We start from the raw sequence: 57,671 nt of genomic DNA on the forward strand, positions 1-57,671 counted from the left end.
AGGAGGCGTTCGATACCAGCCGCTGCGCGCCATCCAGCTGCTGATGGTTGACCCCGAACACCACGGTCGCATCCACCGCCTGCTCATTGGCCATCGGTTGCGAGAACAGCACCCGCGGCACCCCGGCGTGCACAAAGCGCAAGGCCTGCTCACGGCTGGTGTACTGACCCGAACATTCCAGCAACAGGTCGACGCCCAGCGCCGCCCAGTCGATCAGCTCCGGCTCCGGCGCACGCAGCACCTTCACACAGTCGCCATTGATATGCAGGCAGTCACCCTCCACGCTCACCGCACCGGGGAAACGCCCATGGGTCGAATCGAAACGGGTCAGGTACTCGACACTGGCCTGATCAGCCAAATCGTTCAGCGCCACCACCTGCAAGCCATCGCCACCGCGCTCATACAGGGCGCGCAACACACAGCGCCCGATACGGCCGTAGCCGTTCAGCGCGATGCGATAAGGACGAGGTTGGGTCATGGCAGCAGGCTCCGCCTGGCTGCAAGCTGCAAGCTGCAAGCTGCAAGCAGTCAGAGCACCGCTTGTAGCTTGAGACTTGAGGCTTGCCGCGGTTTTAGTCTTCCAGCAACTCTTCGGCGACGGCCAGCAGGTTATCGAGGGTAAAGCCGAACTCCTCGAACAGCGCCGGCGCCGGGGCCGATTCGCCGAAGCTCTGCATGCCGATAATGCGGCCATCCAGACCCACGTACTTGTACCAGAAGTCGCTGTGCGCCGCCTCGATGGCGATCCGCGCACCCACCTCCAGCGGCAGGACCCGCTGCTTGTATTCGGCATCCTGGCGGTCGAATACGCTGGTCGAGGGCATCGACACCACGCGCACCCGGCGACCATCGACGCTGAGCTTTTCATAGGCATCCACCGCCAGCCCGACCTCCGAGCCGGTGGCAATCAGGATCAACTCCGGCTCACCGTCGCAGTCCTTGAGGATGTAGCCACCACGGTTGATATCCGCCAGCTGCTGCAGATCGCGGCTCTGGTGGGCCAGATTCTGCCGCGAGAACACCAGCGCGCTGGGGCCGTCGGCGCGCTCGATGGCGAACTTCCAGGCCGCCGCCGACTCGACCGCATCGGCCGGACGCCAGGTATCCAGATTCGGCGTGCCGCGCAAGCTGGCCAGTTGCTCAATCGGCTGGTGGGTCGGGCCGTCCTCGCCGAGGCCGATGGAGTCGTGGGTGAATACATAGAGCACGCGCTGTTTCATCAGTGCCGACATGCGCACCGCATTGCGGGCGTACTCCATAAAGATCAGGAAGGTGGCGCCGTAGGGAATGAAGCCACCATGCAGGGCGATACCGTTCATGATCGCGCTCATGCCAAATTCGCGCACCCCGTAGAACAGGTAATTGCCGCTGGCATCGTGGGCCTCGACACCCTTGCAGCCCTTCCACAGGGTCAGGTTGGAGCCGGCCAGGTCAGCCGAACCACCGAGCAGCTCCGGCAGCAGCGGGCCAAAGGCATTCAGGCTGTTCTGACTGGCCTTGCGGCTGGCGATGGTTTCGCCCTGGGCGGCCACCTCGGCGACATAGGCGGCAGCCTTCTCGGCAAAGTCAGCCGGCAGCTCGCCGGCAATGCGCCGCTTGAACTCGGCGGCCAGCTGCGGATGGGCCTGGGCATAGGCGGCAAAGCGCTGGTTCCACTCGGCCTCACGCTCGGCACCGGCAGCACGCGCATCCCACTCGCTGCGGATATTCTCGGGAATCTCGAAGGGCGCATGCGGCCAGTTCAGCGCAGCACGGGTGGCGGCAATCTCGTCATCACCCAAGGGTGCACCGTGGCACTCTTCCTTGCCCTGCTTGTTCGGCGAACCGAAGCCGATCACCGTCTTGCAGCAGATCAAGGTCGGTTGCTCGAGGTTCTTGCGCGCGGTATCAATCGCAGTCTGGATTTCCTCGGCGTCATGGCCGTCGACATTGCGAATCACCTGCCAGCCGTAGGCCTCGAAACGCTTGGGCGTATCGTCGGTGAACCAGCCCTCGACCTCACCGTCGATGGAAATGCCATTGTCGTCATAGAAGGCTATCAGCTTGCCCAGGCCCAGGGTGCCGGCCAGCGAGCAGACCTCGTGGGAAATCCCCTCCATCATGCAACCGTCACCGAGGAACGCCCAGGTGAAGTGGTCAACAATGTTATGGCCGTCACGGTTGAACTGGGCCGCCAGCATCTTCTCGGCGATAGCAAAGCCCACCGCATTGGCAATGCCCTGACCCAGCGGACCGGTGGTGGTCTCGATGCCCGGGGTGTAGCCGTATTCGGGGTGACCCGGAGTCTTGCTGTGCAGCTGGCGGAAGTTTTTCAGGTCATCGATCGACAGGTCGTAGCCGCTCAGGTGCAGCAGCGAATAGATCAGCATCGAGCCGTGGCCGTTGGACAGTACAAAACGGTCACGGTCTGCCCACTGCGGGTTGCCCGGATTGTGCCTGAGGTGGTCGTGCCACAGCACCTCGGCGATATCGGCCATGCCCATAGGCGCGCCGGGATGGCCGCTCTTGGCTTTCTGCACGGCATCCATGCTGAGGGCACGAATGGCATTGGCACGATCACGACGGCTGGACATGGGCAACTCCTGTGGTTGGCTTGCATGATCACTGACCGACGACGCCGGCCACAAAGCCCGGCATTTTCGCGCAAATGCGTGATCCGGGCAATGCAAAGCCGGTGCAAGCCGCCAACCGGGCAGCCAGCGACGGACGAATGGCGACCATTTGTCGCGCTATATCAAAAAACTTTGATATAAGCCTTGAAAGCACACCCGACGCCGCCTAGACTGCTCGCCATGCTAGCCAATCGCCTGACCGCGCCGGTACTGCCGGACACCTCCGCCATCGAACAACTGGCTGCCTTCTGCAAGGCAACCGGCGACAGTCTGCGTCTGGAGATCCTGCGGGTGCTTGGCAGCCACTCGTTCGGCGTACTGGAACTGGCACAGATTTTCGACATACGCCAGCCGGCGCTCAGCCACCACCTGAAGGTGCTGGCGAATGCCGGACTGGTCAGCACCCGCCGCGAGGGCACCTCGATTTTCTACCGCCGCAGCCTGCCGGATGCCGGCCAGCCCTGGCAGGCACTGCATGCGCAACTGCTGGAAGGGCTGGATGCGCTGCCGCAGGGTGAGACCACCCGCAGCGCCATCGAGCAGGTGCACACACAACGCGCCGAACTGTCGCGCCAGTTCTTTGCACGGTTTGCCGATGGCACCCCGGCCCAGCAGGACCTGATTGCCCACTTTGGCCTGTACCGCGAGCCGCTGCTGGCACTGATCGATACCCTGGCGCTGCCGGCACAGGCACTGGCGATTGAAGTTGGCCCCGGCGAAGGCGGCTTTTTACCGGACCTGTCGCGGCGCTTCCAGCGGGTGCTGGCACTCGACAATGCGCCGCCGATGCTGGAGCGCGCCAGTCAGCTGTGCCGCGAGGCCGGACTGGCGAATGTCGACTGCCTGCTGGTGGATGCACTGACAGCCAGCGATCTGCCCGCCGCTGACTGCCTGGTATGCAATATGGTGCTGCACCACATGCCGGCCCCGGCGGATGCCCTGCAGCGTCTGGCCTGGCTGCTCAAGCCCGGCGGCAGCCTGGTACTTACCGAGCTGTGCAGCCACGACCAGAGCTGGGTCCGCGACAGTTGCGGCGATCTCTGGCTGGGTTTTGACCCGCAGGACCTCGGCCGCTGGGCGGCCACTGCCGGCCTGCTCGGTGGACACAGCCAGTACCTGGGGCTGCGCAACGGCTTCCAGCTGCAGATTCAGCAATTCAGCAAACCCCTTTCCACTCACGCGATCCCAACAGAAGGTGTCACAGCATGAGCGATTACTCCCTCTTCACCTCCGAGTCGGTCTCCGAAGGCCATCCGGACAAGCTCGCCGACCAGATCTCCGACGCCGTGCTGGATGCCATCATCGCCGAGGACAAGTTCGCCCGTGTGGCCTGCGAAACCATGGTCAAGACCGGCGTAGCCATCGTCGGCGGTGAAATCACTACCAGCGCCTGGGTCGATCTGGAAGAACTGGTGCGCGGGGTGATCTGCGACATCGGCTACACCTCCTCCGAGGTCGGCTATGACGGCGCCACTTGCGGCGTGATCAACATCATCGGCAAGCAGTCCCCGGACATTGCCCAAGGTGTCGACCGGCAGAAGCCGGAAGACCAGGGCGCCGGCGACCAGGGCCTGATGTTTGGCTATGCCAGCAACGAAACCGACGTACTGATGCCGGCACCAATCACCTTCGCCCACCGGCTGGTCGAGCGCCAGGCCGAAGCGCGCAAGAGCGGCCTGCTGCCGTGGCTGCGCCCGGATGCCAAGTCGCAGGTCACCTGCCGTTATGAAGGCGGCCGGGTGGTCGGCATCGACGCCATCGTGCTGTCAACCCAGCACAATCCTGAGGTCAGCCAGAGCGACCTGCGCGAGGCGGTGATGGAGCTGATCGTCAAGCATGTGATTCCGGCCGAGTTGCTGCACGCCGACACCCAATTCCACATCAACCCGACCGGCAAGTTCGTCATCGGTGGGCCGGTGGGCGACTGCGGCCTGACCGGTCGCAAGATCATCGTCGACACCTACGGCGGCATGGCCCGCCACGGCGGCGGCGCGTTCTCCGGCAAGGACCCGTCCAAGGTCGACCGCAGCGCCGCCTACGCCGGTCGCTATGTGGCGAAAAACATCGTTGCCGCCGGCCTGGCCGACAAGTGCGAAATCCAGGTGTCCTACGCCATCGGTGTGGCCCAGCCGACCTCGGTATCGATCAACACCTTCGGCACCGGCAAGATCAGTGATGACAAGATCATCCAGCTGGTGCGCCAGCACTTCGACCTGCGGCCCTATGCGATTACCCGCATGCTCGACCTGCTGCACCCGATGTACAAGGCCACGGCGGCCTACGGCCACTTTGGCCGCAACCCCTTCGAGATGAGCGTAAATGGCGACAGCTTCACCGCCTTCCCGTGGGAGAAGACCGACAAGGCCGAAGCCCTCAAGGCCGACGCCTGATCCGGGGCTCAGCGCCGGTAGGCGTCGTGACAGCTCTTGCAGGCCCGCTGAACCTCGGTCATCGGGCCACGGACCTGATCGGCGCTGTCGACGCCCTCAACAGTAACTGCCAACAGATGTTCGACAGTCGCCTTGTAAGCGTCGACGGCAGCACTGAAGCCCTCGGGGTCGGACCAGATTTTAGGGCGTGCAGCGTTCGGCTGGTTCGAATTGCCGGGGCTTGGAAAGTATTCCCAGGGCGCATCACTGAGTGCCTGCAGTTGTGCGGCATGTTCGGCAAACCGCTCGCCGTCAAAGCTCAGGCGACCGGTCAGCATGCCGACCATCGGCTCGCTGTGATTGAGTATTTGCTTGAAGGCAGCCTGCCGTTTTCCCTCTGGCGAGTCTGGATCAACCGGACTACTGCAGGCAGCCAGGGTCAGCCCGAAGGCAACGAGGGTCAGGTATTTCAGGGGTGAAGCTGTAAGCATGGTTTCATCCGCAGCAGAACAGTAAGGTGGCGCACCGGCGGGATTGTAACCCAAGCCCCGTCCGGCCCGGCCAGCACACACAGTTTGCAACACACCCCGACCGAGGGGCGCTGCAGCGACATTGGTCGTCAGGCTCGGTCAGGGGTGAACATGAGTAACCGCGCCCATTCGCCAACGACGAATGGAGAAACAACCATGAGTGCAGTCATGCAAGAGAACTTCAGCGACTACAAGGTTGCCGACATCAGCCTGGCCGACTGGGGCCGCCGGGAAATTATCATTGCCGAGTCGGAAATGCCGGCCCTGATGGCCCTGCGCCGCAAGTACCAGGCCGAACAGCCGCTCAAGGGCGCGAAAATCCTTGGCTGCATCCACATGACCATCCAGACCGCGGTGCTGATCGAAACCCTCACCGCGCTGGGCGCAGAGGTGCGCTGGTCGTCCTGCAACATTTTCTCCACACAGGACCAGGCCGCCGCCGCCATAGCCGCCGCCGGCATCCCGGTGTTCGCCTGGAAGGGCGAAACCGAGGCCGAATACGAATGGTGCATCGAGCAAACCATCCTCAAGGATGGCCAGCCGTGGGACGCCAATATGGTGCTGGATGACGGTGGCGACCTGACCGAAATCCTGCACAACAAGTATCCGCAGATGCTTGAGCGCATCCACGGGATCACCGAGGAAACCACCACCGGCGTGCACCGCCTGCTCGACATGCTGAAAAAAGGCACCCTGAAAGTCCCGGCGATCAACGTCAACGACTCGGTGACCAAGAGCAAGAACGACAACAAGTACGGCTGCCGTCACAGCCTGAACGACGCCATCAAGCGCGCCACAGACCATCTGCTGTCCGGTAAGCAGGCGCTGGTGATCGGCTATGGCGACGTCGGCAAGGGCTCGGCTGCCTCACTGCGCCAGGAAGGCATGATCGTCAAGGTCAGCGAGATCGACCCGATCTGCGCCATGCAGGCCTGCATGGACGGCTACGAGGTGGTTTCGCCGTATCGCAACGGCCTCAACGATGGCACTGCCGCCAGCGTCGACGCCGAGCTGCTGGGCAAGATCGACCTGATCGTTACCACCACCGGCAACGTCAACGTGTGTGACGCCAATATGCTCAAGGCGCTGAAAAAGCGTGCCGTGGTGTGCAACATCGGTCACTTCGACAACGAAATCGATACCGCCTACACCCGCGCCAACTGGCACTGGGAAGAGGTCAAGCCGCAGGTGCACAAGCTGCACCGCACCGGCAAGGACAACTTTGACCCGAGCAACGACGACTACCTGATCCTGCTGGCTGAAGGCCGCCTGGTCAATCTGGGCAACGCCACCGGCCACCCGAGCCGGATCATGGATGGCTCCTTCGCCAACCAGGTGCTGGCACAGATTCACCTGTATGCCGAGCGCTTCGCTGATCTGCCGGCGGCGCAGAAGGCTGGCAAACTGCGCGTCGAAGTACTGCCGAAGAAGCTCGACGAGGAAGTCGCACTGGAAATGGTCAAGGGCTTCGGTGGCGTGATCACCCGTCTGACCCAGACCCAGGCCGACTATATCGGCGTGAATGCCGAAGGTCCCTTCAAGTCGGATGATTATCGGTATTAACAACAGCCGCTGAAGGCTGGAAGGTCCGGGGAGCATGCTGATCAATTGCAGCGATCTTCATGGGCGCGGTAACCGGTGACCTGTTCAGGACCGTCGATGCCCTGGACGGGCATCGCCGAGCGTACAGGGATGTATTTACAGCGTGTCCTGAACAGGTCACCGGTTATTGCGCTGGCACACAGCCGATTTGATCTGCATGCTCCCCGGACCTTCCAGCCTCAAGCGTCAGGCCTTCAGCCATATTAAGGTGAACAACAATGACATCCCCCTCTACCCCGGTCAGCTTCGAGTTTTTCCCGACCAAGACCGATGCCGGGCATGAAAAACTGCTAGCCGCCGCCCGTGTGCTGGCTGCAGAAAAACCGGAATTCTTTTCCGTGACCTACGGTGCCGGCGGCTCGACCCGTGACCGCACCCTGAATACCGTGCTGCAACTGGATGGTGAGGTGAAGGTGCCGACCGCGCCACACCTGTCCTGTGTCGGTGACAGCAAGGAAGAACTGCGCAGCCTGCTCAAGCAGTACCGTGACGCCGGCATCAAGCGCATAGTCGCGCTGCGTGGCGACCTGCCCTCGGGCATGGGGCAGGCCTCCGGCGAGCTGCGCTACGCCAACGAACTGGTTGAGTTCATCCGGGCCGAGACCGGTGATCACTTCACCATCGAAGTCGCCGCCTACCCGGAATCCCATCCGCAGGCACGCAATTTCGAGGTCGATCTGGCGAATTTCGTGCGTAAGGCCAAAGCCGGTGCCGACAGCGCCATTACCCAGTACTTCTTCAATGCCGACTGCTATTTCCAATTCGTCGAGCGCGTGCGTCAGGCCGGCGTGGAGATTCCGATCATTCCCGGCATCATGCCGATCACCAACTACAGCAAGCTGGCACGCTTCTCCGATGCCTGCGGTGCGGAAATCCCGCGTTGGATCCGCAAACAGCTGGAAGCCTATGGTGACGACAGCGACAGCATAGTCGCCTTCGGCACCGAGGTGATCAGCAGCATGTGTCAGCAACTGCTGGATGGCGGCGCGCCGGGCCTGCACTTTTACACGCTGAACCAGGCCGAACCCAGTCTCGCGGTATGGCACAACCTGCGCGGATAACAGCTCGCGGCTAGCGGCCAACCACTTGCAGCTAGCCGCCAGAGACGCTTTCCACAGCCGGGCAGCGCAGATTCCGATAATCTGCTAAAATGCCCCGCTCCCCACCAACGGCCGCACGGACACTCGAGTTCGCAGACGGCCATCACAAGGTTTATCTGCATGTCCTTTGCTTCCCTCGGCCTGTCCGACGCGCTTGTCAGCGCTGTCGCGGCCACCGGCTATACCACGCCGACCCCCGTCCAGCAGCAGGCCGTTCCTGCCGTGCTGGAAGGCCGCGACCTGATGGTGGCGGCACAAACCGGAACCGGCAAGACCGCCGGCTTCGCCCTGCCGATGCTGGAACTGCTGTTCCCCAACGGACACCCCGAACATGGCCGCCAGATCGGTCCGCGTCAGGTCCGCGCCCTGGTGCTGACCCCAACCCGCGAACTGGCGGCCCAGGTGCATGACAGCATCCGCTCCTATGCCAGCGACCTGCCCCTGAAAAGCGCCTGCATCTTTGGCGGTGTTGGTGCCAGCCCGCAGGTCAAGGCACTGGCTCCGGGCCTCGACATTCTGGTGGCCTGCCCCGGTCGCCTGCTGGATCTGGCCAACCAGAAGATGGTCGACCTGTCACAGGTCGAGATTTTCGTGCTGGATGAAGCCGACCGCATGCTCGACATGGGCTTTATCCATGACGTCAAGAAGGTCATTGCACGGCTGCCGGCCAAGCGCCAGAACCTGCTGTTTTCCGCAACCTTCTCCAGGGAAATCACCGAACTGGCCAACCGCCTGCTGCATAACCCGGCACGCATCGAGGTGACCCCGCCGAATACCACGGTGGAGCGCATCGAGCAGAAGGTGTTCCGCATTGTTGCCGGGCACAAGCGCGCCCTGCTGGCACACCTGATCACCCTCGGTGGCTGGGAGCAGGTGCTGGTATTCACCCGCACCAAGCATGGCGCCAACCGCCTTGCCGAGTATCTGGAAAAGAACGGCCTGCCGGCTGCTGCCATCCACGGCAACAAGAGTCAGAACGCCCGCACCAAGGCGCTGGCCGACTTCAAGGCCAACCAGCTGCGGGTATTGGTCGCCACCGATATCGCCGCGCGCGGTCTGGATATCGACCAGCTGCCGCATGTGGTGAACTTCGAGCTGCCAAACGTCGCCGAAGACTATGTTCACCGGATCGGTCGTACCGGTCGCGCCGGTCGTAGCGGCGAAGCCGTATCGCTGGTCAGCCCGGATGAGGAAAGCCTGCTCAAGGCCATCGAGCGCATGACCCGCCAGCGCCTTGAGGAAGGTGACGATCTGGGTTTCGTCGCCCCGACGCAGGCCGACCTCAACAGCGATCGCCCCGAGCGTCAGGCGCCACGCGGAAGAACGCCACGCACTAACAATGCAGCCCGTGATGCCAGCAGCAAGCCAGCTGCCGGCAAACCGGCCGGCGCAGGCCAGAGCAATAACCCGCGCCGCGGCGGCAAAACCCAAGGCACTGCGGCAGCCGCAGAAAAGCCGCGCAGCGGCGGCCGCAACCAGCAGCGTCCGGCCAAGCCGAACCGTGAGGATGAGCGCATTAAACGCATCCTGTTCAGTGAGCCAAACGACACGGTTGCCGAGGAACGCCGGCATCAGGCCTATGGCAATCGCATGGCGCCGCCGGAAGATACCCGCAAGCCTCGTGGTCGCGACCAGAAAGAGCGGCCTGCTCTGTTCGGCAAACGCTAACCCCCGCCTGAACCCGCCGCCGGATTTGCAAGCCGGCGGCGGCCTTCCCATAATCGGACCTTCATTCACCCGTTGAAGGATCTCCCGATGAAAACAGGGATCAGCATACTTATCACCGGTCTTTGCCTGATCAGCACCGCCAGCCATGCCCAAAGCCTCAGACCTGACCCCGGCGTATGGCGCAGCGAAAGCAGCGTTCTGATCAACGGTACCGACGTCCTTGCGCAAATGCGACAGGCCCAACAGGCCATGCTCGACAGTCTCCCCGCCGACCAACGTGCCACCATGCAGGCCATGCTTGGTGAAATGGGCGACATGAACACCAACGATTACTGCATTACCGAGCAAGAAGCAGCCCGGGGTTATGACGGCTGGCTGGAGCAGGCAAAAAAGGAAATGCCCAACTGCGATATTTCGACCAGCGGCTCCAGCGGCAACAAGCTCTTGTTCACCGGCAACTGCAGGGATACCGGAAGCGAGGGGTTTGTCGGCAGTATCAATGGCGAAGTGGAAATAATCAGTAACAAGGAAGTCCGCTCCCGTCTGAGCGGCAAAGGGATTGTCAGTCTCGATGAAACGGCCGGTGCCGCCTTTGCCGGCGGTCAGACCATGGATATTGAAACCCGTGATACTTCGCGCTGGATCAGTGGTGACTGCAGCCAGCTCCCAGTGGACGACTACGAGGATTGATGCAGATCATGGCAGGTCTGCGCTGCTGTGCCAGACTGGAGCGTGACACAACAACCACGATAAGGAGCTTGTCATGTTCAAGCATTGTGTTCTCAGCGTAGACTTTACCCCGGAGTGGGAGCGAACTCTCGACCACCTGCCTGCACTGATGCCGCTGCTCGGTATTGAGCGCCTGACCCTGGTTTATGCCGTAGAAGGTTTCAAGCGACAGCGCTCGGAAGACGACCCTGCCATTGCCGAAAGAAATCTTGCCGATCTGGCGCTGCGTATTACCAGTGAATTGGGCGTACAGGCCGACAGTCAGGTGCGCCATGGCTTTGCTGCCTCAGAAGTATTACAAGCCGCCCGCGATACAGCAGCCGATGGCGTGATTGCGCTCAATCGCAGCCATTCCGCCAGCCGCGAACTACTGGTGGGCAACGTAGTGGTCAATTTGGCTCGCATGAGCAAGTTGCCGCTACTGATCCTGTCCAGCGATGGGGCCGTCGTCGAGCCCCACGCACCGGTGGTCTTTGCCACCGACGGCTCGGCCGCAGCCCGCTCCGCAGAGAAAGTATTTTCTGCGCTGGTCAGCGCCGGAAGCCATGGACTGGCTGTCTGGGTGGATGCCGATCAGCACGATGACGAGGAAGAGGCGCACCGGGTGCTGTCGAGCCTGGCCAGCCAACACGAAAATGTTGCCGCCCGCCGCCTGAAAGGCTCGGCAATCAGCGAAATCGTCAAAGCTGCCGAGGACGAACAGGCTGCCCTGCTGATTATCGGCAAGCGCGGCACAACACCGATTGTCGAACTGCTGATTGGCAGTGTTGCCGAAGGGGTGGCCCGCGAAAGCCGTCAACCGGTGCTACTGGTACCAACCAACGGCTGATCAACCCAGCCAGTCGGCCAGCACCTCATCGGCGTGCTGATCAAGCAAGGGTGGTGGTCGACGATAGGTTACCGGCGTACGTGAAAATCGGATCGGGTTGGCCACCAGATCCACATGCCCGGACTGCGGGTGCGGCATACGTAACTGCAGTCCGCGCGCCTGTACCTGGGGATCGGCAAAGACTGCAGCCAGATCATTCACAGGACCGCAGGGCACCCCCGCCTGCTCCAGCAAAGCCACCCACTCGGCAGTAGTGCGAAATACCGTTACCTGCCGGATCAGTGGAACCAGCTCAGTACGATGCGCCACTCGCGCGGCATTAGTGGAAAAACGCGAATCGTCGGCCCACTCCGGATGCCCTGCTGCCACGCAGAACTTGCGGAACTGGTTGTCATTGCCAACGGTAAGAATCAGGTCGCCATCAGCCGTCGGAAAATCCTGATAGGGCACGATATTCGGATGCGCGTTACCCAGCCGCGAAGGTGCCTGCCCGGTAGACAGATAATTCAGTGCCTGATTGGCCAGGCAAGCCACCTGTACATCCAGCAACGCCAGATCAATATACTGCCCCAGACCGCTGCGCTCACGCTCAGCCAGCGCCGCAAGAACTGCATTGCTGGCGTACAAACCGGTAAGCACATCGGTCAGGGCTACGCCGACCTTGACCGGACCCGCACCCTGCTCGCCATCTGCCCGTCCGGTCACACTCATCAGTCCACCCAGACCCTGAATCATGAAATCGTAACCAGCGCGCGTGGCATAGGGGCCATTCTGGCCAAAACCGGTCACCGAGCAGTAGACAAGCCGGGGGTTAAGCGCCTGCAAACTGGCGTAATCCAACCCATAGACCGCCAGTCCGCCGACCTTGAAGTTCTCGATCAGCACATCGGCCCGGGCCGCCAGCGCGCGCACCTGTTGCTGACCCTCGGGCCGGGTGAAATCGATAGCGATGGAGCGCTTGTTGCGGTTGGCACAAAGAAAGTAGGCCGCCTCGGAGGTGTCTCGCCCCTCGGCATCCTTCAGGAAAGGTGGCCCCCAGGCACGGGTATCATCTCCGGCGCCCGGCCGCTCGACCTTGACCACATCGGCGCCAAGATCAGCCAGCAACTGCCCGGCCCAGGGGCCGGCCAGCACGCGGGACAGATCGAGGACTTTAAGGCCAGCCAGCGCACTCATTGGCGCAGCCACAAGCGTGCCGCAACAAGCGGCAAGCTGTCAGTGCAGTGACCAGAAAAGGCGTCTGCTTTCATCTATCGGGCCCCCATATAAAAACGGCAAGCCAGTCCTTCACGACCGGCTTGCCGCTTACAGCTTGTAGCTTACAGCTGCTTTAGAAAAACGCCTGAAGCCCGGTCTGCGCACGACCCAGAATCAGCGCATGCACGTCATGCGTACCTTCATAGGTGTTGACCACCTCCAGGTTGACCACATGGCGAATCACCCCGTACTCATCGGAAATGCCGTTGCCGCCGAGCATGTCACGGGCAACGCGGGCAATGTCCAGCGACTTGCCGCAGGAATTGCGCTTCATGATCGAGGTAATTTCGACTGCCGCCGTGCCTTCGTCCTTCATGCGGCCCAGACGCAGGCAACCCTGCAGGGCCATGGTGATTTCGGTCTGCATGTCGGCCAGCTTCTTCTGGATCAACTGGGTCTGCGCCAGCGGGCGGCCAAATTGCTTGCGGTCCAGGGTGTACTGGCGCGCAGTGTGCCAGCAGAACTCGGCGGCACCCAGTGCACCCCAAGCAATGCCGTAACGGGCTGAGTTCAGGCAGGTGAAGGGGCCACGCAGGCCAGTCACGCCGGGCATCAGGTTTTCCTCGGGAACGAACACATCCTCCATCACGATCTGACCGGTGATCGAAGTGCGCAGACCGACCTTGCCCTTGATCGCCGGCGCGCTCAGACCTTTCCAGCCCTTTTCCAGAATGAAACCGCGAATCAGGTCATCCTCGGTCTTGGCCCAGACCACAAACACGTCAGCAATCGGACTGTTGGTGATCCACATCTTGGCGCCCTTCAGCAGGTAACCGCCATCCACTTTCTTCGCCCGGGTGATCATTGAGCCCGGGTCCGAGCCATGGTCCGGCTCGGTCAGTCCGAAACAGCCGATAAACTCACCGCTGGCCAGCTTGGGCAGGTACTTGCGCTTCTGCTCCTCACTGCCAAACTCGTTGATCGGCACCATCACCAGCGAGGACTGCACACTCATCATCGAACGGTAGCCGGAATCGACACGCTCCACCTCACGAGCGATCAGGCCGTAGCAGACATAGTTAAGGCCGCTGCCGCCGTATTCAGCAGGAATGGTCGCACCCAGCAGCCCCAGCTCGCCCATTTCACGGAAGATCGAGGCGTCGGTTTCTTCATTGCGGAACGAGTTGAGCACCCGCGGCATCAGCTTGTCCTGGCAGTACTGCGCCGCCGAATCGCGCACCATGCGCTCCTCTTCGGTCAGTTGTTGATCCAGCAGCAGCGGGTCCATCCAGTTGAATTGTGCGTTGGCAGCCATGGGAACTCCGGTATTCGGTTAAGGAACAGTCGCCCGTCACGGGCGCTATCAGGTGAAGTAAGCGTAGACCCCGCACGAGTGACTGGCAAACGCGTTTTTTGCAGCCAGTTGTGCTAGATTGGAACTCCGAGACTCAGCCGCAGGAGCCCCCCATGCGCCGCAAGATCCCGCCAACCCAGGCCCTGATCTGTTTCGAGTCCGCCGCCCGACATGAAAGCTTTACCAAGGCCGCCGAAGAGCTGTCACTGACGCAAAGCGCGGTATGCCGGCAGATTGCCAATCTGGAAGAGTTTCTCGATGTGCAACTGTTCCGCCGCACCCGACGCGGCGTCAAGCTGACCGAAACCGGCCAGACCTACAGCCGGCGCATCGCCAGCCGGCTGGATGCGGTGGAGCGCGACACGCTCTCAGTGATGGGCAACCAGGGCACCGCGACCCTGGAACTGGCCACCGTGCCGACCTTCGCCACGCAATGGCTACTGCCACGACTGCAGGGTTTCCTTGTGCAACATCCGCATGTCACGGTCAATCTGACCAACCGCACCCGGCCCTTTCTGTTTGCCGATACCGAATTCGATGCAGCAATTTATTTTGGTGACGGCGACTGGTCGGGTACCGAAGCGCACTTTCTCATGCACGAATCACCGGTACCGGTGTGCAGCCCGGCATTGATCGCCCCCGCCAGCGAGCTAACACCAATACAGATCGCCCAGCTGCCGCTGCTGCAGCAAACTACTCGTCCCTACGCCTGGCGTCAGTGGTTTGCCTCACTCGGCATGCGCGTTGAGCATGACCTCAACGGCACCCGCCTGGAACTGTTCTCGATGCTTGCCCAGGCCGCCATGCATGGCATGGGCGTTGCCCTGATCCCGCCCTTCCTGATCCAGGATGAACTGGCCAGCGGCAAGCTGATCAACCCCTGCTTACAGAGCTTTGACAGTGACAATGCCTATTATTTGGCGATACCCGAGCGCAAGGCGGAGTCCGCCACGCTGCAGGCATTCAGAGACTGGTTGTTAGAGGAAGCCGAGCAATATCGGCAGCATCAAACCACCTAGTGCCGGTAAAACCGGTCCGCAGGCGCTTGCCGCCAGACGTTAGAGCTTAGCGATAGTAGGTACAAATCCTGCGGCCCTCGATCTCATGCACCCGAATATCCATCTGGTACAGATCGCGCAGCACGGCATCCTGAATCAGCTCATCCGGACTGCCCTGGCAAGCAAGCTTGCCAGCTTGCATGGCGATGATGTGATCGGCGTAGCAGGAAGCGAAGTTGATGTCGTGCAGGACCACCACCACGGTTTTACCCTTGTCATCGGCGGCGCTGCGCAGCAGTTGCATCATCTCCACGGCGTGGCGCATGTCGATGTTGTTCAGTGGCTCATCGAGCAGCACGTAGTCGGTGTCCTGGCACATCACCATGGCGACGTAGGCGCGTTGCCGCTGGCCGCCGGACAGCTCGTCGATGGCCTGGTGCTGTAACGGGGTCAGGCGCAGATAGTCGATGGCTGCGTCGATCTGTTGCTGGTCGATGGCGGTCAAGCGTCCGCCAGAATGCGGGAAGCGGCCGAAGGCGACCAGATCGCGCACACTCAGACGCATGCTGGTCTGATTATGCTGGCGCAGGATCGACAGCTTGCGCGCCAGCTCAGCACCAGGGGTGCGCACCACATCCAGCTGGTCGATCAGTACCCGCCCGGCGGACATCGGCAACAATCGGCTGATCATCGACAGCAGGGTCGACTTGCCGGCACCGTTGGGGCCGATGATGGCAGTAAAGCCGCCCTTGGGAATCTGCAGGCTGACGTTGTCGACCACCAGTTGATCGCCATAGCGCTTGCTGAGTTCGTGGGTTTCAATCATTGGCGCACTCCGCGCAGTAACAGGGCGATAAACAACAGGCCACCGGCCAGTTCGATAACCCGCGACAGCGGCAGGCTGGAGACCAGCACATGCTCCAGCAGCAACTGACCGCCGAACAGACAGATCACCCCGACGCAGACGCTGGCCGGCAGGGTCCAGTGGTGCTGCTGGGTGCCCATCAGCACGTAGGCAAGGTTGGCGACCAGCAGGCCGAAGAACAGAGTGGGACCGACCAGTGCAGTGGCAGCCGCTACCAGCACGGCAATGACCACCAGCAGCCGCAATACCAGGCGCTGATAATCCAGCCCCAGATTGACCGCAATATCCCGCCCCAGCACCAGCACATCGAGCTTGCGCCAGACCCACAGCACATAGAGGCTGGCCGCGCCGACGAAGGCGGCCGACACCCCCAGCAGGCTGACATTGATGCGGTTGAAGCTGGCGGCGCTGCGGCCGCGATCAATCGCCAGCACGCCAGGATCGAGGAGGCGCAGCAGCAAGTCGGCCAGCTCGCGGAACAGGATACCGGCAAGAATGCCGATCAGGATCAGCAGATGCAGGCTGCGCACCGCACCGCTGAACAGCAGACGGAAAATCAGCAGCGCCAGCAGCACCACGGCCAGCACTTCCAGGCCAAAACGCAGCGGCAAGGCCAGCCCCTGCCACTGGGCCGCGCCCCAGATCAGCAGTACCACGACCTGCACCAGCAGGAAAAGCACGTCAAAACCAAGCAATGCCGGGGTCAGCACGCGGTTCTGGGTAATGCTCTGGAACAGCACGGTCGACAGACCAATGGCCCAAGCTACCAGCAACATGGCCAGCAGGCGCGGGCCACGGTATTCGAGGATAAAGCCCCAGTCGGTCTGCACCCGCAGGGTCATAAAGCCCACAGCGCAGAACGCCGCCAGCAGTGCCAGCAGACTCAGCCGCCAGACAGGATTCAAGGTCAGGCCCATTGCTTGCGCCCCCGAATCAGAATCACCAGGAACACCAGGCAGCCGGTCACGGCCAGCAAACCGGACGAGGGAACCTCGAACGGATGAATGATCAACCTTCCGGCCAGATCAGCTGCCAGCATCAAGGCCGAGCCCAGCAAGGCCACCAGTGGAATGCTGCGGCGCAACTGATCACCACAGAGCCAGCGCGCCAGATTGGGCGCCACCAGACCGATAAAGGGAATGGCACCGACCACGACCACCACGCTGGCAGAAATCATCGCCACCAGCAGCAAGCCAAGCCCCATCAGCCGGCCATAGTTGACCCCGACGTTGGTGGCAAAATCCTTGCCCAGGCCGATCACGGTAAAGCGATCCGCCGCCAGCATAGCGACCACGGTCAGACCGGCAGCCAGCCATAACAGCTCATAACGGCCGCGCAGCACAGCGGAAAAATCGCCACTGTTCCAGGCCCGGAGTGACTGGCTCAGATCCAGTTGCTGGGCCAGCAGCGCCCCGGCGGCGGCAATCACCCCGGCCAGTACCAGCCCCACCAGGGGTACGATCAGCGCCGATCGCAGGGCAATGCGCCGCAGTACGGCCAGAAAGATCAGCGTGCCGCCCAACGCAAACACACTGACCAGCGCAAAGCGCAGCGACAATGAGGCCCCCGGTGCCAGCCAGGCCAGCACCAGCAGGCCCAGCGCGGCCGCTTCCATAGTGCCGACCGTGGAGGGCTCAACCAGGCGGTTGCGGGCCATCATCTGCAGGATCAGCCCGGCCACCGCCAGCGCCGAACCGGCCAGCAGCAAGGCCAGGGTGCGTGGCAGGCGACTGGCGAAAAGGATTTTCGACAGCCGATCATCCGGATCGCCGGTCAGCACATTGAGCAGACTCATGCGACTGGCACCAACGTTCAGGCTCCACAGCGCCAACCCGATCACCAGTATCAGCAGGATAATGAACCACAGGGTAAGGCGCGTGGCCGTGATGCCACGCGCGACTGGTTCTGAAACAGACATTCGGCAGGGTCTTAACGGTTGGCGGCAGCAAAGGCTTCGATCAGAGCGTCAACACTGGTCTGCATGACGCCGATCCCACTGTTGTCGAGCAGGTACCAGCTGACCGGGTCCAGATAGACGATCTGGCCTTTCTGCCCGGCCGTGGTGGCCTTGACCAACTCGTTGTCCATCAGCTGGGCGGCAGCGACGCCTTCACGACCGATGGCAGCATCCCGGTCCATGACAAACAACCAGTCCGGATTGGCTTCAAGCAGAAACTCGAAGGATACCGAGTGCCCATGACGACCAACCTGCAGATTGTCGACCGCCTGCGGCAAACCGAATACATCGTGGATCATGCCGAAGCGGGTGCCGCTGCCAAAAGCCGCCATACGACCGCCCGTGGTCAGCACCAGCAGGCCATTGCCTCCAACTGCGGTCATCTCACGCAGTTGCTGGATCGATGATTCGAGGCGTTCGATCAAGACCTCGGCCTGCTCCTCCCGGGCATATATCTGACCCAAAATGCGGGTATTGCGCTTGAGGCTGCCAAGCAGGTCGCGCGGGTTCGGTGTCAGGTCGATGGTCGGGCCGAACCGGGCTACCTCGGCGAACTGCGGCTGGGCGCGACGCCCCAATATGATCAGATCCGGCTGACTGTTCTTCAGCACTTCCAGATCCGGCTCGAACAAACTGCCAGCCCGAATAAAATCACCACTCCGGTACTGCACAAGCAGCTCTGGGGCAGCGTTGCCTGGCGTGCCTTGTACGGTTACGCCCAGCTGCTGCAGCGTGTCCAGCGTCGACCAGTCGATCACCACCGCCTTCTCTGGCAGCAAGGATACGTCAGTGGTGCCGCTGGCATGTTCGACACTCAGAAAGGTGTCGGCGTAGGTAACTGGCGCCAGCAAACAAGCCAACAGCAGCGTGCCAGCCGAGGCAAAGCGGCGAAGGGAAAATGGGGGCATGGTAACTTCCTGACAGAATACGGATGGCGATTCGCAAAGCCAATGCATGCGAATCATTATTGTTCGCAATCCTATCAGAAACAGGTCCCGCCGACAGACAATGCGAGCGGGACCTGTTGTTGCAGAAAAGACAACGGTGGCACGGATTACTTGCGAATCCCCTCGATGGTCAGCATCAGCTCGACCTCCTGGGAGGCCGGCCCAAGATCCATGGCGATGTCGAAATCTTTCAGGCGCAGACTGGTAGTGCCCTCGAACCCGGCACGGTAACCACCCCAGGGGTCCTGGCCTTCGCCCATAAAGCGCGCATCCAGTACCACCGGGCGGGTCACGCCATTCAGGGTCAGCTCGCCAGTGACCTTCGCGGTATCCTCGCCGGTCATTTCCACACCGGTGGAAACAAAGCGGGCCTGCGGATGGGCAGAGACATTCAGGAAGTCCGGGCTGCGCAGGTGCTTGTCACGCTCGGCATGGTTGGAGTCGACGCTGGCGGTATTGATGCTTACCTGCACACTGCTCTGCTCGGGGGCGGCGGCGTCCCAGCTGAAGCTGCCGTCAAAATCGTTGAAGCGGCCATACAACCAGCTGAAGCCCAGATGACTGATACGGAAGTTGATAAAGGCGTGCTGACCTTCCTTGTCGATCACATAATCGGCCGCCTGCGCGCCCAGAGAAGCGGCACCCAACAGCGAACCCAGCAACACGCCAGCAATGGTCTTTTTCATTTCAGTTCTCCTTGGTAGGGGTACGCGGACGCAGGCCAAGCATGCGCCGCAGGGTGTTATCACGGTCAATCAGGTGGTGTTTCAGCGCGCCCAGCGCATGCAGGCCAACCAGCCCAAGCAGCAGCATGGCCGCCCAGTAGTGCACGGCGCCGGCACGGTCTGCCTGTTGTGGCAGACCACTGATCAGTGCCGGCAGTTCAAACCAGCCAAACACACTGATGCCCTGCCCGCGCGCAGTGGAAATCAGGTAACCACTGAGCAGGATTACCAGCAGCAACAGATACAGCAGGCCGTGTACCAGTGAGGCCAGCCGGGTCTCCCAGCCCGTGTGGCTGGACAGATGGGCCGGTCGCGGGTTGCTCCAGCGCCACAACAGCCGCACCAGCAGCAGCACAGCCAGCAGAATGCCGACACTCTTGTGCCAGAAGGGCGCGGTACGGTACCAGGGGCTGTAATAGGTCAGATCGGTCATCCACAGACCCAGCAGCGCCAGTCCGAGAATGCCAACGGCCATCAGCCAGTGCAGGCTGATACTGACCAGGCCATAGCCCTGCGGGGTGTTTTTCAGTGCCATGGATGGGGTCTCCCTGAGTTTGATGAAAGCCATTCTCACATCGAAGCAGGGGAACAAATAGCGCAAATATTGGCTTTAAATTATCGACTCAGCCGATAGATCATCGCTGCGGCGTGTAGCTGCTATTGATGGCGACCCCGGCGGCAGGGGCCGGGTCGCAGCTGAGACCACTCAGAAAAACAGCCGCTTGAGCTCGGCGCCCGGGTCTGCGGCACGCATAAAGGCCTCACCGACCAGGAATGCATAGATATCGTGGGCCAGCATCAGCTCAACGTCGGCCCGATTGAGGATGCCGCTCTCGGTGACCAGCAGACGGTCAGCCGGCACCTGCGGAATCAACTCGAGGGTAGTCTCCAGACTCACCTCGAAACTGTGCAGGTTGCGATTGTTGATGCCGATCAGCGGGGTGTCGAGACGCAGCGCCCGCTCCAGTTCGAGCCCGTCATGCACCTCGACCAGCACATCCAGTTGCTGCTCGGCGGCACAGGCAGCCAGTTCGTGCATCTGTCCGTCATCCAGCGAGGCGGCAATCAGCAGGATGCAGTCGGCGCCGATTGCCCGCGCCTCAACCACCTGATAGGGGTCGACCAGAAAATCCTTGCGAATCACCGGCAGGCGGCAGGTGGCGCGGGCCTCGCGCAGGTAGTCCTCGTGGCCCTGAAAAAAGTCCCGGTCGGTCAGCACCGACAGACAGGCTGCACCGCCCTTCTCGTAGCTGGCGGCAATCTCCGCCGGTACGAAGTGCTCGCGCAGCACGCCCTTGCTCGGCGAGGCTTTCTTGATCTCGGCAATCACCGCCGGCTCACGGCGGGCGGCGCGCTGCTGCAGCGCCGCAGCAAAACCGCGCGGCGCATCGGCACCGGCGGCCAGCCGCTGCAGCTCGTCCAGAGAAACACGGGCGCGGCGCTCGGCCACTTCCTGATACTTGCGCGCGATGATGTTCTGCAAAATGGTTGGAACGCTCATTGTGCCGCTTCCTCACGAAACACCTCGGTAAAGGCCACCAGCTCATTGAGTTTTTCCCGGGCCATACCGGAATACAGGGCATCCGAGGCCAGTTGCACACCCTCGCTGAAAGTCGACGCCTGATCGGCAGCATACAGGGCAGCGCCGGCATTCAGGATGATCATGTCGGCGGCCTTCTCACCGGCCTCGGTTTCCCGCTTGCCGAGGGCATCACGGATCAGCGCCAGCGAGGCCTGCGGGTCCTCGACGCTCAGACCGATCAGGCTGCGGCTTTGCAGGCCGACATCCTCGGGGCTCAGGTCATACTCGCGAATCTCGCCATCCTTGAGTTCAGCGACGTGGCTGGGCGTGGCCAGGCTGAACTCGTCCAGACCGTCCTTGGCGCAGACCACCAGCACATGCTGGCTGCCAAGACGGCTGAGTACCTCGGCCATCGGCCGGCAGAGTTTCTGGCTGAACACGCCGATTACCTGATGGCGCACGCCGGCCGGGTTGGTCATCGGGCCGAGCATGTTGAAGATGGTGCGCAGGCCCAGCTCACGGCGCGGGCCAATCGCATGCTTCATCGCACCATGGTGCGCCGGGGCGAACATGAAACCGACGCCGACACTCTCGACACAGCGCGCCACCTGCTCCGGGGTCAGCGCCAGATTGACGCCGGCCGCCTCAAGCAGATCGGCACTGCCGCTTTTGCCGGACACCGCGCGGTTGCCATGCTTGGCCACCCGGCCACCGGCCGCCGCCACCACCAGCGCCGCCGCCGTCGATACGTTGAAGATATTGGCGCCGTCACCGCCGGTGCCGCAGGTGTCCACCAGCCGCTCGGCGTCAATCTCGACCCGCGAAGCCAGCTCGCGCATGACCTGCGCGGCACCGGTGATCTCGTCGATGCTTTCGCCCTTCATGCGCAGGCCCACCAGAAAGGCGCCAATCTGCGCATCAGTGCACTGGCCGGTCATGATCTGGCGCATCACCGCCTGCATGTCTTCAGTGCTCAGGTCGATATGTTCGACCACCCGCGCCAGTGCCGTCTTGATATCCATGTTCTGCTCCTTGTTCAGCAACCCGGGGTTCAGCCGCGCAGGCCGCCATGCTGCCTGAGGAAGTTGGCCAGCAGTTCGTGGCCCTGTTCGGTGAGGATGGATTCCGGGTGGAACTGTACGCCCTCGATCATGTACTGGCGATGGCGCAGCCCCATGATCTCGTCCACCGAGCTATCCTCGTGCTGTGTCCAGGCGGTGATTTCCAGACAGTCCGGCAAACTTTCGCGGCGCACCACCAGCGAGTGGTAGCGGGTCACCGTCAGCGGATTGTTCAGCCCGGCAAACACCCCCAGCTGCTGATGGAACACCGGACTGGTCTTGCCGTGCATCACCTGACGCGCCCGCACCACCTCACCACCAAAGGCCTGACCGATACTCTGGTGGCCCAGACAGATGCCAAGAATCGGCAGCTTACCGGCAAAGTGGCGCAACACCGGCACCGATACCCCGGCCTCGTTGGGCGTACAGGGGCCGGGGGAAATGACGATCCGCTCCGGTTGCAGCGCCTCGATCTGCTCCACCGTCAGCTCGTCGTTGCGCACCACCTTCACCTCTGCACCCAGCTCGCCGAGGTACTGCACCACGTTGAAGGTGAAGGAATCGTAGTTGTCGATCATCAGCAGCATGTCTGTGCCCTCACTCCGCCGACTGTTCGGCCAGCGCCACGGCACGGAACATGGCACGACGCTTGTTGATGGTTTCTTCCCACTCGTTCTCGGGTACCGAGTCGGCAACGATGCCGGCGCCGGCCTGCACGTGCAGGGTGCGATCCCTGATCACCGCAGTGCGGATGGCAATCGCGGTGTCCATGTTGCCGTTCCACGCCCAGTAGCCGACCGCGCCGCCATACACGCCACGCTTGACCGGCTCCAGCTCATCAATGATCTGCATGGCGCGAATCTTCGGCGCACCGGACAGGGTGCCGGCGGGCAGAATGGCACGCAGGGCATCCATGGCGTTGAGGTCATGGCGCAACTGGCCACGCACATTGGAGACGATATGCATGACATTCGAATAGCGCTCGATGACCATCTGCTCGGTGACCCTGACCTGCCCGACCTCGGCCACCCGGCCAACGTCATTGCGGCCAAGGTCGATCAGCATCAGGTGTTCGGCAATCTCCTTGGCGTCGGCCAGCAGGTCACGTTCAAGGGCCAGGTCATCCTCCGGTGTAACCCCGCGCGGGCGAGTGCCGGCAATAGGCCGCACCGTGACTTCGCCGTCCTCGACCCGCACCAGCACCTCGGGCGAACTGCCGACCACATGGAAGTCACCAAAATTGAAGAAGTACATGTAGGGCGTCGGGTTCTGGCTGCGCAGGGCTCGGTACAGGTCAATCGGCGCGGCACGAAAATCAATGCTCATGCGCTGCGACAACACCACCTGCATACAGTCGCCGGCCAGTATGTAGTCCTTGACCCGGGCCACCGCCTGCTCGAAATCCTCGCGGGTAAAGCTGGCACTGTAATCCAGATCATCACGGTCCGGGCGCACATCCAGCCGCAGTGCCTTGCGCTGCGCCAGCGGCTGACGCAGCTGCGCCAGCAGTGCATCCAGACGCGCATTGGCGGCATCGTAGGCATCGCTGCGTGACGGATCAGCCAGCACGATGGCGTGCAGCTTGCCGGCCAGATTGTCGAACACCACCACCTCGTCACTCACCAGCAGCAGGATGTCCGGAGTACCCAGCGGGTCCGGGTGCGGACAATGCGCCAGCTTGGTTTCCACATAACGCACGCTGTCGTAGCCGAAATAGCCCACCAGCCCGCCGTTGAAACGCGGCAGACCGGGCAGATCGGCAACCCGGTAGCGGGCCTTGAACTGCTCGACAAAGGCCAGCGGGTCGGCACACTCGTGGCGCTCGGTCTCAACGCCATCGACCAGCACCACGGCGCTGTGGCCATCTACGCGCAGCAGGGTGCGTGCCGGCAGGCCGATGATCGAGTAACGCCCCCACTTCTCGCCGCCCTGCACCGATTCGAGCAGGTAGGAAAAGGGCGCATCGGCCAGTTTCAGCCAGGTCGACAGCGGGGTATCCAGATCGGCCAGCACCTCGCGTGCCAGCGGAATGCGGTTGAAGTCCTGGCTAGCCAGGCGGAGGAATTCGTCTCGGGTCATGATCAGCCTCGTCGGCAGGTGGTTGTCACACGCAAAGCAGACGTCCGCGGCGGGCGCGGACCACGCACATCAGGCACGCCAGCGCCAGCGGGCGAGCGCCTTGATCACTCTCATGAGTTTGCGGTTGCTGACAAACACGGCTGATCCGTCTTGCAGGTGGAGTCAAGCGGCTAGGCTATATGAGCTGTGCCAGTGAATCAACCAGCAGGTCGGGGTTTTCCGCGGCGATCGGCTGGCCATGGTTGTAACCGTAACTGACCGCCACCACCGGCACCCCGGCGGCACGTGCGGCGAGAATGTCACTGCGTGAATCACCAACGAACAGCGCCTGCGCAGCTGCCACCCCGGCCGCCTGCAAGACATGCAGCAACGGCGCCGGATCAGGCTTTTGCAGCGGCAGGCTGTCACCACCAAGCACCCAGTCAAAGCTCTGTTGCAGGCCATGGGCAGCCAGCAGGTCGGGCAGAAAGCGCACCGGCTTGTTGGTAATCAGCGCCAGCCGCACGCCCTGCTGACGCAGGTGTTCAAGGCAGGCCCGCACGCCCGGATACAAGCGGCTGCGCGAATGCTCAAGGGCATAGGCCTGGAGGAAATCCGCCAGCGCCGCCTCGGCCTCGGCCTCAGCCACCCCGGAATGCTGCAGGCTGCCGGCCAGTGCGCGGCGCACCAGTACCCGGGCACCATTGCCGACCCACAGACGCACCTGCTCGACCCCGGCCGGTGGACGACCGCGCAGCGCCAGCATCTGGTCCACCGCGGCGGCCAGGTCCGGCACCGAATCGATCAGGGTGCCATCCAGATCAAACATCACCAGCGCCGGCAGCCGGCCGGCAAAGTGTTGCTGCCAGAAGTCCATGCGCTTCAGCGCTGCACCTGCGCCAGCTCGGCACGCATCTTGTCGATCACCGCCTTGTAGTCAGGCTTGTTGAAGATTGCCGAACCGGCGACGAAGGTGTCGGCACCCGCCTCGGCGATGGCGCGGATATTCTGCTCATTGACCCCGCCATCGATTTCCAGACGAATGTCACGACCGCTGGCATCAATCAATGCCCGCGCCTCACGCAATTTGTCGAGGGTGCCGGGGATGAACTTTTGCCCACCGAAGCCGGGATTCACGCTCATCAGCAGGATCATGTCGACCTTGTCCATCACGTACTTCAGGCTGTCCAGCGAGGTGGCCGGGTTGAACACCAGTCCGGCCCTGGCGCCGCCATCCCTGATCAGCTGCAGGGAGCGGTCGATATGCTCGCTGGCTTCAGGATGAAAGGTGATGTAGCTGGCACCGGCCTCGAGAAAGTCACCGATGATGCGATCCACCGGCTTGACCATCAGGTGGACATCGATCGGCGCGCTGATGCCGTACTTGCGCAGAGCGCTGCAAACCATCGGGCCGATGGTCAGGTTGGGGACATAGTGATTGTCCATCACGTCGAAGTGGACAATATCGGCACCCGCCGCCAGCACCCGGTCGACATCCTCGCCCAGACGGGCAAAGTCGGCGGAGAGGATCGACGGGGCAATTGCGTAATCAGGCATCTTCATTCTCGCTGAATGGCGGCTAAGATAGGGACAGGCCCGCATTGTACAACCAAAGGATGCCCGATTCATGACCCGCCTGCTGCCTGCCCTGCTGCTGTGCCCTGCCCTGCTGCTGGCGGGGATTTCCGAGGAAGAGCTGGCTGCCGACACATCGGCAGAAACAGCGCCGACCAGCGAAGCGCTAATGCAGGACCGCAGCGAGTCGCTGACACGCTGGCAGCAGCAGGAAACAGATCTGCAGCGAAGCCTGCCGGCCAATCAGTTGCGCTGGCTGGAATTTGACCAACAACGCTGGCTTGGGCTGTTCCTGCCGGCCATGCAGCCAGAACCACGGGGCGGCGTTCTGCTTGTCAGTGATGCGGGTCAGCATGCCGACTCGCCTGCGCTAAATGGCCCCGCACGTCGCCTGCTCAGCGAGGCCGGATGGCATACCCTGGCCATCGCACTGCCTGAGCTGCCGGCGCAGCCGGCCGACAATCCGGAGGCGTCGCTGCAGTTGTTTGGCGAATGGATGCAATCGGCACAGGCACGGATCAGCCACAGCCTGTCGAGCCTGCAGGCCGAAGGAGCACAATGGCATGCGCTGATTGGTGATGGGCGCAGTGCCTGGCTGCTGGTAGACAGCCTTGAGCGGTCTGCGCTGGCAGCAGATGCGCTGGTGCTGCACCGGATGCATGCGCCGAGCCAGAACGTCGAACGCATAGCCTTGCCACAGGACCAATCCTTCCCGATTCTTGATCTGCTGATCTCCGGCAACCAGACAACAGCCCGGCAACGTCAGCTGGAGGCCCGTCGGCTTGGATTGGGGGAATATCAACAGTTGGAAATCCCTGAACCTATGCTCAATCCGCTGGCGAGGGAAGTCACCCTGAAGCGGCTATCCGGCTGGCTGCAACGCCAGCAGCAGATTGCTGCTCAACGGAATCCGCGATAACGTCGCAACCGCTCCCAGGCTTCCTGAATCGCCCGGATGCGCTCCCCGGCTCCGGCCACCTGCTCAGCGCTGGCTCCCTGCTGCTGCAGCTTGTCGGGATGATGCCGGCTGAGCTGGCGGCGATAGGCGCGCCGGATACTCGCCTCGTCGTCATCCAGACTGACCTGCAACAGGGCAGCCGCCTCAGCCAGCAAATCGCGCTCGGCAACCGGCGCCCGCGCCTGAGCCGAACGCGGACGGTGACGCTGATGCATGCGCTGCTGTTCCGGCTTGGCCAGCCCGGCCAGCTGCGCCCAATCATTCAGCAGGCGCTGTTGCTCCGCACTGAGACTGCCACCCACCAGCGCCATCCGCCAGCAACTGTCGAGCAACTCCACGGCCATAGCCGGATCCTGTCGCATCAGACGCCGCAAGGCCGCTGTGATCGGCGCATTCGGCTGCTTGCCACGATTGAAGTCATGCATGGCCTGCCGGCATGCCGCCTCATCCAGCCGATACTGCCCCATCAGATCACGCGCCAGTTGCAGATGCTCCTGCCTGACACGGCCCGAGGCCTTGGCCAGGTGACCCAGACAGAGAAACAACACCTCCTCGAAGCGCAGCGGCGGACGAATTCGCGCCTGCAGGTCCCGCCAACCACGAATAGCCAATTGCCGATCCAGTGCCTGACCAAGCAGCGCCCCGAGCAGGGCACCCGGCCAGCCGCCCAGCAGGGCACCGGCCAGCCCGCAGAGCAAGGTCAGCGGCCAGTACATCAACCACCCCCTGCCAGCAAATTGGCTTCGGCCAGCCGCTCAGGCGTACCTATATCCATCCAGCGTCCGGCATGTCGTTGGCCACCAACCAGTCCACGCTCGGCGGCAGCCCGCAGCAAGGGCGCCAACGGCGCCGACCCGGGCACCAGGCCGGCAAACAACCGGGGATCAAGTACGGCAATACCGCTGTAGGTGAGTGCAGATTGCCCAGGCAACGGATTGCCGACACGCCCCCCATGCAGACAGAAATCACCGGCGTCCTTGTGTGGCGGATTATCCACCAGCACCAGTTGCGCCAGCTGCCCCTTGGCCAGTGTCAGTGTGGCAAAGTCGATATCGGTCCAGACGTCTCCGTTGACCAGTAAAAAGGGCGCATCACCCAGCAGCGGCAGCGCCTTGAGAATGCCGCCTGCGGTCTCCAGTGGCTGCCCCTCGGCCGACCAGCTGATCCGCACGCCCAGTTCTTCGCCCGTACCGAAGTGCGCTTCGAGCTGCTCGCCCAGCCAGGCATGGTTGATCACCAGCTCGTGTATGCCCGCCGCCGCCAGCGCCTCGATATGCCACTGCAGCAATGGCTTGCCCGCCACCCGCAGCAGAGGTTTCGGCGTATGCAGGGTCAGCGGACGCATGCGTTCGCCCTTGCCGGCGGCCAGCAGCATGGCTTTCATGCGCCAGGCTCCAGACTATCGAGCAGGCGCGCCAGTGGCGCCAGACGTGGATCTTCGGCGCAAGCCTCGCGCAGGTAGCCAAGAAAGCGCGGTGCATCCTGCAAATACTGCGGCTTGCCGTCGCGGTGGCGGATGCGCGCAAAGATCCCCAGCACCTTGAGGTGGCGCTGCACCCCCATCAGCCGCGACTGGCCAAGGAACAGCGATAGCTCAGCCGGCACCGGCAACCCGGCCTGCAAGGCCCGCTGCCAGTACAGGCTCAGCCATTCCCGGCGCTGTTCTGCAGTAAAACTGAAAAAAGCATCGGCAAACAGCGAGGTGACGTCATAGCTGAGCGGGCCATAGAGCGCGTCCTGGAAATCCAGTACACCCGGCTCACCCTCGGCAACCATCAGGTTGCGCGGCATGTAGTCGCGGTGCACGAAAACCCGCGCCTCGGCATTGATACTGTCCAGCAACAGTCGACACAGAGCCTGCCAGTCAGCCTGCTGAGTAGCCGTCATCTCGACGCCCAGGTGACGCTGCAGGTACCAGTCAGGGAACAGCTGCAGCTCGCGTAGCAGCACCGCGTCGTCATACTCAGGCAGCTCGCCCGGCCGACTGGCCTGCTGCCAGCGCAGCAGGCTGTCAATGGCGCTGGAAAACATCCGCTGCAGGCTTTGCGGATCAACCCCGGCCTGAATCTGCTGCAGATAGGTATGGCTGCCCATATCCTGCAGCAGCAACAGCCCCTGCTCGAGATCAGCGGCGAGGATCGCCGGCACCCTGACCCCGGCCTGCTGCAGCAGGCCGGCAATGCGCACAAAGGGCCGCACATCCTCCTGCGGGGGTGGCGCATCCATCACAATCAAACTCTGGTCACCAACCGTCCAGCGAAAATAACGTCGAAAGCTGGCATCGGTGCTGGCCGGCCGCAACTGCCCGGCAGTCGCCTCCTGCGCAACGCCAGCCTGGCGCAATGCCTGCGGCAGCCACTGATTGACCAGCTCCAGTCTGTTATCCATCCCGATCTCCACATACCCGACGGCGCTGGCTCTTGCGCAGCACAATGCTTTATTATCCATGATCCCGATGAATGCGCAGCATGCATCCTGCACCCGGCCCGCACAAGCCGCGCCCGCACCGACTGGAAGCCCGGAACCTACAACAATGGCAGAACGCACCCCCCCGTTTCGTCCCGCTTTCCCGCTGCTGCTGACCAGCACCCTGCTGCTCGCCCAGCCGATGACAGCTCTGGCCAATGGTCAGGTCCAGTGCCGCGCCGGCACTGACGGCAGCTGGGTCTGCAGCTCACTGGAAACCTCAGCAAAGCTGCCACCACGTCCGCAGCCGCCGGCTCCCGTGGTACACAGCAGCAAGTCGCCCGCCGCACAGCAGAGTGCCGGCGTCCCTGGCGTGCCCGCTCCCAGCGCTGTGCCAGCTCACACAGAACTGGACTGGGTCCCGCGCGATCAACTGACCCCTGAGCAGCAAGCCGGCGTTGCCGCCTACTGCTCCGGTACCTATGTTGAACCCGAGCGCAGCGGCCGTGACGACCAGACCCCGTTCGCCGAACTGCCGATCTCGGCCGTTGCCGACAGCTCCAGTTTTGACCAGGACAGCCGTATCGGGACCCTGGAAGGTGATGTCGTGCTACGTCAGGGGCGTCTGCAGGCTCAATCCGACCATGCCAGCTTCGACCAGAACAGCTCGCAGGCGGTGCTGACCGGCAACGTGCGGCTGCGCGACCAGGGCGTACTGCTGCTTGGCGAACGGGCCCAGATGCAGGTTGATACCGGTGAAACCCGTATCGACGATGTACGCTATGTCGTGCATGAGGCGCACGCCCGTGGTGAAGCGCGCAAGCTGATGCGCCGTGACGACGCGGTGATTGTCATGGCCGACGGCAGCTATACCACCTGCGAGCCAGGCCAGAATACCTGGACCCTGCGCGGCAAGGATATTGAGCTGGATCGCGAAAAAGGCTGGGGTGAAGCCAAGCATGTCACCCTGCGGGTCAAGGACATTCCGGTGTTCTACACCCCCTACCTGTACTTCCCGATTGATGATCGCCGCCAGTCAGGTCTGCTGGTACCCAGCCTGTCCTACAGCCGCAATTCCGGCTCCAGCCTGACCACGCCCTACTACTTCAACCTGGCTCCGAACTACGACGCCACCCTGTACCCGACGCTGATGAGCGATCGCGGCCTGCAGCTGGAAGGCGAGTTCCGCTACCTCACTCCGACCAGCGAAGGCCAGATTGGAGCATCGGTGCTGGATGATCGCGAGGATGAGCGCAAGCTGCAATCGAAGTACAAGGACCAGCGCTGGATGTACAGCTGGCAGCATGTCACCGACTTCAACCCGCGCCTGCGCGGCAGTGTCGATTACACCGATATCAGCGACCCCTACTACTTCCAGGATCTGGATACCTATCTTGGCATCAACACCGGCAGCTTTCTCGACCAGCGTGGCAGCCTGACCTGGCGGGGTAACGGCTACCGTGCAGCGCTCAACGTGCATGCCTACGAGCGGGCCAGCATCACCGATATCACACCTTACGAACGCCTGCCGCAGTTGACCCTGGACGGCAGCCTGCCCTTCCAGCCGGCCGGACTGCGCTTCAACTACTCCGGCGAGTTTGTCAGCTTCCAGCGCAGTTTGATGAGTGGCTCGTACACAGACAAAAACGGCACTCCCGAAGGCCCCTGGTACGATACGTTTCTTGCTGGCCTGACCCGCGCAGAAGGTGAGCGGCTACATCTTGAACCAGCGATCAGCCTGCCATTAACCCGTAGCTGGGGGTATGTGAATCCATCGCTCAAGTATGCGTACACGCGCTATCACCTGAGCCTGGATGATCGCGGCAAAACAACCCTCAACACTGCCGCAAATGAACGCTTTGTGCGCAATCAGAGCCGCGGCGTTCCGGTCTTCAGCGTTGACAGTGGACTATACTTCGATCGCGCCACCGAGCTTTTTGGCAATAGCTATACCCAGACCCTGGAGCCACGCCTGTTCTACTTGTACGTACCGGAAGAAGACCAGAATGATATCCCGGTGTTCGATACCAGCGAGGGCGGCTTCAGCTACGCCGCACTCTGGCGTGACAACCGCTTCTCCGGGCGCGACCGTATCGGCGATGCCAACCAGGTCTCGCTGGGCCTGACTCACCGCTGGATCGAGGCTAACGGGTTCGAGCGGCAACGTCTCAGCGCCGGACAGGCCTTCTACGGCCGTGATCGCAAAGTCACAATGCCTGATCTGAGTGGCACGTTTGCGCAACGTTCGGATTACACCGACAGCTCGTCACCCTATGCCTTCGAGTACCAGTACCGGTTCAACCAGGACTGGCGTTTCAGTCTTGACCTGGTGCAGGAGCGTTCACTCGGCAATACCCGCTCGGGCAGTGCCATGTGGCACTACCAGCCGGAAAGTGACCCACGCAAAATTGTCAACCTGGGCTACCGCTACCGCAATGATACCCTGCGCTTTGATACGGCCAGCGGCCGCTGGACATACAACCCGGACTTCGGCACTCCGGGCAGCCCCGATTACATTCCCAACTACTACAAGATCGACCAGCATGACTTTTCTTTCATGTGGCCACTCAACCCACAGTGGAGCCTGATTGGCCGCTGGCAGCATGACTACGGGCGTAACAGAACCCTTGAGGCCTTTGGTGGCTTTGAATACGACAGTTGTTGCTGGAAACTGCGCGTCATCAACCGCTACTGGATCGATTACGACGAAACCAGCCTGAATCCGCGCCGCAATGACGATCCGGATCGTGGAATTTTCCTGCAAATCGTGTTCAAAGGACTTGGCAATGTCGCTGGCAGCGGACTTGAAAACCTGCTCGGCGAAAGCATCCCCGGATTCACAGAGCGAGAAAAAAATGCCTTCTAAGTTTCATCATGCCCTGTTTGGACTCTTCGCCAGCCTGCTGCTTGGCGGTACGGCCCAGGCGCAGTTCCAGCCACTGGATCGGGTAGCTGCAATCGTCGACGAAGATGTGGTCATGCAAAGTCAGGTAGATCAGCGCTTTGAAGATATCTACCGTCAACTGCGCGCCAGTGACAGCCCCATGCCGCCGGCCGAGGAAATCCGTGAGCAGGTACTGGATCGGCTGATCCTGGAAAGTATCCAATTGCAAATGGGTGCCCGGGCGGGTATTCGCATCGACGATGCCAGCCTGAACCAGACCATGCAGCAAATTGCCGAACGCAACGGCCTCAGTCTTGAGCAGTTCCGTCAGGCACTGGCCGCCGACGGCATCAGTTTCGAACAGGCCCGCGAGCAGATCCGCCGCGAGATGATCATCAATCAGGTACGCCAGCGCCGGGTTGGCGACCGTATCCAGATCACCGACCAGGAGGTACGCAACTTCCTTGCTTCCGAACTGGGCCGCAACCAGACTGCCGCCGACTTCCGACTGGCAATGATTGTGGTGCCGCTGGCCGACTCCGCGAGCGACAGCGAAGTGCAACAGGCAGCCACACACATCGAGGCCATTTATAGCGAGCTGCTGTCCGGCGCTGACATGGCCAATGTTGCCCGGCAACGCATGCAACGGGGAGAGGATGTCGAGGCCGGTGAGTTGGGCTGGCGCAAGTCGTCGCAACTGCCCGGCCTGTTTGCCGGCGCCATCGAGCGCCTTCAGGTTGGCGAGTTCACCCGCCCGCTGCGCTCGCCGTCAGGTCTGCACATTATCCAGCTGCTGGAAAAGCGCGGCGGTGACGGCCAGTTGATGGACGAGTTCCGGGTGCGCCATATCCTGATCAAACCCAGTGAAATCCGCAGCGAAAACGACGCACAACAACTGGTCGAGCGCCTGTACCAGCGTATAGCTGACGGCGAATCCTTCGCCACGCTGGCCCGCTCCTTCTCGGAGGATCCCGGTTCGGCCCTGAATGGCGGCACTCTGGAGTGGATCAGCCCGGACGCCCTGGTGCCCGAGTTCCGCGAGATCATGACCAGCATTCCCCAGGGTCAGGTATCACGTCCGTTCGCCACCCAATTCGGCTGGCACATTTTGGAAGTACTGGACCAGCGCCGGGTCGACATGACCAGCGAGATGCGAGAACAGCAAGCAATCAACCTGTTGCGCAACCGCAAGTTCGATGACGAATTGCAGAGCTGGCTGCTGGAAATCCGCCAGGATACCTTTGTCGAGATCAAGTCGCAGTGAATGTCAGGCGCCTCGCCATCACCGCCGGCGAGCCGGCCGGCATAGGCCCGGATTTGTGTTTGATGCTGGCCAGCCAGCCCTGCGCGCACCAGCGTGTAGTGCTGACTGATCCACAGCTGCTGGCCGAGCGCGCAGCGCAGCTGGGCCTGAAGGTTGAGCTGGAACTTTTCGACCCGCTGCAGCCGGCAACGCCCCAGCTGGCCGGCCAGCTCAGCGTGCTGCCGATACCCCTGGAAGCCCCCTGCCAACCCGGGATACTGGATCCGCGCAATGCCCGGCACGTGCTGCAGATGCTGCGCGAAGCCGGCGAAGGCTGCCTCGACGGCCGTTTTGACGCGATCATTACCGCACCAGTGCACAAGGGCGTGATCAACCAGGCCGGCGTACCCTTCTCCGGGCACACCGAATTCTTTGCCGAGCTGACCGGTACCGAGCAGGTGGTGATGATGCTGGCCTGCCCGGGACTGCGCGTGGCGCTGGCCACCACCCACCTGCCACTGCGTGCCGTGGCGGACGCTATTACCAGCGAGCGACTGGAGCGGGTGATCCGCATCCTGCACGCTGACCTGCAGGGCAAATTCGGCCTGCGTCAGCCACGCATACTGGTCTGCGGTCTGAATCCGCATGCCGGCGAGGGCGGACACCTCGGGCACGAGGAAATCGAGATCATCGAACCGCTGCTGCAGCGCCTGCGCAGTGAAGGCATGCAGCTTGACGGACCACTGCCGGCCGACACCCTGTTCACCCCGAAACACCTGCAAGGTGCCGATGCGGTGCTGGCCATGTACCACGACCAGGGCCTGCCGGTACTCAAACACATGGGCTTTGGCCAGGCCGTGAACATTACCCTGGGGTTACCGATCATTCGCACCTCGGTGGACCACGGCACCGCCCTGGACCTGGCCGGCAGCGGTCGCGCCGATCCGGGTAGCCTGCGGGTCGCCCTGGACACCGCTATTGCCATGCTCGAATCCGGAAATCACCATGACTGAGTTTGCCCCCCACCGCGCGCGCAAGCGTTTCGGCCAGAACTTCCTGCACGACCACGGGGTGATCAACCGCATCCTGCGTGCCGTGCATGCCAAACCCGACCAGCATCTGGTGGAAATCGGCCCGGGCCAGGGTGCGATCACCGAGGGCCTCCTCGACTCAGGCGCACGGCTGGATGTGATCGAGCTGGACAAGGACCTGCACCCCCTGCTGATGGCCCGCTTCGGGCTGAACCCGCAGTTTGCCCTGCACCGTGGCGACGCTCTGAAGTTCGACTTCGCCTCGCTGGTCAATAGCGATGAAAAGCTGCGCATTGTCGGCAACCTGCCGTACAACATCTCGACCCCGCTGATGTTCCACCTGCTGCAACAGTCGGACTGCATCGAAGACATGCACTTCATGCTGCAAAAGGAAGTGGTACAACGGCTGGCGGCACAGGCCGGCGACAACCACTATGGCCGGCTGGGAATCATGGTGCAGTACCACTGCCGGGTCGAATACCTGTTCGATGTCGGCCCCGGCGCCTTCAATCCGCCGCCCAAGGTCGACTCGTCGATTGTGCGGCTGATACCGCATGCACAACCGCCTCATCCGGCGGATGATCCCGCCTGCCTCGAGCAACTGGTACGTGCCGCCTTCAGCCAGCGCCGCAAGACGCTGCGCAACACGCTCAAGGGGCTGCTCGACAGCGATGCCATCAGCGCCGAGGGCATTGACCCGGTACTGCGTCCAGAACAGATTGACCTGGCCGGCTTCGTGCGTCTGGCCAATCGCCTGGCACGCCAGAGGAACTGATTCATGAACACACAGGCCGACCGTATCCGGATCGATGTGCAGACACGTTATCTGGCCGAGCAATCAGACCAACTGCATCATGCCTTCAGCTACCACATCACCATCAGCAACCTGGGGGACAGACCGGTGCAACTGCTGGACCGGCACTGGATCATCACCGATGGCAATGGCACCATTCAGGAAGTGCGCGGCCCCGGGGTTGTCGGCGAACAGCCGATGATCGCGCCCGGTGCCAGCCACAGTTACAGCAGCGGCTGCCAACTGGAAACCCCGGTCGGCAGCATGCGCGGCAGCTATGGCATGCGCTGCGATAGCGGTGAGTTGTTCCGGGTCGAAATTCCGCTGTTCCGGCTGAGCAAGCCGAACGCCCTGAACTGAATGGAGTAAGGATGACCACCTATGCCGTCGGCGATATCCAGGGCTGCCTGAAACCACTGAAATGCCTGCTCGCCGAGGTTGATTTCAACCCCTCACAGGACACCCTGTGGGCGGTTGGCGATCTGGTCAACCGTGGTCCGGACTCGCTGGAAACCCTGCGTTATCTGGACAGTCTGGGCAATGCCTGCATCAGCGTTCTGGGCAACCATGACCTGCACCTGCTGGCCGCCTCGCGCGATGCCAGCCGGCTGAAAAAATCCGACACCCTGCTGGCCATTCTCAAGGCACCGGACCGCGAACAACTGCTGGGCAACCTGCGCCAGCGCCCATTGGCGCATTACGATGCCGGTCTCAACACCCTGATGGTGCATGCCGGCATTCCGCCAATCTGGTCGCTGCAACAGGCGCTGACGCTGGCCGCTGAAGTTGAACAGGTGCTGCGTTGCGACGACCGGCTGCCCTGGTATCTGGACGAGATGTACGGCAACAAACCGGATCGCTGGAAGGACTCGCTACAAGGCATTGACCGCCTGCGCGCGATCACCAATTACCTGACCCGCATGCGCTTCTGCCAAGCCGACGGCACCCTGGAACTGAAAGCCAAGGAGGGACTGGCCAGCGCCCCCAAGGACTTTGCGCCCTGGTTCAGCTTCCCGCGCCGCGATCCGCAGCTGCGCATCGTTTTCGGCCACTGGGCCGCGCTCGAAGGCCGCTGCGAAGTGCCGGGCATCCATGCCCTGGACAGCGGCTGCGTATGGGGTGGCCAGATGACCCTGATGAACCTGCACAGCGGCGAGCGACTCCAGTGTGACTGCCAAGCCTGAAATGCACACCTATCTGGTCGGCGGTGCAGTGCGCGACCAACTGCTCGGCCGCCCGGTGGTTGAGCGCGACTGGCTGGTAACCGGCGCCACCCCGCAGCAGATGCTGGATGCCGGTTTTCAGCCGGTGGGTCGCGATTTTCCGGTATTCCTGCACCCCAAGACCGGCGAGGAATATGCGCTGGCCCGCACCGAACGCAAGAGCGGTAGCGGCCACGGTGGTTTCCGCTTCGATACCAGCGTGCACATCACTGCCGAGCAGGACTTGCAGCGCCGCGACCTGACCGTCAACGCCATGGCGCTGGACACTGATGGCCAACTGATCGACCCCTGGGGTGGCCAGCGCGATCTGCAGGCACGCCTGCTGCGGCATGTCTCAGCGGCCTTTGTTGAAGATCCGCTGCGGGTATTGCGGGTGGCCCGGTTTGCCGCACGCTACGCGCCGCTGGGCTTCCGCGTGGCCGACGAAACCCTGCAACTGATGACGCAGCTCAGTCACAGTGGCGAGCTGCAGACACTCAGCCCTGAACGGCTGTGGAAGGAAATCAGCCGCGCGCTGATGGAGCCTGCCCCGCAGGTATTTATCCAGATACTGCATGACTGCGGCGCGCTGGCCGAACTGCTGCCGGAGGTCGAGCGACTGTTTGGCGTTCCGCAACCCGAAGCACACCACCCCGAGGTGGATACCGGCGCCCATCTGCTGCTGGTGCTGCAGCAGGCCGCACAGCTGCAATTACCCCTGCCGGCGCGCTGGGCCTGCCTGCTGCATGATCTGGGCAAGGGGCTGACCGCCAAGCAGCACTGGCCGAAACACCATGGCCATGAACACCACGGACTCAAGGCCGTGCGCGCGGTCAACCAGCGCCTGCGCGCGCCGCGCGACTGCCAGGAGCTGGCCCTGCTGACCTGCGAGTACCATACCCACTGCCACCGGGCGCTGGAGCTGCGAGCGGAAACCCTGCTCAAGCTGTTTCAGGCTTTTGATATCTACCGGCGCGCTGAACGGTTCGAGCAGTTCCTCGGCGCCTGCGAGGCCGATGCCCGAGGTCGTCTGGGGCTGGAGCAACGGGACTACCCGCAGGCCATTTATCTGCGTCGACTGGCAGAAGAAATGCGCGCCATCCGCCCTACCGAATTACTCAAACAGGGCCTGCAAGGCGCCGAACTGGGCAAGGCACTGGAGCAGCAGCGACTGCAGCGCCTCAAGCAACTGCGCGCCGCCAGCCAAACGGATTGATCAGCCGAGATCCCGACTCACGCCAGGGTCGCGCCGGGGCAGCAGCGATGCCGGGGTCAACGCCTGGCCGCGCCACTCAAAGGCAACCGGCCATAGCCCCTGATTGCCCTGCCAGCCAGCCCACAGCTCGGCATACGCCCGCCCGTCACCTGGCAAGCGGGCATCGCCGGCCAGCAGCGCCAGCGGCCACAGCACGAAAGCATTACGGGTAATTTCCGCGCGCGGCAGACGGATACCATGGTGCACACCATGCAGTTCGCCATACACCAGAATGTCGATATCCAGGGTAATGCTGCCGGCCGAGCGCGCCTCGCGGCGCCCGCAGGCTGCCTCCACTGCCTTTAGTGCCGCCTGCAGTTCGGGCAGGCTGAGCCGGCAGTCGGCAGCCACTACCATGTTGTAGAAGCGCTTGCCGAGCACGCCAACCGCCTCGCTTTCAAATACTGGCGAGCAGTGCAGTGGCCCCAGCAGTTGCTGCAGGGCATCCAGCCCCCGATTCAGGTGGCGTTCACGCTCGACATTACTGCCAATACCCAGCAGAACAGGTACGTTCATCGACGACTGCGCTCGATCGATACACCCACCCCACCCTGCGCCTCGGCCACCGCGCCCGGTTTGGTGATGCGCAGACGCAGTCGGGGAATTGAGAACTCTTCGAGCAACAGGGCAGCCAGGCGCTCGGCCAACGACTCAATCAACTGGAAGCTGCTGGCCGCGGTATAGTCATGCACACGCTGGCAGACCGCCGCGTAATCCAGGGTTGCCGCCAGATCATCGCCGGCCGCGGCAGCGCGGATATCCCAGTCCATCTCCAGATCGATCAGCAGGCTCTGACGGATCTCGCGCTCCCAGGCGTAGACCCCGATTACCGCGTCCACCAGCAACCCGCGAATAAATACCTGATCCATCTCAGCTCCCGGTGGCATGCAGCGGTGGCAATTCTTCCATCGGCCAGCGCGCCCGCGCAACAATGCCACCCTGGTCCTGCTGGCCGGCCATCAGTCGCTGACAACCGGCATAGGCAATCATCGCGCCGTTGTCGGTACAGAACACCGGCCGGGCGTAGAATACCGAGCCACCCAGTTCAGCAGTCATCTGCTCCAGACCGGCACGCAGACGCCGGTTGGCACTCACCCCGCCGGCGATCACCAGTCGTTGCAAACCGGTCTGCTGCAGGGCCCGCCGACACTTGATCACCAGCGTCTCGCAGACCGCCTGCTCGAAGGCCAGCGCCAGATCACAGCGGGTTTGCAAATCATCATTGCCACTACTCTGGCAGTCCTGCCAGGCCGTCAGCACGGCAGTCTTCAAGCCACTGAAACTGAACTCCAGACCGGGGCGGTCAGTCATCGGCCGGGGAAAACGAAAGCGTCCTTCGCGGCCCTGCTCGGCCAGACGGGCAATCTCTGGCCCCCCCGGATAGGGCAGCCCCATCAGCTTGGCACTCTTGTCGAAGGCTTCCCCGGCAGCATCATCCAGCGACTCACCGAGCAGGGTGTATTCACCGATGGCGTCCACCCGCACCAGCTGGGTATGGCCGCCAGATACCAGCAAGGCAACAAAGGGGAATTGCGGTGGATTGGCTTCCAGCATCGGCGCCAGCAGGTGTCCCTCCATATGGTGCACCCCGAGCGCCGGCACTCCCCAGCCAAAAGCCAAGGCACGGGCACTGGCAGCGCCCACCAGTAGCGCCCCGACCAGTCCGGGGCCTGCGGTATAGGCAACCGCATCAACCTCACCGGGCTCAAGGCCAGCGCTGGCAAATACCTCGCGCAATAAAGGAATCAGCCGCTTGACGTGGTCTCGCGAGGCCAGCTCGGGCACTACGCCACCGTATACCCGGTGCAGGTCGATCTGACTGAACAGCGCATCCGCCAGCAGGCCACGATCGCTGTCATACAGCGCCACACCGGTTTCATCACAGGAGGTCTCGATTCCCAGTACACGCATTGATTCGGCTCTGCCCTCTGGCAACATGCAAATAATGCGCGCATGATAATCACCCGGCCGCATGCAGGCCAGTTTTACCTGCAACAGCCGACCGACTGCCATTGTTTTTTTGCTGACCACCCTTTGCTTTTTCCCGACAAAGGCGATAACATCCGCACCCCTTGGATACAGCAACGTGCCGCGAGCCATTGGCTGCGGCGTGACTTACAGCACCGTTTTGAGAAAGGTACGAAATGCCTGCCGTCAAAGTAAAAGAGAACGAACCCTTCGACGTGGCCCTGCGCCGCTTCAAGCGCTCCTGTGAAAAAGCTGGCGTTCTGGCTGAAGTACGCCGTCGCGAGTTTTACGAGAAGCCGACTACCGAGCGTAAGCGTAAGGCAGCAGCTGCCGTCAAGCGCCACGCGAAAAAGATGTCCCGCGAGATCCGTCGCCGCGAGCGTCTGTACTGAGTTAACGCCTGCTATCCGCAAGACCGGCCTGGCCGGACTGCGGACACTATGCAGCCGGGCCGAATACACGCCTCACCCATTACCTGCCAGCAGGAATGATGGAGTGACAGCAGGTATTCGGCTTTGTGCGTTTCAGCCGATCAACAGCCTGCGCCAGCCACACCCAGGATTGCCGCCATGTCCGGAATGATTCCGCAAGGCTTCATCGACGATCTGCTGGCCCGCACCGACATCGTCGAGGTGGTCAGCGACCGGGTCAAGCTGAAAAAAGCCGGCAAGAACCACGTTGGCCTGTGCCCGTTCCACAACGAAAAGACCCCCTCCTTCTCGGTCAGCAGTGACAAGCAGTTTTTCTATTGCTTCGGCTGCGGCGCCGGCGGCAATGCGCTGGGTTTTCTGATGGACCACGATCGCCTGGAGTTCCCCGAGGCTGTCGAGGAACTGGCCAGACGAGCCGGCGTTGATGTGCCGCGTGAGGAACGTCGTCCCGGCCAGAACGAAGAGCCGCGAAGACCCGCCCGTGACAACCCGCTGTTCGGCATCCTCGAACAGGCCGGCGCCTGGTACCGCCAGCAACTGCGCCAGCACCCGGCGCGCCAGCAGGCCGTTGACTACCTGCGCAACCGCGGCCTGAGCGGCGAAATTGCCCGCGACTTCGGTATCGGCTACGCCCCGCCCGGCTGGGACAACCTGCTGCGCCACCTGAGTAACGACCACCGCGAACAACAATTACTCATCGATGCCGGCCTGGTTCTGGAAAATGAAGAAACCGGGCGCCGCTACGACCGCTTCCGCGAACGCATCATGTTTCCGATCCGCGACAGCCGCGGACGGGTCATTGGCTTTGGTGGGCGGGTGCTGGGTGACGACAAGCCCAAGTACCTGAACTCGCCGGAGACCGAACTGTTCCACAAGGGCCGTGAACTCTACGGCCTTTACGAAGCCCGCCAGCGCAACCGCCAGCTGGAACAGATCCTGGTTACCGAAGGCTATATGGACGTAATCGCCCTGGCCCAGCACGGCATCAACAATGCCGTTGCTACCCTGGGCACCGCTACCAGCGAAGAGCATTTGCGCCTGCTGTTTCGCAGCGTCACCCAGATAGTGTTCTGCTTCGACGGCGACAAGGCTGGCCGGCAGGCCGCCTGGCGCGCTCTGCATGCAGCGCTCGGCACCCTTGAAGACGGCCGACAAATCCGTTTCCTGTTTCTGCCGGACGGACAGGATCCCGACAGCCTGGTTCGCAGTGAGGGGAGCGACGCTTTCCGCAAGCGCCTGTTGCAGGCCGAACCACTGACCGACTACCTGTTCCGTCACCTGACCGAGGAATGCCCGCCATCAACCCTGGAAGGCAAGGCGCAACTGGCCAGCGAAGCTATGCCACTGGTCGCCCAGGTACCCGGCAACATGCTGCGCCGCCTCATGGTGCAGGCGCTGGAGCGCATCACTGGCATGCCGCTTGACGATCCCGGCCTGCAGCGCCAGCCCCGGCCGACACCGCAACCGGCAGCCGTCAGCGGCAGCGAACACACAAGCGCGGCAGTTACCCGCCAGCGCACACAACCTGCCCCCGGACATCGCCACCAGGCCGGCGGCCCGGAACTGGAAGCCGCGCGCATCCTGCTACACTGTCCGCAACTGGCACGCCAGATCAGCAACCAGCAACACCTGCCCAGCCATACGGACAATCCCGCAGCGCAACTGCTGGTAGCGCTTATCAACACCTTGCGCCACCACCCGCAAATGAGCACGGTGCAACTCCTGGCTCGCTGGCACGGCACCGAGATGGGCGAACAACTTACCCGTCTCAGCGAGCAGGAGTGGCTGCTGCATGGCAACAACAGCAATCTTCAGCAGCAACTTCAGGACACACTGGAACGCCTGCACCAGCTTGAGCGTGAGCGGCAACTGCAACAATTGCTCGACAAGGCGGCGATTGCACCACTCGAAGCCGATGAAAAACAGCAGCTAAGAGACCTGCTGCAGCAACGCAACACGCAGAAAAACGACGACTGAAGCACCACGAACTGGCGTCACACACGGCATTCAGGCTATAATTCGCAGCTTGATTTTTTGCACACCAAGGCATCCACAAGGGTTGTTATGTCCGGAAAAGCGCAACAGCAATCCCGTCTCAAGGAGCTCATCGCCCGCGGTCGCGAGCAGGGCTATCTGACCTATGCGGAAGTCAACGACCATCTGCCGGAAGATATTTCCGATCCGGAACAGGTTGAAGACATCATTCGCATGATCAACGACATGGGCATCACTGTCTTCGAGACAGCCCCGGATGCCGATGCCCTGTTGCTCGCCGACAACGACGCCGATGAAGCCGCCGCTGAAGAAGCGGCTGCCGCACTGGCTGCTGTGGAAAGCGACATCGGCCGCACCACCGACCCGGTCCGCATGTACATGCGCGAGATGGGCACCGTTGAACTGCTGACCCGCGAAGGCGAAATCGAAATCGCCAAACGCATCGAGGAAGGCATTCGCGAGGTGATGGCGGCGATCTCCATGTTCCCCGGCACGGTCGATGGCATCATTGCCGACTACCAGCGCATCAGCGAGGAAGGCGGCCGTCTGTCAGAGATTTTCAGCGGCTATATCGATCCTGACGATGACGGCATGTCCGCCACCGACAGCGACGACATCCCTACTGAAAAGCTCAAGGATGACAACACCAAGGATGACGACGAGGACGAGGACGACGACAGCGACAGCTCGGATGACGAAGGCGATGGCGGCCCTGACCCCGAAGTCGCCCGTCAGCGCTTCGGTGCCATCGCCGAACAGCTGGACAAGACCCGCAAGGTTCTGAAAAAGCACGGCCGCAGCCACAAGAAGTCGCTGGCTGAGCTCGAAGCTCTGGCCCTGCTGTTCATGCCGATCAAGCTGATTCCCAAGCAGTTCGAAGCACTGGTTCAGCAGGTGCGCGGCGCTCAGGACCGTGTGCGCGAGCAGGAACGCAGCATCATGCAGCTGTGCGTGCGCGATGCCCGCATCCCGCGTGCCGACTTCCTGCGCAGCTTCCCAGGCCACGAAGTCGACGAAAGCTGGATCGATCGCCTGATCAAGGACCTGCCCAAGCATGCCGACAATCTGCAGCAGGTCCGCGAGGATGTGCTCAAGGCCCAGCGCAAGCTGATCGTCCTGCAGGAAGAATCCGAGCTGACGATTGCCGAAATCAAGGACATCAACCGGCGCATGTCGATTGGCGAAGCGCGCGCGCGCCGAGCCAAGAAGGAAATGGTCGAGGCCAACCTGCGTCTGGTGATCTCGATTGCCAAGAAGTACACCAACCGCGGCCTGCAGTTCCTCGACCTGATCCAGGAAGGCAACATCGGCCTGATGAAGGCGGTGGACAAGTTCGAATACCGCCGCGGCTACAAGTTCTCGACCTATGCCACCTGGTGGATCCGTCAGGCGATTACCCGCTCGATTGCCGACCAGGCCCGCACCATCCGCATTCCGGTGCACATGATCGAGACGATCAACAAGCTCAACCGTATTTCCCGGCAGATGTTGCAGGAAATGGGCCGCGAACCGACACCGGAAGAACTCGGCGAGCGTATGGAAATGCCCGAGGACAAGATCCGCAAGGTGCTGAAGATCGCCAAGGAGCCCATCTCGATGGAAACCCCAATCGGCGATGACGAAGATTCGCACCTGGGCGACTTTATTGAGGACTCGACCATGGAATCGCCGATCGATTCGGCCACCGTGGAAAGCCTCAAGGAAGCCACCCGCGAAGTGCTGGCCGGCCTCACAGCGCGTGAAGCCAAGGTACTGCGCATGCGTTTCGGCATCGACATGAACACCGACCACACCCTTGAGGAAGTCGGCAAGCAGTTCGATGTGACCCGCGAGCGGATCCGCCAGATCGAAGCCAAGGCCCTGCGCAAGCTGCGTCACCCGACCCGCAGCGACCACCTGCGCAGCTTCCTCGACGAGTAATCCGCAGCAGTCCCGCACAACGCCCGGCCAAGCCCGGGCGTTGTGCTTTTCAGCACTGGCCGCAGCCCGTATAATGCGCCGCTGTTGCACGAATAAGGGCCTATAGCTCAGTTGGTCAGAGCAGTCGACTCATAATCGATTGGTCGCAGGTTCAAGTCCTGCTGGGCCCACCACTCCCTCCGGTCGTACTGGTCCTCATGGGACTAATGGTATTGAAACCATAAAGTGGCCGCTTTGGCCAGGTTATGCTTCCATAGGTAAGCAGAATTGGCCGCACGCCAAATAGCAAAATCCTCTCGAAACAACTTCCTCTCAGCACCTATTCACAGAAACCTAAACCAGCGTCTGCGACAGTGCATGTACGCATTTTCACACCGCTCTTGCCCCCCACTATTCTGCCGTGAAATATAAATTACGCGCGATTACGCATGGTTTGCGTAATTACGCATATGGCGCGTAACTCCGCGTAATTTAGAAAAACCTTGTCCAACTTTTAAAAATCAACCCTGCATAATTCAATTTCATCTCACAAAATGCTAGGCAAATAACAAAGTCGTGGTATGCTCCTTTGTTATTTCGATAACCTGATTACCAACCAGAGGCACAGCCATGATCCGCTGCCATCTCGCCCGCATGATGGGCGAGCACAAGATGCGTATTGCCGACGTTGCCAGAGAAACAGGGTTAAGCCGTGCTACGGTGACCCTGCTTTATAAAGAAACGGCCCAGAAAGTGGATCTGGAAGCCATTGAACAGATCTGCGTACTATTCGATTGCACTGTGGGCGACCTGCTGGAGTTGGTGCCAAACCCAAGTGACCAAGGAGTGGCCTGATGGCATCTGAAGCAGATACCCGAGCAAATTATATCGATCCTGCATTACGGGCAGCGGACTGGCAGCCGAGCAATATCATTCGGGAGCATTACTTCACCGACGGTAGAAAGATGGCCGGAGGAGTGCGTGGGCGACGTTGCTTTGTGGATTACTTGCTTCACAAAGACAACCGTTATCTGGCTGTAGTAGAAGCCAAGAAAGAATCTGAGCATCCAACCAAAGGCCTGCAACAGGCCATCGACTATGCGAATAAGCTTCGTGTTCGATTCGTTTATTCCAGTAACGGCAAACAAACCTACGAATTCGATCTGGAAACAGGCAAGGGCGACTACATTGAGTTCTACCCAACGCCTGCTGATCTGGAAAAGCGCTATGCAGGTGAAACCACAGATTTAAGTCAAGAACTCAGAAACATCCCTTTCCATTTAGAAGGGGCCATGCAGCCACGTTATTACCAAGAGCTGGCGGTTCATGCGGCAACAGACGCTATCGGCCAAGGAAAATCCCGCATATTGCTCACGCTGGCCACCGGTACCGGCAAAACCTTCATCGCCTTTCAAATCGTTCACAAAGTTTTCCAGGCTCGCTGGAACCTTAACCAACCTGGCTCACGCAGGCCACGGGTATTGTTTCTGGCTGACCGTAATATCCTGGCCGATCAGGCCATTAACACCTTCAACCCCTATGAAAAAGACCTGATCAAAATCAACGGGGAAGAAGTACGTAAACGCAATGGTGTGGTGCCAACCAATGCCCACATATTTTTCGCGATCTATCAGGCGATTGCGGAGCGAGAAAACATTGATGGTTACTACAAAGCCTATCCCAAGGATTTCTTTGATCTGGTGTTGATTGATGAGTGTCACCGAGGTGCCGCTAATGACACAGGCTCTTGGCGAGCTATTCTCGACCACTTCAGTAGCGCCGTGCATTTAGGTTTAACTGCTACACCTAAACGCACGGACAACGTGGACACCTACGAATATTTTGGCCAGCCTGCTTATGTCTATTCACTAAAAGACGGTATCAATGACGGCTTCTTGACTCCCTACCGAGTTAAGCGAGTTAGAACCAATCTGGACGAATTGGTGCTCACCAAAGATGACGTGATCGTCGAAGGTGAATCTGGTCAGGATTTGTATCAGGTCGAAGACTATGACCGCAAAATTATTGTTGATGAACGCACAGAGCTGGTCGCCAAAGCCATCTTACAAAACATCAACCCGCTGGAAAAAACTATCGTCTTTTGTGAGAACCAAAACCACGCGCTGACCATGCGCGACATGATTAATAAATACAAATCCGTAAAAGACCCGCATTACTGTGTACGAGTCACCAGCGACGAAGGCAAGGTCGGCCGCGAACTGCTGGAAAAATTCCAGGACAACGACAAAGTCATCCCAACCATTATTACCTCATCACAAATGCTCACTACCGGTGTCGATGCCCGCAATGTCCGCAATGTGGTGCTGGATCGAACCATCGGCTCGATGGTGGAGTTCAAACAGATTGTGGGGCGCGGCACCCGAGTTTTTGATGGTAAGGACTACTTCACCATCGTGGATTTTCGGGGTGCGACCAACAACTTTTATGATGAGGAATGGGATGGCGAGCCCGAAGCGCCAGAGCCAGGCGGAACCCGAGAACCGACACCGCTACCCTACACGCCAGAGCCGCCCGAAGGCGGCGACGGGCCGGAACCCGAGCCAGGTGAGCCATGCCCGAGGTTAAAGGTAAAACTTGGCAGGCACCGTGAGCTCAAGGTCATCGATATTGAAACCCGCTATATCGACGAAAATGGCAAGCCTCTAACTACTCAGGAGTTCGTTGAACGGTTAGTTCAACAACTGCCAGGTTTGTTCACAAGCGTTGATGAGCTTCGGGAAATCTGGTCAGACCCAGACCTTCGCGAACAACTCTTGGCCAAATTGGTACAGGCTGGCTTTGATAAAGAACAGCTCTCGACCCTGCGCCGGATGTTCGATGCCGAAGACTGCGACATGTTCGATCTGCTGGCGTTTTTAGCCTTTGAACAACCCATGGCTACCCGTAAATCCAGAGCAGAAGTAGTGCGAGCCAACAGCGCATTCTTCGACCAGTACCAACAGGAAAAGGCCAAACAATTCCTGCATTTTGTCTTGAATCGCTACGAGCAAACTGGCGTTACTGAATTGGCACGTGAGCGCCTGCCAGCGTTGATTGAGCTATCCGGCCTTGGCACCACTAAAGATGCGTCCATGGCCTTTGGTGGCAAGCCTGCGCAGTTGCTCGCTGCCTTCAAACAACTACAACACCAGCTGTACCACGTGAGCTAACCAATGGAACTGAACTTAGCCCCCAACCCTTTGCATAGACAGGTACAGACCTTGCGAATTGATAAGGTCGCTACGCTGATCGGCGAGAATGGCTCAGGCAAATCCAGTATTTTGCAGTCGGTGTTTGAACAACGATTAGCCGGGCGAGACCATGAAAATCTTAAAGTCGTGTGCTTTTCATCTGGCCAAAATGAGAACTACTCAGAGAAATTCAGCGCCTATTTGAAAAGAGAAAGGCAAGCTGGGCGCGGCCTTAATCTTGACTGCTTCTATTTCGACAAATCTTGGTCAAAGCTGCTGATCTTTTTAGCCACAGCCATTAAGCGCAACGGCAAAGTTCGTTCTTTCTTGGTGGAACAAGGCTACGTCAACGAATCGCAGCCAGACAAAGACGATTTGAGCACAACCTTCAAGTGCGCTTTTAAAGTGGATAAAAACTACATTGTCCGTGTGCAGGATGCACTCAAGCGTGAAGAACGCGGTGAAGCCGACACACTGCGCTCAACACCATATTTTCGTTCACTGGAAAGCTTTATTACCAACCTGATATCACGTGAGTATGAGTTTGAACAGTCCCTGCGAAAGCGAACTGTTGATCTCACTGCCAATGGCTTAATTCGGGTTTCTTTCGACTACCCAAGGCAAGTTCAGGCGGGTGATGATGAAGCCGAAGCCGGTGAGCCCAACGCCCAAGCCATGGTTACCAACTGGGACCCGGAAGTGGCCTTTTTCACTCAGGCCGCCGACAACAACTACTTTATCGATAAGCCTCGTTGTCAACTCGTATTCAACAACAATATCGAGCTGGACCAGCTTAGCGATGGAGAATACCAGCTCCTATTCTTGTATGCGCTAATCGATCTGTTCGACTCTGAGAATACCCTGTTCCTATTCGATGAGGCAGACTCGCACCTTCACTATAAAAACGTCGAAAAGCTATGGGCGCTTCTCCACAGTATCAAAGGCCATGCCATCACAACCACCCACCTGCTCGACTCCATTTCAGCCAAAGAGAATCGTATAGAGCACCTGAAAGTGGTGGAAAAAGGCAGGATCAGCGAAGACAACAAAATCAAGCAATTGATCAATCGCCTGAGCGTATTGTCGCGCGCAAAATCGGTGGAATTTGAGGTGTGCGGCAAACTGCCTAACATTTCCTTGCTAGATGATTACAACGACTGGATTATCTTTACCAAACTTGCGGCACGCACGGGGTTAGACGTAAACCGACTAACCGCTGTGCATGCCATGAAAAAGTCATCCAGCTACGCTACTGCTAACGAGACCTTTGGCAAGGGCAAGATTGATTGGCTGTACGGCCTCAGCAAAATCGAATCCCCCTTGATCACAACCCAAATTTTTATGATTTGTGATCGGGATGAGGCAGCCCTGGATTGGAATGCCGCCAATGGCGTTCAAGTGAACGGGCAAGTGTACCGCGACTTGCTGAATGCCATTCGCTGGCCGCAAGGTATGAGGGTGACACCTTATTTACTTGCTTGGAAGCGCCGCGAAATCAAAAACTATTTACTCTCATACACCGCATTGGCGCACCACAATCTGCTTGGCCAAATAAACAATGGTGATATTGCGAAGCGCAATCACCTACAGCCCAATAACCCTGGTGATAACGGCGGTATTCGCACGTTAAACGTCAAAGACATTATCAACCCGCTGATTAATACCGATGGCGAAGGCTTGGACCCAGTAAAACTCCAAGCCTATATCGACCTGATTCCGCCCGCAGAAATCAGCGAAGACATCACCAACATGTACAATTTTATTATCGGAAAACTCTAAGCATGTCACTACAACAGAAAATTGACCGTATTACCGACATCCTACGCCGCGACGATGGCATCAGCGGTGCCATGCATTACACCGAGCAAACCTCTTGGGTATTGTTCCTGAAGTTTCTCGATGATTACGAATCGGAAAAAGAAGATGAGGCCGTATTGTCCGGCAAAGACTATCAACCGGTATTGGATGACGAGCATCGCTGGGCAAGCTGGGCCTGCCCTAAAGCGGCTGATGGCAAACTGGACCTAGCACGGGCAAAGACCGGGGATGACCTCACCGATTATGTCAACAATCAGCTATTCCCCTACCTGAAAAGCTTTGCCAATGCCGCCGCAACGGGCGCAGATCCAAAATCTTTTACCTACAAAATTGGTGCAATCTTTCAGTACCTGGACAACAAGATCGCTTCCGGCCATACCCTGCGTGAAGTGCTTGATATTGTGGATAGCCTGAACTTCCAATCCGAGTCTGACCTGTTTGAACTTTCGTTAGTCTATGAAGGCTTATTGCAAAACATGGGCGATGCCGGTGGTTACGCAGGCGAATTTTATACCCCGCGCCCCGTGGTGCGCGCCATGGTACAGGCCATTGACCCGAAACCCGGCGAGACAATTTATGACGCAGCAGCTGGTTCCTGCGGATTTTTGGTGGAAGCCTTTGAGCACCTGAAAAGCAAGAAGAGCCAACTCTCTACCGAGCAATGGGACTTTATCCAACGCGATACCTTCTTTGGTTTTGAGAAAACCTCACTGGCTTATGTTATGGGTATGATGAACATGATTTTGCATGGCATCGAGTCACCCAACTTGTTCCGTGGGAATACGCTGACGCAGAATATCCGCGACATTCAGGAAAAAGATCGTTACGACATTATTCTGGCTAACCCTCCGTTTGGCGGGAAAGAGAAGTCACAAATTCAGCAAAACTTTCCTATTCAGAGTAATGCGACTGAATTGCTGTTTTTACAGCACTTTATGAAAACTCTCAAAAGTGGTGGTAAGGCTGCAATCGTAGTACCAGAAGGCGTACTCTTCCAAACCAACAGTGCTTTTAAACAAGTCAAACAGGAGCTGCTGGAAAACTTTAACCTTCACACCATTTTAAGCCTGCCCGCTGGCGTATTTTTGCCGTACTCGGGTGTAAAAACCAACGTACTATTTTTTGAGCGTAGCGGCGGCACGAGTGATGTGTGGTACTACGAATGTGATCCCGAGCAAAAGCTCACCAAAAACAAACCAATCACCGACGAACACTTAAAAGAGTTTGTGGAGCTGTATAGCAGCCGCGAAACCACCGAACGTTCGTGGACTGTATCGGCCATTAAATTGGCCGAAGACTATGATCTATCCGCAAAAAACCCCGCCAAGCAAAAAGATGCCGAGCATCTAGCGCCAAACGATATTCTTAAGCAAATCCGTACTAAGGAAAAACTGGTTTCTGGCTTGTTGGATGAAATTGAAGACCTGTTGGCGGAGAAATAAGCATGGAACAGGTTTTATATTCATTGCCGGATGGGTGGGAGTGGCAAGTGTTAGCAGATGTTGTTGTTAAAACGGAAAACTTGAACCCGTTAAAACACGCAGATCAGCTGTGGACGTACATTGATATATCATCAGTAGATCGTGATCGATTTTCAGTTATAGATCCAAAGAAAATTCTAGGAAAAGATGCTCCATCACGGGCGAAAAAGCATGTACAGCTAAAGGACGTGATATTTGCGACGACACGACCAAACTTGAAAAACATAGCGTTGATTCGGGAAGAATATAGCTCACCAGTGGCTTCGACAGGTTTCTGTGTACTTAGAGCTAACGAAAAGGTTTTACCTGACTATTTGTTTTATTTTGTCACAACAGATTTTGTTCAAGCCCAAATTGAGCCCTATGTTGGTGGCGCTTCATACCCCGCGATTACTGATGGTAATCTTAAGAAGACTCCAATACCGATACCAAGCATCGAAGAACAAAAAAGTATCGTCGAAAAACTCGATGCACTAATCACCCGCATCGATACCGCCATCGAGCATTTGCAGGAAAGCGTCACACTGGCTGATGCGTTGTATGCGAGTGAGCTTAATAAGGTTTTCCCATCAGATGCTGATATCGAGTCTTTATCAGCTAAAGCTGGCTGGGTTTCACTGTCCGATATTTGCATTTTCGAAAACGGAGATCGAGGTAAAAACTACCCATCTAAATCAGCATTCGTAGCTGAAGGTATTCCTGTAGTTAGTGCCGGTAATCTTGGGGAAAGATATATAGATCATAAAGGGCTCAATTACATCACGCCTGAGCGTTATGACTTGCTAAGAAGTGGCCGAATAAAAATTGGAGATATCTTGTTTTGCTTAAGAGGCTCATTAGGAAAGGTAGCGATTTCAAAAGACATTAATGAAGGCGTAATTGCTTCATCACTGGTGATTATCAGGCCAAAAGAACATGTGTCAGCTGAATACATCTATAGGTACTTAAGAAGTAGTCTCTGCCAAAAATTTATCTCTTACTATAACAACGGCGCAGCGCAGCCAAACTTGTCTGCCAAAAGCCTAGGGAGGTTCATGTTGCCACTTCCTAATGCTGACGAACAAAAAATAATCGTCGAGGCTTTAGATGAGAAATATCAACTTAGCCAGAAGTTGCTAGATGCACTGAGAAATAAAATTAACCATCTTCAAAGCCTGAAAGCATCAATTCTCGATTCCGCCTTTAAAGGCGAGCTCTAAGGAGGGAGTATGAGTTTACAAACCAACCTCAAAGGCCGATTACGAAACACCTCTTTGCCCAAAAGCCACGGCCTGATGCCCGTTTTTGAGGCGGTGGTAAACTCAATTCACTCAATCGAAGAAAAGGGCAATGCCGATAATGGAAAGATTGTTCTGCGCATCAATCGAGCGACCCAAGGGGGCCTGGATTTAGATGCCAAAGCTCTACCGCCGATCATCGGTTTCACCATCACCGATAATGGCTGTGGTTTTGATGAAACAAACTTTAAGTCATTTGAAACGCTGGATTCCGACCATAAAATAAGCAAAGGCTGCCGAGGGGTTGGCCGCTTGATGTGGCTGAAGGTATTTGATCTGGTAGAAGTGGAGAGCCACTTCCGCGATGGTGATGGTGAACTAAAAAAACGCGTATTCTGCTTTGACGATAAACTGGGCGTCCATGGTGAAAAGGTTGTGGCGGCTACCGAACAGCAGTCGGGGACCCTCATCAAGCTAGTAGGGTTTGATGAGAACTTTAGAAAACAGGTTCCCACCAAAGGGCAGTCCATCGCCAATCAATTGCTTGAACATGTGCTCTGGTACTTTGTTCGTCAAGGCAGCGCACCCAAGATTCTGGTTGAAGATGCAGGTGACGTGTTCGACCTTGACCACTTGCTCGAAGAGCATATGCACGCCAGTGCGTTTCTCGAAACGATTTCAATCCGCGATTATTCCTTCGACCTGACCCACATTAAGTTTCGTGCATCAGTAAATAAAAAGCATCAGTTAGCTCTCTGTGCGGCTAACCGGCTGGTCAAAGAAGAGTCTATTCAAGGTAAGCTCCCTGGCCTGTACGGTAGAATTTCAGACGCTTCCGGCGAGTTCACCTACACCTGCTACGTATCTTCTGATTATCTAAACGAGCACGTGCGAAGCGAACGTACCTCCTTTGATATTGCCGAAGACGTTGAGGACATGCTCAACGAAGTCAGCTTCAAGGATATTCGCGATGCAGTGTTAGAACGCACTAAAGAATATCTACAAGATGTACTCGCGGAAAATGTCTCAGCTGGTCGCAAAAGAGTAGACGATTTTATTAACAATCACGCACCTCGCTACCGCCCCATTGCCAACTACGTTTCGGAAGAGCTACTGATTGTTGACCCAGAAAAGTCGGACAAGGAGCTTGAACTACACCTACATGCACAGTGGTATGAGGTGGAGCGACAATTAGTGAGCGAAGGCCATGACATCATGCAGCCTCAGTATGAGGAGCATGTCGAAGAATACAAAGAACGGCTGAGTGAATATCTACGCAAAGCAGAGGACCTTAAAAAATCAGACCTCGCAAATTACGTTTCACATCGCAAGGTAATTATTGATCTACTACAAAAATCCATAGAGCGTCTGGAAGATGGAAAGTATGCTCGCGAAGATATGATTCACGAACTTATTATGCCAATGCGAAAGGATTCCACAGAAATTTTCCTCGACTCTAGCAACCTATGGCTGATCGATGAGCGCTTGGCATTTCACAATTACTTAGCCTCGGATAAGACGCTGCGTGCCATGCCGATTACTGATAATGACTCAAACAAAGAGCCCGATTTACTTAGTCTGCGTGTATTCGATAATCCACTTCTCGTTAACGATAAGGCAAGTTTTCCTCTTGCGGCAATTACTGTGATCGAGATAAAGCGCCCAATGCGTAACGATATGCGTGAAGGTGAGGATAAAGATCCAATCGATCAAGCACTTAGTTATCTGGAGAGAATACGAGAAGGAAAAGTCACCACAAGAACAGGCCGCCCTATCCCAAGGAATACTGATATTCCTGGTTATTGCTATGTCTTATGTGATCTCACTGAATCAATGCGACGTCGTTGTCGGCGGGCAAATCTACGGATTACCTCTGACGGCATGGGTTATTTCGGTTACAACGAACCTTCCCATGCCTACATTGAAGTGCTCAGCTTTGATCAAATTGTACACGCAGCAAGAGAGCGTAACAGAGCATTCTTTGACAAATTGGGGCTGCCAGCAGCCCATTAGACATGAGGAGATATACCACTGCTGTACTGAACCCAATCAGTACAGCAGCGGTACACTCATCCGTTCTGACCACCTTCGCAAAATTACGCTAACCTATTGTCACAAAAGTACTTTTCGTTTATCTGCATTACGGTTGGCTATCCTTGATTTTGCTGGGCTTGCAGCGTTGCGTGCAAACTCATAATCGATTGGTCGCAGGTTCAAGTCCTGCTGGGCCCACCACTCCCTCCGGTCGTACTGGTCCTCATGGGACTAATCCAGCCCGAAATCACAGATTTCGGTCGTTACGGCGGCGCAAAGCAATGCTTTGCAAAACCCCGCCTGCACCCTGCTGGGCCCACCACTCCCTCCGGTCGCACGCTGATCCAGCCACGCAGCCCAGCTGCTCGAGGCAATCAGGTACACTGGCGGTACACTGCCGCGCGCTTTCGCGCCCGGCACCTTGATGATTTTCCGCAGGATTAACGCATGGCTGAGATCGGCCGTTACAACACCCTTGTTATCAGCAAACACACCGACTTCGGCCTGTATCTGCAGGGCGGGGAGCTGGGCGAGATACTCTTGCCGAAACGCTATATACCGAAACAGGACGACCTGCAGCCCGGGGACAGCCTGCGCGTGTTTCTGTATCTGGACAGCGAGGACCGGCCTATCGCCACCACCCTCAGACCGCGCGCCCAGGTCGGTGAATTCGCCAGCCTGAAGGTGACCGACGTCAACCCGGTGGGCGCCTTCCTCGACTGGGGCCTGCCCAAGGATGTGCTGTTGCCCCATGGTCAAATGCGCAAGCCGTTGCAGCCGGGTGACTGGTGTACGGTGTATCTGTATCTGGACAACGCCAGCCGACGCATTACCGCAACCACCAAGCTGGACCGCCACCTGGACCAGAGCCCGCCGCGCTACCGGGTTGGTGAGGCGGTGGAGTTCCTGCTGGCAGAACGCACCGACCTGGGTTTCAAGGCGATTATCGACAACCGCCATGCCGGTTTGCTGCACCGCAACGAGCTGTTTCGCCCGGTACGCCTCGGCATGCGCCTGTCAGGCTTTATCCGTGAGGTGCGTCCGGACGGCAAGCTGAACCTGACCCTGCAGGCACCCGGCAAGGCCGGTGCCGATGCCTTGCAATCGGCCATTCTGAATGAACTGCAGAACCGCGGCGGCACACTGCCAATGGGCGATCACAGCGACCCGCAAACGATTGCCGAACTGTTCGGCTGCAGCAAGGGCGCCTTCAAGCGCGCCATTGGCGGCCTGCTGAAACAGGGTCAGATACGCCTCTGCGACCGGCATATCGAACTGGTTGACGGACAGTCAGTACAGAACGATCAGTAACCGGTCATCTCCAGATAGCCCATGCCGGTATGGCTGCCACCTATTCGTATCGGCCCCTCCCAGTAAGGAATGCCGGTCCCCATCCAGGCCTGCGGGTTGAGCGCCTCTACCCGCACATCCAGCCCCTGTGATGGCACCTGCAATTGCCATTCGGTGGGCAAACGCCTCCCCGCCACCCGCGTCTGACCTAGCGGACGCATGTTGATCTGTGAGGGCTGCAGCGCGGTTAGCTGCCCCTCTGCATCAATCCAGCTGCCTGAGAAATAGTCTGCTGCGGTCCGGCTGCGCAGTCTGAACAGCATCACCCGCTCGCCGCTGGCCAGACTCAGCGAAAACCAGTCCCAGCCTTGCTGGTCCGCAGCCAGTGGCTGGCTGCTCCATTCACGATCGAGCCAGCCGGTGCCGTTGACCTGATAGGTTTGGCCATCCCATTCCAGCTCGCCACTCACCTGAAAAAACGGCTGGCTGTAGTACCAGGACGCCTGCCCCTGATCCGACTTGCGGCTAAAACCCCGCTCGCCGTGCAGCACCAGTGGCCGGTCACTGCGCAGTTGCAGCCGGTAGGCAAAACCGTCACCGCTGGCACGCAACTGCAGCGCATCCAGTTGCGGCCCGCCTTCGCTGTGCAACTGCCAGTCGTCGATCCAGACCCGCAGTGGGTCGGCCTCTGCGCCGGCCTGCCCTATGCCGCCGCGCGCCAGACGCTCGGCATGCCGGTGCGCATCTTCCCGGGTGACTGCCGCGTGCCCCAACCAGAGTTGCGGGCTTTGCCAGCCAGTCACCTGCTCGCTGGTCTGCTCCGGCCGCAGGGCCTGGCGGAACAGTGTCCATTGCACGCCCCAGTCGCGCCCCTGCTTATCCTTCAAGTTGGCCGTCAAATACCACCACTCGATGCGATGTGCCGGATGTGCGCCGTGATCCGCCGGAAAACTCAGCGGCGTACCCGGCGTTACTTCCGCAAAGTTTTCGGCGTGGCTGCCAAGTCCGGCAAATCCCTGACCAGCCGCCGGCGGCTGATCATCGCAGCCGTACAGCCATAGCGCAGCGCACAACAGGCAGAGGACTCTATTCATGGACAAACCGCCTGAGCATGCTCATCGGCCCGCGGGAGCGCAAGCGCCAGAGTGGCCACAGGCAGGCCAAGGTCACGGCCAGCATGGCCAGCCCGGCCAGTTGCAGCCATTGCAGCGGGAACCAGTGCCAGGGCAACCGCCAGCCAAAGGCCTGGACATTCACCACATCCACCAGCAGCCAGGCCAACAGCAGGCCCAGCGGGATTGCCAGCAGCAAGGTGAGGCAGGCCAGCGACAACATTTGCAGCAGACTCAGCCACGCCAGCCGCCTGGCGCTGAGTCCGACCGCCCAGAGCGGAGCGAGTTGCAGCAGCCGGCTGTCGGCCAGTGTCAGCAGGCTGCCAAACAGCCCCAGCACCGCCACCAGCAGTACCAGCCGGTTGAGTGCGCTGGTGGCGGCAAAGGTCTGCTCGAATACCCGGCTCGACCATTGCTGCAGACTGCGCTGGTCAATCGCCTGATTACCCGGCAGCCCCAGCGCCTGACGAATCCGCTCAACCAACAGGGCCGGATCACCGTGCTCCAGCAGAACCGCAAAGCTTCGCGGCGGCAACTGCGGCCAGGCCTGGCGCAGCAGGCCGGAATCCATCAGCACCTGACCACGCGGGTTGCCATAATCCGCGTAGCTGCCCAGCACCTTAAGGCTCGGGCGAGCCGGCAGCATGTCCAGGGTCAGACTGTCGCCCACCGACAGCTGCAAGCGACGCAGCAACTGCTCACTGAGCAACACACCCTCAGCCGCCGCCAATCGCGGCCAGACATCCTCGTCGGCCTGCAACAGTGGCCAGCTATCGGCATACAGCGGATGCTCAAGAATACCGCTGAGTTCCACCGGCCAACCCTGCAACTGTGCCTGCCGCTGCCAGCTGGGCAACACGGCGGATACCTCGGGCTGGCTCAACAGCCACTGCTCAATCGCCGTGGCCTGCTCAGGCGAATCGGCACGCAGATACACATCGGCGGCCAGCCGCTGCTGCAGCCAGCCCTCGAAGGTCAGACGAAAGCCACTGGTCATGCTGCCGACCCCGGTATTCGCAGCCAGGGTCAGCAGCAAGGCCATCAGTGCCAGCCCCAGACCACCCAGCTGCTGCTGGCTGTCGGCCCAGAACCAGCGTACCAACGGGCGCCGCGACAGGCGCCGGGCCAGGCCGAGTAGACCGGCCAGCCAGGGTGGCAGCAGCAAGGCGGCGCCCAGCAACACGCAGGCAAGCAACAGCAAACCGCTGGCCAGACCATCACCCAACCACCAGAGGCAACCACCCAGCCCCACCAGCAGCAGGCCAGTCAGCGCCTGCCAACGCAGCAGCCGGCGCTGCGCGGCACGCCAGGCCTGCGGCCGCGCCCACTGCAATACCGGCAGGCGCAAACCCTGCCAGAAACTCGCAGCGCCGGCCAACAGACTACCCAGCAGCGCCATCCCCAGCCCGCTCAGCCACCAGTGCCAGGACAGCTGCAAACGGGCGGCCACCGCGGTGCCATACAGCCCGCGCAAGCTGCCGGCCAGATCTGCCAGCAGCCAGCCGGCCAGCAATCGGCCGCTGAGCAAGCCCAGGCTTCCGGCCAGCAGGGCGAGCAGCAGCAATTCCGCCAGCAACAGCACAGCCAGCAGCCGCAACGACACCCCGCAACTGCGCAAGCCCTGCAGCATGCTGCGCCGCTGCTGCACCGCCAGCCCGGCAGCGGCATGCACGATAAAGAGTCCGACGACAAAGGCCAGCAATCCCAAAGCGGTCAGGTTCAGATGAAAGCTGTCGGTCAGGCGAGCCAGCTCGGCTTCCTCGCG

Annotated in this window: 50 protein-coding genes, 1 tRNA gene, 1 pseudogene and 1 riboswitch (2 of these 53 running past the window's edge); of the genes and pseudogenes, 27 read left to right on the forward strand and 25 right to left on the reverse strand. The window is 59.9% G+C overall.

Translation table 11 applies throughout. The features are described from left to right. Both epd and tkt read right to left on the reverse strand, forming a co-directional pair. Positions 1-478, reverse strand: the 5' portion of a protein-coding gene (gene epd, locus BMZ23_RS03280; RefSeq protein ID WP_093472682.1) for an erythrose-4-phosphate dehydrogenase. The gene continues 557 nt to the left of window position 1, outside the view; only the first 478 of its 1,035 coding nucleotides appear in the window; its start codon is at positions 476-478; its stop codon lies off the left edge, out of view. Positions 479-572: 94 nt separating this feature from the next. After that, a complete protein-coding gene (tkt, locus tag BMZ23_RS03285) occupies positions 573-2,573 on the reverse strand; it encodes a transketolase (protein WP_093472685.1) in 2,001 nt (666 codons plus the stop codon). A gap of 219 nt (positions 2,574-2,792) precedes the next feature. Between tkt and BMZ23_RS03290 the strand changes: the two genes are divergently transcribed. Continuing rightward, positions 2,793-3,821, forward strand: a complete 1,029-nt coding sequence (locus BMZ23_RS03290; RefSeq protein ID WP_093472688.1) for an ArsR/SmtB family transcription factor — start codon at positions 2,793-2,795, stop codon at positions 3,819-3,821. Further along, positions 3,818-5,002 (forward strand): methionine adenosyltransferase, encoded by a 1,185-nt coding sequence (gene metK, locus BMZ23_RS03295; protein WP_093472690.1) that lies wholly within the window; start codon positions 3,818-3,820, stop codon positions 5,000-5,002. Before BMZ23_RS03290 ends, metK begins: the two co-directional genes overlap by 4 nt. An 8-nt stretch (positions 5,003-5,010) precedes the next feature. Here the strand turns inward: metK and BMZ23_RS03300 are convergent, their stop codons facing one another. Beyond that, positions 5,011-5,472: a c-type cytochrome gene (locus BMZ23_RS03300; RefSeq protein ID WP_093472694.1), complete on the reverse strand. Its 462-nt coding sequence runs from the start codon at positions 5,470-5,472 to the stop codon at positions 5,011-5,013. Between the two features lie 96 nt (positions 5,473-5,568). Continuing rightward, a riboswitch (S-adenosyl-L-homocysteine riboswitch) is annotated at positions 5,569-5,645 on the forward strand. A 22-nt stretch (positions 5,646-5,667) separates the two neighbouring features. Here BMZ23_RS03300 and ahcY point away from each other — a divergent pair. The 5 genes from ahcY to BMZ23_RS03325 all read left to right on the forward strand — a co-directional run bounded on the left by ahcY (position 5,668) and on the right by BMZ23_RS03325 (position 11,439). Next, positions 5,668-7,074 carry an adenosylhomocysteinase gene (ahcY, locus tag BMZ23_RS03305; protein ID WP_093472697.1) on the forward strand — a complete coding sequence of 469 codons (1,407 nt, stop codon included), beginning with the start codon at positions 5,668-5,670 and terminating at the stop codon, positions 7,072-7,074. A gap of 257 nt (positions 7,075-7,331) precedes the next feature. Further along, the gene (gene metF, locus BMZ23_RS03310) at positions 7,332-8,174 is read left to right on the forward strand and encodes a methylenetetrahydrofolate reductase [NAD(P)H] (RefSeq protein ID WP_093472700.1); all 843 of its coding nucleotides are present in this window, start codon (positions 7,332-7,334) and stop codon (positions 8,172-8,174) included. 159 nt (positions 8,175-8,333) lie between these two features. Next, on the forward strand, positions 8,334-9,881 hold the full coding sequence (locus tag BMZ23_RS03315; RefSeq protein ID WP_245748105.1) for a DEAD/DEAH box helicase: 1,548 nt from the start codon (positions 8,334-8,336) through the stop codon (positions 9,879-9,881). Positions 9,882-9,968: 87 nt separating this feature from the next. Then, on the forward strand, positions 9,969-10,571 hold the full coding sequence (locus tag BMZ23_RS03320) for a DUF3617 domain-containing protein (RefSeq protein ID WP_093472703.1): 603 nt from the start codon (positions 9,969-9,971) through the stop codon (positions 10,569-10,571). Between the two features lie 73 nt (positions 10,572-10,644). Then, positions 10,645-11,439, forward strand: a complete 795-nt coding sequence (locus tag BMZ23_RS03325) for a universal stress protein (protein WP_093472706.1) — start codon at positions 10,645-10,647, stop codon at positions 11,437-11,439. Here the strand turns inward: BMZ23_RS03325 and BMZ23_RS03330 are convergent, their stop codons facing one another. Together BMZ23_RS03330 and BMZ23_RS03335 are read right to left on the reverse strand one after the other, a co-directional pair. Then, a complete protein-coding gene (locus tag BMZ23_RS03330) occupies positions 11,440-12,615 on the reverse strand; it encodes a CaiB/BaiF CoA transferase family protein (protein ID WP_093472709.1) in 1,176 nt (391 codons plus the stop codon). A gap of 154 nt (positions 12,616-12,769) precedes the next feature. Beyond that, positions 12,770-13,951, reverse strand: coding sequence for an acyl-CoA dehydrogenase (locus BMZ23_RS03335; protein ID WP_093472712.1), 1,182 nt, complete (start codon positions 13,949-13,951; stop codon positions 12,770-12,772). A gap of 152 nt (positions 13,952-14,103) precedes the next feature. Here BMZ23_RS03335 and BMZ23_RS03340 point away from each other — a divergent pair, with 152 nt between their 5' ends. Then, entirely contained in the window at positions 14,104-15,009 is a 906-nt protein-coding gene (locus tag BMZ23_RS03340; RefSeq protein WP_093472715.1) for a LysR family transcriptional regulator, read from the forward strand. A 46-nt stretch (positions 15,010-15,055) separates the two neighbouring features. On the opposite strand, the gene BMZ23_RS03345 is transcribed toward BMZ23_RS03340, so the two are convergent. The 12 genes and pseudogenes from BMZ23_RS03345 to rpe form a co-directional block, all read right to left on the reverse strand. Then, entirely contained in the window at positions 15,056-15,814 is a 759-nt protein-coding gene (locus BMZ23_RS03345) for an iron ABC transporter ATP-binding protein (RefSeq protein ID WP_093472718.1), read from the reverse strand. After that, a complete protein-coding gene (locus tag BMZ23_RS03350; protein WP_093472721.1) occupies positions 15,811-16,770 on the reverse strand; it encodes an iron chelate uptake ABC transporter family permease subunit in 960 nt (319 codons plus the stop codon). Before BMZ23_RS03350 ends, BMZ23_RS03345 begins: the two co-directional genes overlap by 4 nt. After that, positions 16,761-17,771 carry an iron chelate uptake ABC transporter family permease subunit gene (locus BMZ23_RS03355; protein ID WP_093472723.1) on the reverse strand — a complete coding sequence of 337 codons (1,011 nt, stop codon included), beginning with the start codon at positions 17,769-17,771 and terminating at the stop codon, positions 16,761-16,763. Before BMZ23_RS03355 ends, BMZ23_RS03350 begins: the two co-directional genes overlap by 10 nt. Before the next feature lie 11 nt (positions 17,772-17,782). Then, positions 17,783-18,718 (reverse strand): siderophore ABC transporter substrate-binding protein, encoded by a 936-nt coding sequence (locus BMZ23_RS03360; RefSeq protein WP_177197208.1) that lies wholly within the window; start codon positions 18,716-18,718, stop codon positions 17,783-17,785. 146 nt (positions 18,719-18,864) lie between these two features. Continuing rightward, positions 18,865-19,443, reverse strand: a complete 579-nt coding sequence (locus BMZ23_RS03365) for a YceI family protein (RefSeq protein ID WP_093472729.1) — start codon at positions 19,441-19,443, stop codon at positions 18,865-18,867. 1 nt (position 19,444) lies between these two features. After that, on the reverse strand, positions 19,445-20,017 hold the full coding sequence (locus BMZ23_RS03370) for a cytochrome b (protein WP_093472732.1): 573 nt from the start codon (positions 20,015-20,017) through the stop codon (positions 19,445-19,447). A 171-nt stretch (positions 20,018-20,188) separates the two neighbouring features. Continuing rightward, positions 20,189-20,983 carry an indole-3-glycerol phosphate synthase TrpC gene (trpC, locus tag BMZ23_RS03375; RefSeq protein WP_093472734.1) on the reverse strand — a complete coding sequence of 265 codons (795 nt, stop codon included), beginning with the start codon at positions 20,981-20,983 and terminating at the stop codon, positions 20,189-20,191. Beyond that, positions 20,980-22,026, reverse strand: a complete 1,047-nt coding sequence (gene trpD / locus BMZ23_RS03380; RefSeq protein WP_093472736.1) for an anthranilate phosphoribosyltransferase — start codon at positions 22,024-22,026, stop codon at positions 20,980-20,982. Before trpD ends, trpC begins: the two co-directional genes overlap by 4 nt. Positions 22,027-22,055: 29 nt before the next feature. After that, a complete protein-coding gene (locus BMZ23_RS03385) occupies positions 22,056-22,652 on the reverse strand; it encodes an aminodeoxychorismate/anthranilate synthase component II (protein ID WP_093472738.1) in 597 nt (198 codons plus the stop codon). 10 nt (positions 22,653-22,662) lie between these two features. Then, the gene (gene trpE / locus BMZ23_RS03390) at positions 22,663-24,144 is read right to left on the reverse strand and encodes an anthranilate synthase component I (RefSeq protein WP_093472740.1); all 1,482 of its coding nucleotides are present in this window, start codon (positions 24,142-24,144) and stop codon (positions 22,663-22,665) included. 69 nt (positions 24,145-24,213) lie between these two features. Then, positions 24,214-25,000 (reverse strand): annotated as a pseudogene (locus BMZ23_RS03395) (phosphoglycolate phosphatase). 5 nt (positions 25,001-25,005) lie between these two features. After that, positions 25,006-25,680, reverse strand: a complete 675-nt coding sequence (rpe, locus tag BMZ23_RS03400) for a ribulose-phosphate 3-epimerase (protein WP_093473130.1) — start codon at positions 25,678-25,680, stop codon at positions 25,006-25,008. A 70-nt stretch (positions 25,681-25,750) separates the two neighbouring features. Here rpe and BMZ23_RS03405 point away from each other — a divergent pair, with 70 nt between their 5' ends. After that, the gene (locus tag BMZ23_RS03405; RefSeq protein WP_093472744.1) at positions 25,751-26,617 is read left to right on the forward strand and encodes a DUF3530 family protein; all 867 of its coding nucleotides are present in this window, start codon (positions 25,751-25,753) and stop codon (positions 26,615-26,617) included. On the opposite strand, the gene BMZ23_RS03410 is transcribed toward BMZ23_RS03405, so the two are convergent. From BMZ23_RS03410 to BMZ23_RS03420, 3 genes are read right to left on the reverse strand one after another with little or no spacing between them, the layout of a single operon-like run. After that, positions 26,599-27,372 (reverse strand): TerB family tellurite resistance protein, encoded by a 774-nt coding sequence (locus BMZ23_RS03410; RefSeq protein ID WP_093472746.1) that lies wholly within the window; start codon positions 27,370-27,372, stop codon positions 26,599-26,601. The genes BMZ23_RS03405 and BMZ23_RS03410 overlap by 19 nt on opposite strands. Beyond that, on the reverse strand, positions 27,372-28,040 hold the full coding sequence (gene murU / locus BMZ23_RS03415) for an N-acetylmuramate alpha-1-phosphate uridylyltransferase MurU (RefSeq protein WP_093472748.1): 669 nt from the start codon (positions 28,038-28,040) through the stop codon (positions 27,372-27,374). The genes BMZ23_RS03410 and murU overlap by 1 nt, the downstream gene beginning before the upstream one ends. Continuing rightward, positions 28,037-29,050: an aminoglycoside phosphotransferase family protein gene (locus tag BMZ23_RS03420; RefSeq protein WP_425431655.1), complete on the reverse strand. Its 1,014-nt coding sequence runs from the start codon at positions 29,048-29,050 to the stop codon at positions 28,037-28,039. The genes murU and BMZ23_RS03420 overlap by 4 nt, the downstream gene beginning before the upstream one ends. A 139-nt stretch (positions 29,051-29,189) precedes the next feature. On the opposite strand from BMZ23_RS03420, the gene BMZ23_RS03425 reads away from it, so the two are divergent. From BMZ23_RS03425 to BMZ23_RS03455, 7 genes are read left to right on the forward strand one after another with little or no spacing between them, the layout of a single operon-like run. After that, complete coding sequence (locus BMZ23_RS03425) at positions 29,190-31,928, forward strand: LPS-assembly protein LptD (protein WP_093472753.1); 2,739 nt, start codon at positions 29,190-29,192, stop codon at positions 31,926-31,928. Next, positions 31,918-33,210, forward strand: a complete 1,293-nt coding sequence (locus tag BMZ23_RS03430) for a peptidylprolyl isomerase (RefSeq protein WP_093472755.1) — start codon at positions 31,918-31,920, stop codon at positions 33,208-33,210. Before BMZ23_RS03425 ends, BMZ23_RS03430 begins: the two co-directional genes overlap by 11 nt. Further along, complete coding sequence (gene pdxA, locus BMZ23_RS03435) at positions 33,207-34,202, forward strand: 4-hydroxythreonine-4-phosphate dehydrogenase PdxA (RefSeq protein ID WP_093472757.1); 996 nt, start codon at positions 33,207-33,209, stop codon at positions 34,200-34,202. Before BMZ23_RS03430 ends, pdxA begins: the two co-directional genes overlap by 4 nt. After that, on the forward strand, positions 34,195-34,995 hold the full coding sequence (gene rsmA / locus BMZ23_RS03440; protein ID WP_093472759.1) for a 16S rRNA (adenine(1518)-N(6)/adenine(1519)-N(6))-dimethyltransferase RsmA: 801 nt from the start codon (positions 34,195-34,197) through the stop codon (positions 34,993-34,995). Before pdxA ends, rsmA begins: the two co-directional genes overlap by 8 nt. A gap of 3 nt (positions 34,996-34,998) precedes the next feature. Continuing rightward, a complete protein-coding gene (gene apaG / locus BMZ23_RS03445) occupies positions 34,999-35,373 on the forward strand; it encodes a Co2+/Mg2+ efflux protein ApaG (RefSeq protein WP_093472761.1) in 375 nt (124 codons plus the stop codon). A gap of 11 nt (positions 35,374-35,384) precedes the next feature. After that, positions 35,385-36,197 carry a symmetrical bis(5'-nucleosyl)-tetraphosphatase gene (locus BMZ23_RS03450; RefSeq protein ID WP_093472763.1) on the forward strand — a complete coding sequence of 271 codons (813 nt, stop codon included), beginning with the start codon at positions 35,385-35,387 and terminating at the stop codon, positions 36,195-36,197. A 1-nt stretch (position 36,198) separates the two neighbouring features. Beyond that, on the forward strand, positions 36,199-37,431 hold the full coding sequence (locus BMZ23_RS03455; RefSeq protein WP_093472765.1) for a multifunctional CCA addition/repair protein: 1,233 nt from the start codon (positions 36,199-36,201) through the stop codon (positions 37,429-37,431). Here the strand turns inward: BMZ23_RS03455 and folK are convergent, their stop codons facing one another. The 3 genes from folK to tsaD are packed head-to-tail and all read right to left on the reverse strand — an operon-like array spanning position 37,432 to position 39,381. Beyond that, complete coding sequence (gene folK, locus BMZ23_RS03460; RefSeq protein ID WP_093472767.1) at positions 37,432-37,986, reverse strand: 2-amino-4-hydroxy-6-hydroxymethyldihydropteridine diphosphokinase; 555 nt, start codon at positions 37,984-37,986, stop codon at positions 37,432-37,434. Beyond that, positions 37,983-38,339: a dihydroneopterin aldolase gene (gene folB, locus BMZ23_RS03465; protein ID WP_093472769.1), complete on the reverse strand. Its 357-nt coding sequence runs from the start codon at positions 38,337-38,339 to the stop codon at positions 37,983-37,985. Before folB ends, folK begins: the two co-directional genes overlap by 4 nt. Position 38,340: 1 nt before the next feature. Further along, the gene (gene tsaD, locus BMZ23_RS03470) at positions 38,341-39,381 is read right to left on the reverse strand and encodes a tRNA (adenosine(37)-N6)-threonylcarbamoyltransferase complex transferase subunit TsaD (RefSeq protein ID WP_093473132.1); all 1,041 of its coding nucleotides are present in this window, start codon (positions 39,379-39,381) and stop codon (positions 38,341-38,343) included. A gap of 233 nt (positions 39,382-39,614) precedes the next feature. On the opposite strand from tsaD, the gene rpsU reads away from it, so the two are divergent. The 11 genes from rpsU to BMZ23_RS03530 all read left to right on the forward strand — a co-directional run bounded on the left by rpsU (position 39,615) and on the right by BMZ23_RS03530 (position 54,815). After that, on the forward strand, positions 39,615-39,830 hold the full coding sequence (gene rpsU, locus BMZ23_RS03475; RefSeq protein WP_093472771.1) for a 30S ribosomal protein S21: 216 nt from the start codon (positions 39,615-39,617) through the stop codon (positions 39,828-39,830). A gap of 177 nt (positions 39,831-40,007) precedes the next feature. Then, positions 40,008-41,846: a DNA primase gene (gene dnaG / locus BMZ23_RS03480; RefSeq protein WP_093472773.1), complete on the forward strand. Its 1,839-nt coding sequence runs from the start codon at positions 40,008-40,010 to the stop codon at positions 41,844-41,846. Positions 41,847-41,933: 87 nt separating this feature from the next. Further along, a complete protein-coding gene (gene rpoD / locus BMZ23_RS03485; protein WP_093472775.1) occupies positions 41,934-43,784 on the forward strand; it encodes an RNA polymerase sigma factor RpoD in 1,851 nt (616 codons plus the stop codon). A 96-nt stretch (positions 43,785-43,880) separates the two neighbouring features. Beyond that, positions 43,881-43,957, forward strand: a tRNA-Ile gene (locus tag BMZ23_RS03490). Positions 43,958-44,393: 436 nt separating this feature from the next. Further along, positions 44,394-44,618, forward strand: a complete 225-nt coding sequence (locus BMZ23_RS03495; RefSeq protein WP_093472777.1) for a helix-turn-helix domain-containing protein — start codon at positions 44,394-44,396, stop codon at positions 44,616-44,618. Continuing rightward, complete coding sequence (gene hsdR, locus BMZ23_RS03500) at positions 44,618-46,933, forward strand: EcoAI/FtnUII family type I restriction enzme subunit R (protein WP_093472779.1); 2,316 nt, start codon at positions 44,618-44,620, stop codon at positions 46,931-46,933. Before BMZ23_RS03495 ends, hsdR begins: the two co-directional genes overlap by 1 nt. Positions 46,934-46,936: 3 nt before the next feature. Further along, positions 46,937-48,733 carry an ATP-binding protein gene (locus tag BMZ23_RS03505; protein WP_093472781.1) on the forward strand — a complete coding sequence of 599 codons (1,797 nt, stop codon included), beginning with the start codon at positions 46,937-46,939 and terminating at the stop codon, positions 48,731-48,733. Between the two features lie 2 nt (positions 48,734-48,735). Further along, complete coding sequence (locus BMZ23_RS03510) at positions 48,736-50,214, forward strand: class I SAM-dependent DNA methyltransferase (RefSeq protein ID WP_093472783.1); 1,479 nt, start codon at positions 48,736-48,738, stop codon at positions 50,212-50,214. Between the two features lie 2 nt (positions 50,215-50,216). After that, entirely contained in the window at positions 50,217-51,452 is a 1,236-nt protein-coding gene (locus tag BMZ23_RS03515) for a restriction endonuclease subunit S (protein ID WP_093472785.1), read from the forward strand. Positions 51,453-51,461: 9 nt separating this feature from the next. After that, entirely contained in the window at positions 51,462-53,483 is a 2,022-nt protein-coding gene (locus BMZ23_RS14955; RefSeq protein WP_093472787.1) for an ATP-binding protein, read from the forward strand. 468 nt (positions 53,484-53,951) lie between these two features. Continuing rightward, positions 53,952-54,815 (forward strand): CvfB family protein, encoded by an 864-nt coding sequence (locus tag BMZ23_RS03530; protein ID WP_093472789.1) that lies wholly within the window; start codon positions 53,952-53,954, stop codon positions 54,813-54,815. Here BMZ23_RS03530 and BMZ23_RS03535 read toward each other — a convergent pair. Together BMZ23_RS03535 and BMZ23_RS03540 are read right to left on the reverse strand one after the other, a co-directional pair. After that, the gene (locus BMZ23_RS03535) at positions 54,809-55,888 is read right to left on the reverse strand and encodes a lipocalin-like domain-containing protein (RefSeq protein WP_093472792.1); all 1,080 of its coding nucleotides are present in this window, start codon (positions 55,886-55,888) and stop codon (positions 54,809-54,811) included. The genes BMZ23_RS03530 and BMZ23_RS03535 overlap by 7 nt on opposite strands. Continuing rightward, positions 55,881-57,671, reverse strand: partial view of an FtsX-like permease family protein gene (locus tag BMZ23_RS03540; RefSeq protein ID WP_093472795.1) — the 3' portion only. 678 nt of this gene lie beyond the right edge of the window; 1,791 of the gene's 2,469 nt are visible here — the last part of the coding sequence; its start codon lies beyond the right edge, outside the window — the gene reads right to left on this strand; the stop codon is at positions 55,881-55,883. Before BMZ23_RS03540 ends, BMZ23_RS03535 begins: the two co-directional genes overlap by 8 nt.

This window comes from Halopseudomonas yangmingensis (genome assembly GCF_900114825.1).
GTDB lineage: Bacteria > Pseudomonadota > Gammaproteobacteria > Pseudomonadales > Pseudomonadaceae > Halopseudomonas > Halopseudomonas yangmingensis.

Excerpts from the sequence above, each read along its gene's own strand:
- tkt (WP_093472685.1), bottom strand. The coding sequence starts at position 2,573 with ATGTCCAGCCGTCGTGATCGTGCCAATGCCATTCGTGCCCTCAGCATG.
- BMZ23_RS03290 (WP_093472688.1), top strand. The coding sequence starts at position 2,793 with ATGCTAGCCAATCGCCTGACCGCGCCGGTACTGCCGGACACCTCCGCC.
- metK (WP_093472690.1), top strand. The coding sequence starts at position 3,818 with ATGAGCGATTACTCCCTCTTCACCTCCGAGTCGGTCTCCGAAGGCCAT.
- BMZ23_RS03300 (WP_093472694.1), bottom strand. The coding sequence starts at position 5,472 with ATGCTTACAGCTTCACCCCTGAAATACCTGACCCTCGTTGCCTTCGGG.
- ahcY (WP_093472697.1), top strand. The coding sequence starts at position 5,668 with ATGAGTGCAGTCATGCAAGAGAACTTCAGCGACTACAAGGTTGCCGAC.
- metF (WP_093472700.1), top strand. The coding sequence starts at position 7,332 with ATGACATCCCCCTCTACCCCGGTCAGCTTCGAGTTTTTCCCGACCAAG.
- BMZ23_RS03315 (WP_245748105.1), top strand. The coding sequence starts at position 8,334 with ATGTCCTTTGCTTCCCTCGGCCTGTCCGACGCGCTTGTCAGCGCTGTC.
- BMZ23_RS03320 (WP_093472703.1), top strand. The coding sequence starts at position 9,969 with ATGAAAACAGGGATCAGCATACTTATCACCGGTCTTTGCCTGATCAGC.
- BMZ23_RS03325 (WP_093472706.1), top strand. The coding sequence starts at position 10,645 with ATGTTCAAGCATTGTGTTCTCAGCGTAGACTTTACCCCGGAGTGGGAG.
- BMZ23_RS03330 (WP_093472709.1), bottom strand. The coding sequence starts at position 12,615 with ATGAGTGCGCTGGCTGGCCTTAAAGTCCTCGATCTGTCCCGCGTGCTG.
- BMZ23_RS03335 (WP_093472712.1), bottom strand. The coding sequence starts at position 13,951 with ATGGCTGCCAACGCACAATTCAACTGGATGGACCCGCTGCTGCTGGAT.
- BMZ23_RS03340 (WP_093472715.1), top strand. The coding sequence starts at position 14,104 with ATGCGCCGCAAGATCCCGCCAACCCAGGCCCTGATCTGTTTCGAGTCC.
- BMZ23_RS03345 (WP_093472718.1), bottom strand. The coding sequence starts at position 15,814 with ATGATTGAAACCCACGAACTCAGCAAGCGCTATGGCGATCAACTGGTG.
- BMZ23_RS03350 (WP_093472721.1), bottom strand. The coding sequence starts at position 16,770 with ATGGGCCTGACCTTGAATCCTGTCTGGCGGCTGAGTCTGCTGGCACTG.
- BMZ23_RS03355 (WP_093472723.1), bottom strand. The coding sequence starts at position 17,771 with ATGTCTGTTTCAGAACCAGTCGCGCGTGGCATCACGGCCACGCGCCTT.
- BMZ23_RS03360 (WP_177197208.1), bottom strand. The coding sequence starts at position 18,718 with ATGCCCCCATTTTCCCTTCGCCGCTTTGCCTCGGCTGGCACGCTGCTG.
- BMZ23_RS03365 (WP_093472729.1), bottom strand. The coding sequence starts at position 19,443 with ATGAAAAAGACCATTGCTGGCGTGTTGCTGGGTTCGCTGTTGGGTGCC.
- BMZ23_RS03370 (WP_093472732.1), bottom strand. The coding sequence starts at position 20,017 with ATGGCACTGAAAAACACCCCGCAGGGCTATGGCCTGGTCAGTATCAGC.
- trpC (WP_093472734.1), bottom strand. The coding sequence starts at position 20,983 with ATGAGCGTTCCAACCATTTTGCAGAACATCATCGCGCGCAAGTATCAG.
- trpD (WP_093472736.1), bottom strand. The coding sequence starts at position 22,026 with ATGGATATCAAGACGGCACTGGCGCGGGTGGTCGAACATATCGACCTG.
- BMZ23_RS03385 (WP_093472738.1), bottom strand. The coding sequence starts at position 22,652 with ATGCTGCTGATGATCGACAACTACGATTCCTTCACCTTCAACGTGGTG.
- trpE (WP_093472740.1), bottom strand. The coding sequence starts at position 24,144 with ATGACCCGAGACGAATTCCTCCGCCTGGCTAGCCAGGACTTCAACCGC.
- rpe (WP_093473130.1), bottom strand. The coding sequence starts at position 25,680 with ATGCCTGATTACGCAATTGCCCCGTCGATCCTCTCCGCCGACTTTGCC.
- BMZ23_RS03405 (WP_093472744.1), top strand. The coding sequence starts at position 25,751 with ATGACCCGCCTGCTGCCTGCCCTGCTGCTGTGCCCTGCCCTGCTGCTG.
- BMZ23_RS03410 (WP_093472746.1), bottom strand. The coding sequence starts at position 27,372 with ATGTACTGGCCGCTGACCTTGCTCTGCGGGCTGGCCGGTGCCCTGCTG.
- murU (WP_093472748.1), bottom strand. The coding sequence starts at position 28,040 with ATGAAAGCCATGCTGCTGGCCGCCGGCAAGGGCGAACGCATGCGTCCG.
- BMZ23_RS03425 (WP_093472753.1), top strand. The coding sequence starts at position 29,190 with ATGGCAGAACGCACCCCCCCGTTTCGTCCCGCTTTCCCGCTGCTGCTG.
- BMZ23_RS03430 (WP_093472755.1), top strand. The coding sequence starts at position 31,918 with ATGCCTTCTAAGTTTCATCATGCCCTGTTTGGACTCTTCGCCAGCCTG.
- rsmA (WP_093472759.1), top strand. The coding sequence starts at position 34,195 with ATGACTGAGTTTGCCCCCCACCGCGCGCGCAAGCGTTTCGGCCAGAAC.
- apaG (WP_093472761.1), top strand. The coding sequence starts at position 34,999 with ATGAACACACAGGCCGACCGTATCCGGATCGATGTGCAGACACGTTAT.
- BMZ23_RS03450 (WP_093472763.1), top strand. The coding sequence starts at position 35,385 with ATGACCACCTATGCCGTCGGCGATATCCAGGGCTGCCTGAAACCACTG.
- BMZ23_RS03455 (WP_093472765.1), top strand. The coding sequence starts at position 36,199 with ATGCACACCTATCTGGTCGGCGGTGCAGTGCGCGACCAACTGCTCGGC.
- folK (WP_093472767.1), bottom strand. The coding sequence starts at position 37,986 with ATGAACGTACCTGTTCTGCTGGGTATTGGCAGTAATGTCGAGCGTGAA.
- folB (WP_093472769.1), bottom strand. The coding sequence starts at position 38,339 with ATGGATCAGGTATTTATTCGCGGGTTGCTGGTGGACGCGGTAATCGGG.
- tsaD (WP_093473132.1), bottom strand. The coding sequence starts at position 39,381 with ATGCGTGTACTGGGAATCGAGACCTCCTGTGATGAAACCGGTGTGGCG.
- rpsU (WP_093472771.1), top strand. The coding sequence starts at position 39,615 with ATGCCTGCCGTCAAAGTAAAAGAGAACGAACCCTTCGACGTGGCCCTG.
- dnaG (WP_093472773.1), top strand. The coding sequence starts at position 40,008 with ATGTCCGGAATGATTCCGCAAGGCTTCATCGACGATCTGCTGGCCCGC.
- rpoD (WP_093472775.1), top strand. The coding sequence starts at position 41,934 with ATGTCCGGAAAAGCGCAACAGCAATCCCGTCTCAAGGAGCTCATCGCC.
- BMZ23_RS03495 (WP_093472777.1), top strand. The coding sequence starts at position 44,394 with ATGATCCGCTGCCATCTCGCCCGCATGATGGGCGAGCACAAGATGCGT.
- hsdR (WP_093472779.1), top strand. The coding sequence starts at position 44,618 with ATGGCATCTGAAGCAGATACCCGAGCAAATTATATCGATCCTGCATTA.
- BMZ23_RS03505 (WP_093472781.1), top strand. The coding sequence starts at position 46,937 with ATGGAACTGAACTTAGCCCCCAACCCTTTGCATAGACAGGTACAGACC.
- BMZ23_RS03510 (WP_093472783.1), top strand. The coding sequence starts at position 48,736 with ATGTCACTACAACAGAAAATTGACCGTATTACCGACATCCTACGCCGC.
- BMZ23_RS03515 (WP_093472785.1), top strand. The coding sequence starts at position 50,217 with ATGGAACAGGTTTTATATTCATTGCCGGATGGGTGGGAGTGGCAAGTG.
- BMZ23_RS14955 (WP_093472787.1), top strand. The coding sequence starts at position 51,462 with ATGAGTTTACAAACCAACCTCAAAGGCCGATTACGAAACACCTCTTTG.
- BMZ23_RS03530 (WP_093472789.1), top strand. The coding sequence starts at position 53,952 with ATGGCTGAGATCGGCCGTTACAACACCCTTGTTATCAGCAAACACACC.
- BMZ23_RS03535 (WP_093472792.1), bottom strand. The coding sequence starts at position 55,888 with ATGAATAGAGTCCTCTGCCTGTTGTGCGCTGCGCTATGGCTGTACGGC.